This is a genomic window from Streptomyces sp. NPDC051664 (genome assembly GCF_044453545.1).
Lineage (GTDB): Bacteria > Actinomycetota > Actinomycetes > Streptomycetales > Streptomycetaceae > Streptomyces.
The window spans coordinates 1-47,253 of the sequence record NZ_JBITCU010000044.1; the positions used below are offsets into that span (position 1 = coordinate 1).

28 protein-coding genes and 5 pseudogenes are annotated in these 47,253 nt (G+C 68.4%); 14 read left to right on the forward strand and 19 right to left on the reverse strand.

The genetic code is table 11. The annotated features are described in order from the left end of the window. Positions 1–389, forward strand: a 389-nt coding sequence (locus ACIA8E_RS37870; protein ID WP_399305611.1) for a transposase, incomplete at its 5' end; no start/stop codon positions are given. 619 nt (positions 390–1,008) lie between these two features. Beyond that, entirely contained in the window at positions 1,009–1,158 is a 150-nt protein-coding gene (locus tag ACIA8E_RS37875) for a hypothetical protein (protein WP_399305614.1), read from the forward strand. 355 nt (positions 1,159–1,513) lie between these two features. Here the strand turns inward: ACIA8E_RS37875 and ACIA8E_RS37880 are convergent, their stop codons facing one another. Together ACIA8E_RS37880 and ACIA8E_RS37885 are read right to left on the reverse strand one after the other, a co-directional pair. Continuing rightward, a complete protein-coding gene (locus ACIA8E_RS37880) occupies positions 1,514–5,452 on the reverse strand; it encodes a carboxypeptidase regulatory-like domain-containing protein (protein WP_399305617.1) in 3,939 nt (1,312 codons plus the stop codon). Positions 5,453–5,503: 51 nt separating this feature from the next. Beyond that, on the reverse strand, positions 5,504–5,635 hold the full coding sequence (locus tag ACIA8E_RS37885; RefSeq protein WP_399305619.1) for a hypothetical protein: 132 nt from the start codon (positions 5,633–5,635) through the stop codon (positions 5,504–5,506). Positions 5,636–6,013: 378 nt separating this feature from the next. On the opposite strand from ACIA8E_RS37885, the pseudogene ACIA8E_RS37890 reads away from it, so the two are divergent. Further along, positions 6,014–7,445 (forward strand): annotated as a pseudogene (locus tag ACIA8E_RS37890) (transposase); the annotation flags it as partial. Positions 7,446–7,474: 29 nt separating this feature from the next. Here ACIA8E_RS37890 and ACIA8E_RS37895 read toward each other — a convergent pair. The 5 genes and pseudogenes from ACIA8E_RS37895 to ACIA8E_RS37915 form a co-directional block, all read right to left on the reverse strand. Further along, complete coding sequence (locus tag ACIA8E_RS37895; protein WP_399305622.1) at positions 7,475–8,713, reverse strand: winged helix-turn-helix domain-containing protein; 1,239 nt, start codon at positions 8,711–8,713, stop codon at positions 7,475–7,477. Positions 8,714–8,916: 203 nt separating this feature from the next. Next, positions 8,917–9,890, reverse strand: a pseudogene (locus ACIA8E_RS37900) (alpha/beta hydrolase). A 366-nt stretch (positions 9,891–10,256) separates the two neighbouring features. Then, a complete protein-coding gene (locus tag ACIA8E_RS37905) occupies positions 10,257–11,279 on the reverse strand; it encodes an ABC transporter (RefSeq protein WP_399305625.1) in 1,023 nt (340 codons plus the stop codon). Beyond that, positions 11,276–12,259 (reverse strand): ABC transporter ATP-binding protein, encoded by a 984-nt coding sequence (locus tag ACIA8E_RS37910; RefSeq protein WP_399305682.1) that lies wholly within the window; start codon positions 12,257–12,259, stop codon positions 11,276–11,278. Before ACIA8E_RS37910 ends, ACIA8E_RS37905 begins: the two co-directional genes overlap by 4 nt. Before the next feature lie 13 nt (positions 12,260–12,272). Continuing rightward, complete coding sequence (locus ACIA8E_RS37915; protein WP_399305628.1) at positions 12,273–12,707, reverse strand: GntR family transcriptional regulator; 435 nt, start codon at positions 12,705–12,707, stop codon at positions 12,273–12,275. A gap of 1,275 nt (positions 12,708–13,982) precedes the next feature. Here ACIA8E_RS37915 and ACIA8E_RS37920 point away from each other — a divergent pair. From ACIA8E_RS37920 to ACIA8E_RS37935, 4 genes and pseudogenes are all read left to right on the forward strand, one after another. Then, positions 13,983–14,264, forward strand: a complete 282-nt coding sequence (locus ACIA8E_RS37920) for a hypothetical protein (RefSeq protein WP_399305631.1) — start codon at positions 13,983–13,985, stop codon at positions 14,262–14,264. Between the two features lie 119 nt (positions 14,265–14,383). Then, positions 14,384–15,023, forward strand: a pseudogene (locus ACIA8E_RS37925) (RNA polymerase sigma factor). Next, positions 15,020–16,084 (forward strand): CU044_5270 family protein, encoded by a 1,065-nt coding sequence (locus ACIA8E_RS37930; protein WP_399305634.1) that lies wholly within the window; start codon positions 15,020–15,022, stop codon positions 16,082–16,084. The pseudogene ACIA8E_RS37925 and the gene ACIA8E_RS37930 overlap by 4 nt, the downstream one beginning before the upstream one ends. A 277-nt stretch (positions 16,085–16,361) precedes the next feature. Next, the gene (locus ACIA8E_RS37935) at positions 16,362–16,907 is read left to right on the forward strand and encodes an NUDIX hydrolase (RefSeq protein ID WP_399305636.1); all 546 of its coding nucleotides are present in this window, start codon (positions 16,362–16,364) and stop codon (positions 16,905–16,907) included. A gap of 221 nt (positions 16,908–17,128) precedes the next feature. Here ACIA8E_RS37935 and ACIA8E_RS37940 read toward each other — a convergent pair whose 3' ends face one another. Further along, on the reverse strand, positions 17,129–21,013 hold the full coding sequence (locus tag ACIA8E_RS37940; RefSeq protein ID WP_399305638.1) for a S8 family serine peptidase: 3,885 nt from the start codon (positions 21,011–21,013) through the stop codon (positions 17,129–17,131). Between the two features lie 77 nt (positions 21,014–21,090). Further along, the gene (locus ACIA8E_RS37945; protein WP_399305641.1) at positions 21,091–23,349 is read right to left on the reverse strand and encodes a M4 family metallopeptidase; all 2,259 of its coding nucleotides are present in this window, start codon (positions 23,347–23,349) and stop codon (positions 21,091–21,093) included. 424 nt (positions 23,350–23,773) lie between these two features. Here ACIA8E_RS37945 and ACIA8E_RS37950 point away from each other — a divergent pair, with 424 nt between their 5' ends. From ACIA8E_RS37950 to ACIA8E_RS37965, 4 genes are all read left to right on the forward strand, one after another. Continuing rightward, positions 23,774–24,004, forward strand: a complete 231-nt coding sequence (locus ACIA8E_RS37950) for a hypothetical protein (RefSeq protein ID WP_399305643.1) — start codon at positions 23,774–23,776, stop codon at positions 24,002–24,004. 75 nt (positions 24,005–24,079) lie between these two features. Next, a complete protein-coding gene (locus ACIA8E_RS37955; protein ID WP_399305646.1) occupies positions 24,080–24,475 on the forward strand; it encodes a class I SAM-dependent methyltransferase in 396 nt (131 codons plus the stop codon). A gap of 485 nt (positions 24,476–24,960) precedes the next feature. Then, complete coding sequence (locus tag ACIA8E_RS37960; RefSeq protein WP_399305649.1) at positions 24,961–28,584, forward strand: S8 family serine peptidase; 3,624 nt, start codon at positions 24,961–24,963, stop codon at positions 28,582–28,584. A 155-nt stretch (positions 28,585–28,739) separates the two neighbouring features. Next, a complete protein-coding gene (locus ACIA8E_RS37965) occupies positions 28,740–31,646 on the forward strand; it encodes an AAA family ATPase (protein WP_399305652.1) in 2,907 nt (968 codons plus the stop codon). Between the two features lie 406 nt (positions 31,647–32,052). Here ACIA8E_RS37965 and ACIA8E_RS37970 read toward each other — a convergent pair whose 3' ends face one another. Then, positions 32,053–32,604 carry a hypothetical protein gene (locus ACIA8E_RS37970; RefSeq protein WP_399305655.1) on the reverse strand — a complete coding sequence of 184 codons (552 nt, stop codon included), beginning with the start codon at positions 32,602–32,604 and terminating at the stop codon, positions 32,053–32,055. Between the two features lie 93 nt (positions 32,605–32,697). Between ACIA8E_RS37970 and ACIA8E_RS37975 the strand changes: the two are divergent. Beyond that, positions 32,698–33,359 (forward strand): annotated as a pseudogene (locus tag ACIA8E_RS37975) (transposase); the annotation flags it as partial. A 334-nt stretch (positions 33,360–33,693) separates the two neighbouring features. On the opposite strand, the gene ACIA8E_RS37980 reads toward ACIA8E_RS37975, so the two are convergent. The 8 genes from ACIA8E_RS37980 to ACIA8E_RS38015 form a co-directional block, all read right to left on the reverse strand. After that, complete coding sequence (locus ACIA8E_RS37980) at positions 33,694–34,821, reverse strand: hypothetical protein (RefSeq protein ID WP_399305658.1); 1,128 nt, start codon at positions 34,819–34,821, stop codon at positions 33,694–33,696. Between the two features lie 176 nt (positions 34,822–34,997). Then, a complete protein-coding gene (locus ACIA8E_RS37985) occupies positions 34,998–35,375 on the reverse strand; it encodes a hypothetical protein (protein WP_399305660.1) in 378 nt (125 codons plus the stop codon). 161 nt (positions 35,376–35,536) lie between these two features. Next, positions 35,537–36,562: a serine protease gene (locus ACIA8E_RS37990; RefSeq protein ID WP_399305663.1), complete on the reverse strand. Its 1,026-nt coding sequence runs from the start codon at positions 36,560–36,562 to the stop codon at positions 35,537–35,539. 37 nt (positions 36,563–36,599) lie between these two features. Further along, positions 36,600–36,923 carry a trypco2 family protein gene (locus ACIA8E_RS37995; RefSeq protein WP_382640551.1) on the reverse strand — a complete coding sequence of 108 codons (324 nt, stop codon included), beginning with the start codon at positions 36,921–36,923 and terminating at the stop codon, positions 36,600–36,602. 228 nt (positions 36,924–37,151) lie between these two features. After that, complete coding sequence (locus ACIA8E_RS38000) at positions 37,152–38,579, reverse strand: DUF4158 domain-containing protein (RefSeq protein ID WP_399305667.1); 1,428 nt, start codon at positions 38,577–38,579, stop codon at positions 37,152–37,154. A gap of 407 nt (positions 38,580–38,986) precedes the next feature. After that, on the reverse strand, positions 38,987–40,432 hold the full coding sequence (locus ACIA8E_RS38005) for an aldehyde dehydrogenase family protein (protein ID WP_399305670.1): 1,446 nt from the start codon (positions 40,430–40,432) through the stop codon (positions 38,987–38,989). A gap of 196 nt (positions 40,433–40,628) precedes the next feature. Beyond that, positions 40,629–42,200, reverse strand: coding sequence for a PucR family transcriptional regulator (locus tag ACIA8E_RS38010; RefSeq protein WP_399305673.1), 1,572 nt, complete (start codon positions 42,198–42,200; stop codon positions 40,629–40,631). A 173-nt stretch (positions 42,201–42,373) separates the two neighbouring features. Further along, positions 42,374–44,803, reverse strand: coding sequence for an ATP/GTP-binding protein (locus tag ACIA8E_RS38015; protein WP_399305676.1), 2,430 nt, complete (start codon positions 44,801–44,803; stop codon positions 42,374–42,376). A gap of 257 nt (positions 44,804–45,060) precedes the next feature. Between ACIA8E_RS38015 and gabT the strand changes: the two genes are divergently transcribed. Together gabT and ACIA8E_RS38025 are read left to right on the forward strand one after the other, a co-directional pair. Next, positions 45,061–46,401, forward strand: coding sequence for a 4-aminobutyrate--2-oxoglutarate transaminase (gene gabT, locus ACIA8E_RS38020; protein ID WP_399305679.1), 1,341 nt, complete (start codon positions 45,061–45,063; stop codon positions 46,399–46,401). A 123-nt stretch (positions 46,402–46,524) separates the two neighbouring features. Continuing rightward, a pseudogene (locus ACIA8E_RS38025) lies at positions 46,525–46,737 on the forward strand (phosphoesterase); the annotation flags it as partial. Between the two features lie 83 nt (positions 46,738–46,820). On the opposite strand, the gene ACIA8E_RS38030 reads toward ACIA8E_RS38025, so the two are convergent. Beyond that, positions 46,821–47,132 carry a hypothetical protein gene (locus tag ACIA8E_RS38030; RefSeq protein WP_399305684.1) on the reverse strand — a complete coding sequence of 104 codons (312 nt, stop codon included), beginning with the start codon at positions 47,130–47,132 and terminating at the stop codon, positions 46,821–46,823. Positions 47,133–47,253 lie beyond the last annotated feature (121 nt).

Consider the following 47,253-nt stretch of genomic DNA (forward strand, 5'->3'; position numbering starts at 1 on the left):
ACCGAGCCGTGGAGTTCAAGAAGTTCCTGATCCGGATCGACAAGGAGGTGCCCGCTCACCTGCAGGTCCACCTGATCGTGGACAATTACGGCACCCACAAGACTCCAGCGATCAGAGCCTGGCTGGCCAAACACCCGCGGTTCGAGCTGCACTTCACCCCGACCGGCTCCTCCTGGATCAACCAGGTCGAGCGGTGGTTCAGCTACCTGGCCCACCAGATGATCCGTCGTGGCGCACACAAGAACATCCAGGCCCTGGAAGCCGATATCCGAGCATGGGTCAAGGACTGGAATGAAGACCCCAAGCCGTTCATCTGGACCAAGACCGCCGAAGAGATCCTCGACTCCCTCGCCCGCTTCTGCCGACGGATCTCCGGCGCAGGACACTAGGACGACCGTGGGGACCAGCGAGGCAGCGGATGGCGGTAAGCCTGGTTCCGCTTCTCCTCTCTCAGCCGTTCGGAACACCAAGTATGACAGTCGACCAGTCGGCACATGCCGCCTCGTGTCAGTCATCCCCGCGGATCCGCCAACACCAGCAGCCCTCTGGGAAGCTGGCACGCGACCACCCTCGACAGACCGGTGGGGCAATGGATCACCAACCTCCGACGGCCCGACGGGCTCGGCAAGGATCCCGAACGCGCGACCCGGCGCGCCGAGCAACTCGCCGCCATCGTCCGGACTGGAACCCCGGATGGCTCGGGTGGACAGCCAACTGGCAACGCCACCACACCGGTCTGGCCACGCTCCCCGCGGGCAGTGCCGACCTCGAGGAGATCGTGCCTGGGGTGACGCATCGTGGCCACGACATCGGACGCTGGCTCGCACGGCAGGTAGGACTGGCACTCCTCAACCCCGAACAGCAACACCGCCTGGACGGACTCGGCGTGAAACCAGCTGCACGGCCCCGCAAGGGGCCCGCGAAAGTTGGCACGGCGTCCAGGTCGGGCGGTGCGGCCTTCAAGCAGGACTTGGAGGCCTCCAGCAATACCTCCAGAGGGAGGGCGCGATGCCCGGCCGGGGCCACGTCGAAGAACTCCCCGACAGCACGGAGCACCGCACCGGCATCTGGCTCGGCAGCCAGAAAGCCCACTTGCGAAAGCTCAACGCCGAGCCACTGCGCACACTCGCCGAGCTGGGAGTGGAGTGGGCCGTGTAGGACCTGTAGCACGCCGCGCTGATCGTCTACGCACGCCCGATGAGTCAGAAGCTGGGACCGTGACCGTACTCGTAGATGTCGAGGCACAAGGCGTGAGGTCGCAGACGTTGCGGGTGCGGTAGACCTCATTGAACAGGCCTTGGTGCAGAGGTCGCTTGCGGACTGCTTCCAGGTTCTCATCGCGGCCGGCAACGAGCACGGGCAGGTAGGAGACGACGGCCTCAAGCGATCGCATAGCCGCGCCTCGTACACCTTCGCCCTGGCCGTGCGAGCGTCGCCGACGGCACTTCGTCTGCTGACAGACCGGTGGGGCCGAGCGCGATTGCACCCGGCCCCACCGCAGATTCTGACGCCGTCAGTGACGGTCGACGGCGCCCTTCGCCGGCGTCTGCACCGTCATCGAGACCGGGACGGTGTCTCTGTCGCAGAACCCGTCGGTCCCGAGCCCGAGAGTCGCGGTGACCGTCCCCGGCTGAGCCGGCGCCGCATGACGCGCGTTCAACCGCACCCGCACGGTGGTGTGGCGGCCCGGCTGGATGGTGAGAGTGGTCCTGCTCTCCGCCAGCCACGGGACGTCGACCGGACCGGCCCTGTCGTAGCCGGACAGTACCGAGACCGTCGCCGACGGGTGATTCTCGGAATTCTTGCCGCCGATCAAGTGGAAGCCACGCGTACCGACGACGCCGGCCGCGAGGTTCCGCGCCTCGCCGCCGCTGGGCAGCGGGGTCCACCAGTTCATCGCCGGATCATAGGCATAACCCTGGTCGGTCACATCCGCGCCGTTGCGCGTGATCCCGCCGGAGATGAGCAGCCGTCCGTCGGCCACACCGTACGCCGCCTGCGCCATGTCGATCGGCAGGTCGGCGATCTGCGTCCAGGAATCGTCGGCCGGATCGTAGACGAAGGCGTCCTTGACCTCCCGGCTTCCGGCGACGCCGTCATCGCGGTTGGTGAAGCCGCCGGCGCAGTAGAGCTTGCCGGCCATTCCGCCGCACGATGCGTTGTTGATTCGCTCCGGATAGGAATGGATCGTGCTCCACTTGTTCGTCTTAGGGTCATAGGCGCTGGCGGTGGAGTGGAAGCTGTCGTCCAGGTTCATGCCGCCGACGGTGTACAACTTGCCGTCGAGCACCGCAGCGCCGCTGCTTGCCAGCGCGTCGGGGTTGTCAGCCGCTACGCTCCAGGTGTTCGTGGCGGGGTCGTAGACCTGTGTCCTGGTTTCGATCCCCATCGACGAGAAGTCCGCAGCGACCCAGTATCCGCCGCTGGCGTAGAACTTGCCGTCGATGAAACCACCGGACGCGGATACCACACCGGACGGCGCATCGGCCTTCTGTCGCCAGGTTTCGGTGGCCGGGTCGTAGGCGTAGAACGACGCTACGGGTGCGAAATCGTCGGCCCCCGCACCGAGCCCCGCGTAGACCGTGCCGTCATGGTCGCCGGCGACCATGGCGTCCGTGGCTGCGGGCAGGTCAGCAGTCGATGTCCATGCCGGACCTGAGGCCGTCGTGCTGGTGGACTCGTTGAGTTTGACCCTGAGTGGCGCGTCGCCGGTGTTGGTGAGCGTCAGGTCACGGGTCGCCGAACCCCTCCATGGCACGGTCGCGCTGACCGGACCACTGGTTTTAAGTCGGCCTACATGCAGGGTCAGGTCGACCGCGGTGACCTTGTTCGCGGCCAGCTTCACCTTGCGGGATGCCGAGTGGTAGGGGTATTTCGCCGCGGTGACCGTCCGTTGGCCCGTCAGCGGGGTGAAGAACCAGTAGAAGCCGTCGGCCCGACCGGGGATACCGGCCATGGGCGCGCTGGTCACGGACTGCGCCGGCTGGTCCGTGAGGGAGATGGGCACGCCGTCGACCGGCTTCGAGGTGCTGCCGTCGGTGATGTTGCCGACCACGAGGCCTCCGGGCTGCGGAGTCACCCACGCGCCGCCCAGTCGAACGTTGTCGATGGTCCACTTTCCGCCAGGACCGGCGTCCGGTGTGCTGATCTGGCGCCGGAATCTGACCCGTGCCGAGACCTCTTTTCCGCTCGCGGGCATGGCGACGGTCACGTGGCCGAACCAAATGCCGTCGTCCGACCATTCGGTCGTCCAGGTCTTGCCGCCATCCGTGCTGTAGTCAACGCTCGAAAGGCCGAGGTAGTAGTTCGTCTCGAAAGACACGAACGGCGTCTGGGAGGCAGGCACCGTGAATTCCCGAGAGATCAGCGACGAGTCAAGCGCAGTTCCGATCGTGAGGCCCGGGACATACGCGAATCCGCCGTGAACGTCGCCGACGGGGCCGTTTTGGTCGTCAAATCTCCAGGAATCTCCCGCCGCGGTGTCGACTGTCCAGTCGGCCGGCGTCGTCAGTTCGTCGAACGTCTCAGTGTCACCTTCGGACTTCTGGGTATAACCGAACGTTGAGCCGAGCGACGGCACCGGCGACGCGGTGAGGCCGATATCGTGGACCACGCTCGTGGTCTTCGTCGTCACGCTGGTGTCACGCTCTTGGTAACCGGGGTAGTTGGAGGTGGCATGCAGCGTGTAGCGGCCGTTCACCGGCAACCGGACCGAGTACTTGCCGGTGACCGGGTCGCTGTAGATCGGGCCGCCGGGAATGCCGTTGTCGACGACGATCCCGGCGTAGAGCGACCAGCCGTGGCCCGATGCGTCGGCGACGGTGCCGCTGACCGTCACCAGGGGTACCTTGGTCAACTTCGCGTCGGCCGTGGTGGTCGTGTCAGCGCTGACCGTGACATCGTTCGTCGTCTTGTCCGCGTAGGCGAAGGCGCTCACGTCGAGGTCGTACGAGCCGGCGGCCAGCCGCATCCGGTACGTGCCGTCGGGGCCCGTGGTCGTGGTCATCGACGATGCGCCGGTGACGTTGACCTTGGCGCCGGAGACGGGCTTTCCGGTCGATGCCTCGGTGATGGTGCCGCTTAGTGTGCCGGCCGGTCCGCTGGAGAACGCGGCGGTCCCGTTCGGCGTGCCGAGTCCGGTGGGTCCGTCGTAACCGGGTGCCGCCGTGCACAGGTACGTGGGGTCACAGGTGCCGTTGGAACCTGAGGTCACGTCGTTGAGGTTGTCGGTGTGCGCGTAGGGATAGCTGTTGGGATACGTGCTGTCGAGCATCGACCCGCTGAGCGCGTAGGTCGCGGCGATGATCGGTGCCGAAGCGCTGGTGCCGCCGTACTGCCCCCAGCCGGTGCCGTAGGTGGAGCCGTACGTGTCGTACACCGCGACCCCGGTGACGGGATCGGCGACCGCTGACACGTCGGCGACGGTGCGATGTGCGCAGCCGGTGTCCTTCTGGAAGGAGGGCTTCAGTTGGGTGGTCGAACAGCCGGAGCCGGGGCCGCCGCCGAGGCTGCTCCACACCGATTCCTTCCAGCCGCGCGCCGTGTCCGGATCGCGTACCAGTGACGTGCCGCCGACGGCGGTGACGTGGGGCGAGGACGCGGGGAAGGAGACGCCGTAGCTCGAGTCGCCGCTGCTGGCGACGACCGCGACACCGGGATGGTCGTAGTACTGCTGCGCGGTCTGACGGTCCGTCGGCCACTCGCCGCTTCCGGGTGTGGTCGAGTACCCGGTCCCGTAGCTGTTCGACACGTAGCTCGCACCCAGTGCGACCGCCTGGTTCACTCCGGCGCCGAGGTCGGGCATGGTGGCGCTGTCGGCCTCGACCAGGATGATGTTGGCGTTGGGAGCGATGGCCGACACCATGTCGAGGTCGAGCGAGATCTCAGCCGCCCAGCCTTCGTGGGCCTGGGGGTAGTCGCCCTGGAGACCGCGCTGATTGACCTTGATGAACTGACCGGGCTTCAGCGGCGGTAGGTCGAACTGCTCGCGGTACACGGCAAGGTCCGAGGCTGCGTTCGGGTTGTCGTAGGCGTCGACGATGGCGATCGTCGCACCGGCGCCCCCATCCTTCGGCAGGTTGTAGGCGCTGACCAGGTCGCCGGGCGCCAGGCCATGCGGAGTGGCGGAGGCGGCCCGGACGCCCTTGCCGCCTTCGACGCCGTTGACCCGCATCGCGAAGCACCGGGCCTCGAGCTTCGACTTGGGCGCGTCGCACATCGGGGTCACGCCGCCGGCAGCCCTGGTCGGCTTCGCGGCCGCCTGGTGTGCACGGTGATGTGCCCGCGCGGACGCCAGCCGGGAAGACAGCGTGGCGCCCAAGACGGGTGACGTCGAGGAGTGCGGCGTGACGCTCTTCTGAGCCGCGGCTGTCGGGGCACCGGCGGCGGGCGTCTGGGCCCCGGCGAACGTGGCGAGACAGACGGCTATGAGGAACGAAAGTGGAGCGCGCAAGCGCTCACGTCTCATCATGGACAGGGAACCCTTCATTGGGTGTGGGAGGAGTTAGAGCGGTTCGTAGCCGGAAGGCAGCTCGCAGTTGGTGTCTTCACCATCCGCGCCCTCGGGCTCGTCGTGTTCGCCGTGTTCACCGTGAAGCTCGTGCCCGCACGAACTCCAGTCGCTTGCATCGCTCATGACCAACCCTCCGCCACTACGCCCCAGATGGACGCAGTTCGCCCCGAGTATGGGTAGGGCTAACGGAAGCTAGCTATTGCGCTGATGGGTGAAAGAATTGCTAGTCCGAGCTGGACATGTCCGCTCTTCTCACGCTATGCCGGATCGAATCGCCGACTAAGCACAGACTTCGTTCTGCCCCCGCCTTCCGCGACGTGTCGTCGGTACCAACCCACACGCCCACCAACACGCGTTCCAGGGAATGGTTACGACGGTTGGGAACGACCCCACCTGGACCGGGTCTGTCAAACGAACGGCTCTGTTCCGTAGTCGGTGGTGACGGCAGGCGAAGGGCGTCGTTGACGTTGTATGTGAGATTTCAACGCCCTTATAGATATGGTGTTTTCAGGGCTTTCGGCGCTGTTCATCGAGGATGTGGCGGATGATGGCGAGGTGGCCCGGGTCATTGTCCGGACCTGGGATGTCCCGGTGCCCTGCCCGGTGTGCGGGGTGCCGACGGGGAAGGTGCACGGGTATCACGTCCGGACGGTGGCGGATGTACCGGTGGACGGTCGGCAGATCGTGGCCCGTGTACGGGTACGGCGCCTGGTCTGCCCGGTCCTGCGCTGCCGGCGGCAGACCTTCCGCGAGCAAGTTCCTGGGCTGATCGAGCGCCTTCAGCGCCGCACCACGCGTCTGACCAGCCAGGTTTCGGAGGTGGTCAAGGAGTTATGCGCCGGGCGGCCTCCCGTCTCACCCGGTTCCTGGCCATACCCCCTCTCCTGCGTCACCGCCCTGCGCCTGCTGCGGCGCATCCCCCCGCCGAGAGTGCGCGTCCCACGGGTGATCGGGGTCGTCGACTTCGCCCTGCACCGCCGTCACCGTTACGCCACGATCAACATCGACGCCGAGACCGGCGAGCGCGTCGATGTCCTGCCCGACCGCGAGGCCGCCACTATGGAGGTATGGCTGCGCGGGAAGAAGGGGATGGAGTTCGCGTGTCGGGACGGCTCATCTGTAGCGAACCCTGTGCGACAAGGTCCTGGCCGGGGTCCGCGACCACGCCCCCTGCTGGGCCGCCGTCAACCCGCCCCGGCCCGACGGCGTCCGCGAGCAAACCGCCCGCGAGCGCTGGCACAAAGTCCTCACCCCCCTCGACTCCGGCGTCGGCCTGCTCGACTGCTCCCGCAGACGCAACCTCTCTCTGAACACCATCAAGCGCTACGCCCGCATACCCGAACCGTCCGCCGCCCGCATCACCCCCGCTACCGGCCCACCCTGGTCGACCCCTACCGCGAGCACCTGCGCCGACGCCGGTCCGACAGCCCGACCGCCCCCGTCGCCCACCTCCTGCAAGAGATCGGGGAGCTGGGCTACACCGGCAGTGCCAACCTGCTGGTCCGCTACCTCAACCAGGGTCGTGCCGAAGGCGACCGTCCCGTGACAACCCCCCGGCGCTTCGCCCGGCTCCTGCTCACTCACCCCGAGCACCTGTGGACCAAGGACACCGACCTGCTCGGCCTCCTCACCGCGGCCTGTCCGGAGATGACCGCACCCGTTCGACTCACCGGCGAGTTCGCCGCGCTTCTGATCCCGGCCCAGACCAACGACGACAAACTCACGCAGTGGATCACCACCGTCCGCACTGCCGACCTGCCTCACCTGCACAGCTTCTGCAACGGCCTCGAACTCGACCGCGCGGCCGTGAACGCCGGCCTGACCCTGCCCACCGCAACGGCCACACTGAGGGCGTCAATACCCGACAAAGAGGATCATGCGACAGATGCACGGCCGAGCAGGATTCGACCTCCTCCGTCACCGCATTCCGCTCCCACGAATGCCACCGACCGTCACCACCGACTACGGAACAGAGCCGACCGATTTGACAGTCCCGTTGAGGAGCGCCACGCCGAGGGACGTGAGGCTGTGGAGCACCGCATTTCGCTGGCGGAGTGAGTGGATGAGTCCGGCTTCGCGAAGAATGGTTGCGTGTTCGCTTGCGCTCGCGGGCGCGATACCTGCAAGTGCGGCCAATTCCTTGGTGGAACAGCCTTGGTGCTTTGCGATGGTGGTGAGCACCAGGGTGCGCGTGCGGCCGAGAAGCGTCGACACGCTGGGGGAAGTTACGTGGCCAGGCATGGAAGCAAGGGCGGTGAGTCCACGAAGGGGCTGGTCCTGACAGGCGGGGTAGCTCACGGAAACGGGCCTGCCGTGGGTAACGATGGCGCGTGGACAGAACATCGATGGGATGAGCAAGAAGCCTTGCCCGTCCAGGTAAAAGTCCTGGTCGGCACCGTTCAGCATTTTGATTTCCAGAACTGGCGAGTTCCATCGCATCCACTCGGGGTTGGCCCGGGCCAGCAGCTGCTCGACACCGCCAGTGAGTAGTTGCTGCAGGCGCAGAGTTCGGTCGACCTCCAGTTGTTCCGTGAACTGGTGCCAGTGCGGGGCGAGCAGGGATGCATGGAGATGACGGAGCCCTGTGCAGAGCTCGGTAAACAGAGATGCATCGTCTGCTAGGCGGCGGGACCATTCGGGCAGAGAAGGATTATGATGCGCTATTTCGAGTAGATTCGCCCTTACGCGCTCGCGAGGCGTGCGGCGTACCTGTTCCAAAAGTTCTTCGATAGCACCCACTTTGGTGGGACTGAGGAAGCCTGGCGAATATCCCACGGCAGGCATGAGGGCTAGGGTCATGCGCGCTTGGGCAGACAGCTGTGCGCGAGCACGGTGGCGCCAAGATTCGAGCCGGGCGGGCTGGCAGCGGCTCTGTAGGACTCGCGCTGCAAGTTCCAGCTCATGCAGCGGCATCGGCGCCTCGGCCACACGAGTCCGGGCCAGATCCTGAACCGTGAAGTGTATGCGGTAGACCATGACAGCGTGAGGTGGCCCTTCGGAAATGTTGTTCTTCGGTCCAGGCCGAATCAGGTAGAGATCGTATTGGTCGCAGGAGAGAAGCTTGATCCAGCTGCCGGCATACACAAATGACGGCGGCCAGTAGCAGGCCAAGGGTATCGACGCCGATGTGATGCTTGCGATCGCCACCCGACGACAATGCGAGAACCTCAGTAGCCACTGATCGACCTCGTCGGCATACACGGCACCAACGCCATCCTTGCCGCAGTCGACGGCTCGAAGGCGAATCAGTGGGCTGACATTCCTCCCTACATCGGGGTGTGCTGGGGCGCCTGGGCTGCCACGGCCTGACTCTTCTTCCGTCGGAACCGGCTACGGGACACATGCGCGCCCAACATGCTGCGACGACCTATGGCATCCGCCATCGGCTCGGACCCCAGAGCAGGTCAGACATGCGTGCCAAAAGCCTGCCTGAGCGTGGCGATGGCCTCGGCAATCGCCCCGCGGGCCGCCTGCGTGGACGCCAGTGCGTTGAGCATGACGAAGTCGTGTGTGGTCCCGCTGTACCGGGTCGCGGTGACCGACACTCCCGCAGCGCGGAGCTTTGCCGCGTAGGCCTCACCTTCGTCCCGCACGATGTCGGCCTCCGCGGTGATGACGAGCGCCGGGGGCAGACCGGTGAGCTGCTCCGCGGTGGCCCGCAGCGGACTGGCAGTGATCTCTGCGCGTTGCGCCTCGTCGGTCGTGTACTGGTCCCAGAACCACTGCATGGCAGGCGCAGCAAGTAACCCTCGGCGAACCGGTGATAGGAGCCGGCATCGAAGCTCGCGTCAGTGACGGGGTACAACAGCACCTGCTGGATGAACGAGACGCCCCCGCGTTCCTTGGCCAGCAGCGTGAGGGACGCAGCCATGTTGCCGCCCACCGAGTCACCGGCGACGGCCAGCCGTTTGGGGTCGATGCCGTGGTCGGCTCCCTGGCTCGTCAGCCATCGGGCCACCGCGTAGCACTCCTCCAACGCGATGGGGTAGCGCGCTTCGGGGGACAGCGTGTATTCGGGGAAGACCAGCGCGGTTCGCGCGCCCACTGCCAGCTCACGCACCAGCCGGTCGTGCGTGTCGGCATTGCCGAAGACCCAGCCAGGGCCGTGGATGTACAACGTGGCGGGCGGCATGCCGGCGACTCCCCTGGGGCGCAGGATGCGCACCGCGACGCTGCCCTTCGGTCCGCCGGAGACCGCGACCCAGTGGTCGTCCATCTCCAGCATGTCGAGTGCTCCGGACTGCGCCTTCTCCAGCGCAGTGCGGCCCTGCACCGATCCCAGATCGAACGGGAACGGCGGGGACGCGGTCGCCTCGGCGAGCTCGCGAGCGGCCGGTTCCAGAACCGGTTCCCTCGGGGGGAGGACGTAATCAGGCATCACACATTCCTTGGCGGGTGAGGGCACCGTGCGCAGGGCACGGGGATATCGGCGGTGAGCTGCCCCGAGTTTCGTAGCGGCCGATTTGTTTGTTTTCAGGCGGTGTTCGGGGCCGCCAGGGAACGGTAGTGCGTGGCCTCGAAGCCCTCGGGGGGGAAGGTAGTCGAGGGGGAGTGCAGACGCTGGGTTGTACCAGCCGGGAGTTGAGCCAGGACGCACGACGCCCCAGGCGACTGCCTGGGGCGTCGTGGTGGCTGCGGCCCGCCGTGCGCGCGGGACGCTTGGCGGGATGGCGATTCGCCCCTGGGTTCCTGGTAGCGAGGACGCGCAGGAGAAGGGCTGACTTCGCGCGCTGGCTCATTAATGTCAGACGAGGCGCTTGCGGCCCCATATGAAGATGAACACCGCGACGGCGGCAGTCAGGGCGAAGAGGATCGAGGCGCCGAACCACTGCATGCTGCTCATCTGCGAGATCGGCAGGTAGTCCACCCTCCAGCCCACGAGGTCGTACTTCTGAGTACAGACCTTCTGCGACGTCTCGTGTACGCAGGTGCCCCAGCCGTAGGTCTGCCCGGAGCTTGAGATGAGCCAGCGGTCGATCTCCAGGGCGGCTCCAGGAAGCTGCGCCCCCGCGCCCGGACCGACTCCCTTGTCAGTGGTGATCGTGACGACGTGGCCGAGGTTCAGCCGCTGAAAGTGCCAGACCACCTGGACGACGACGGCGAAGGCGAAGGTGACGAGCATGGAGATCAGGGTGCGGCGCAGGAGCATGCCGATCGCCACACCACTCACGACGGTGAAGAGTGTGAGCGCGACGGGCACGGGGCCGGTGTTGTCGAACGCGGAGCCATCGCTCCACCCCAGAACTGTGGCCTCGTACTTAACCGGCCCCCACCACCGGCCGAACGCGATGGACAGCGCCGCCATGCACACGATGACCACCAGGGCGCTGATGCCCAGCTTGGTGGCCAGCCAGCGGCTGGGGCTGACGGACTGCGAGGCGACGAGTTTGGCGGTGCCGTTTTCCAGGTCGCCGGCGAGCAGCGGGGCGCCGAGGAAGACGCCCAGCACGATGGGAATGAAGCCGAGGCCGTAGCTCACGAATTGAAGCCGTTGGGGGTGTACGCCCACGAGCCACTTGTCGGACGTTGAGTGGGGCCAGCCATGGGCGGTGAGGTAGTCCAGCAGGTTGGCACGCTGATGGACCAGCAAAGTCACGGTAACGGCGGTGGCGGCAAGGAGGGTCCAGAAGCCGGCCCTGTGCTGGCGCCAGATGAGCCAGGTCACACCGCTGAGCCGGGGGCCGCGAGTGGCCATCGGGGATGCAGTTGACCCGTCGGAGCCGGTAGCCCCGTTGGGTCCGGCGGGGGTCTTGGTGAGGTTGCTCATGCCGCCGTCACCCGCGAGCCGTTGGAGCTGTAAGTCTGACCGGGGACCTGAGCTCCGGGACTGATCAGAGGTGGCGCGTCGGGGCAGCGCAGATAGGAGAGCAAGAGTTCCTCCATGTTCGGGGTGTGGCTCTGCCACTGGCCGGTCACCGGGCCGTCGGGGCGAATGAGGGCGGTGACCTGGCGTCCGCTGGTGCGGCATTCGACGACGGTGTGGCCGACGAGCCCCGCCGGAACACCCTGGGCATGGCCCTGCCTCTGCCTGTCGCCCTCCCCGCTCGAGGCGCCCTGCAACAGCACGTGGGCGCTGCGGATCTCGTCCACATCACCGGCCACGCGCAGTCCGCCCGTGGAGACGACGAGGAGGAAGTCGCAGACGCTCTCCAGCTCGCTGAGCATGTGGGAGGACATCAGCACAGTGGTGCCGTGTTCAGCGGCCTCGGCCAGCAACATACTCATGAGCTCATGCCGTACCAGCGGGTCGAGGTCGGACATCGGCTCGTCGAGCAGCAGCAGGTCGGGCCGTTTACCGAAGGCGAGGGCGAAGGCTACCCGGGTGCGCTGCCCGCCGGAGAGGGTGCCGATCTTCGCCTCCATGGGCACATTGCCCGCGCGGACGATGTTCTCGGCGGCCCGCTGGTCCCAGCCGGGGTTCAGTTCGCGTCCCAGGCGCAGCGTCTCGGCCACGGTGAAGCGGCGAAACAGCGGTTTTTCCTGGGCGAGGAACGCCGTACGCCGCCTAGCCTCCACGGATTCCGGTGCCGCGCCGAACACCTTGAGGGTGCCGTCCGTTGGCTCCAGCAGATTGGCGGCGATTGCCAGCAGCGTCGTCTTTCCCGCACCGTTGGGGCCCACCAGCCCGCAGATCCGGCCGGCCGGCAGCCGGAACGAGCAGTCCCGCAGGGCCCAGCCCCGACGGTACTTCCTGCCCACTCCGTAGGCCTCTATCGCCGACTCCTCCGCCGGGCCTGCAACGTCCATGGCATCCCTGGCGTTACTCACTGGTGCTCCTCATTTCCGAACTTCTTGCTGTTCCGGCGGCCGCCGTGGTCTCGGCGTACCGCTGCTCCAGGACCGACGCGACCAGCGCGGTCACGTCCTCCCGCTCCAGGCCCGCCTCGCGTGCCCGCGTCATCCACGCGTCCAGCTCCCCGCGCAACGGGGAGTCGGAACCCGCCTGGGGGCGGGCCAGTGACCGGCGTACGAAGGTGCCCTGGCCGGGCCTTGGCTCGACCAGCCCTTCGCGTTCCAGCTCCCGGTAGGCCTTGAGCGTGGTGTTCGGGTTGACGGCGCAGGTCTCGGCGACCTCCTTGGCGGTGGGTAGCCGGTCCCCCGGTACCAGAACACCGAGCCGCAGGGCCTGCTTGGTCTGCTGGACGATCTGCTGGTAGGCGGCGACCCCGCTCCGCCTGTCGATGCGGAATTCCACGAACCCTCTCACCCTTTAGCTACTCGATTAGTGGAATGGTGATGATGGAGGGCGGGTCCGAGACCTGTCAAACGGACGGGTCTCCACGGCGCCGTCGAGACAGAACCGTGACCAGATAGCGGCGAAGCGCGCGGGTGAACGTCGAGTACCCGCCCTCATGGCCCGGGCCCCTGCCCCTGCCCCTGCCCCTGCCCCTGCCCCTGCCCCTGCCCCTGCCGAACAGGGTCGAGCCCACAAGCGCAGCACGTCCGCCAGCCGCTACGGCGGTAGCTCGGCGTGCGCCACGGGTTTGATGCATGCCGGTGCCCGCCGCGGGACGGTGACCGTCAAGGCTCACTGGGCCGGGCTTCGACATCCGCCTGGCAGTACTGGCACTCCCAGACCGCCTCCAGCCGGGCCAGGTCATCGCGCCGCTACTGCTCCAGAGCTCGCGCGGCCTCGCGCTCCTGGCGGCGCTACTGAAGGCGCGACCGGGGCCTGACGACTCATCGGTCATCTATCAGCCCGCGTCCGGAAACGCGAAGGGTCATGGTGAGTAGCGGACCATCAACTCGATGGTGAGGGCAGAGACCGGCAGAGCTCCGGTGCTGCACCGGACACCACTCACCACGCCGCATGACCAACCAGACACCAGCAGACGAGTCAGCTGCGGGCCAACCAAGCGACGAACACGCCGCCCGCTCGCGCGTCACCACATGGGCATCCCGCCCGGCACGGAGAGTGAGTCCGCAGCGCCCAGGCCGACCCTGTACGGCGCCAGCCCCTGAAGCTTCCGGAACGGCGCCGTGTCACTGCCCTCCCGGAAGCCACGGCACCCACGACCGGCAGGCGGGCGACCTTCGCCAGCCGCTCCGCCGACCGGCCGTGGTGACTTCCCGTGAAACCCACCACGGCTCGCGTCCACAGCCCGATAGCGACTTCCACACACCGCGCTCATCCGCAGACGACAAGACTGTGGTCATACCCGGATGCCACGAACGGGCCGAACTGCTAGTCATCTTGGGCATCAGGTCCATCCTTCACCCAGACCGGCTGTGCGTTGTCCGCGTAGTGTTCCCGATCCCGCGATCGAAGCGGGGCATCCGTCGGGGGAATGAGCGCTGCGGCAGGCTCGGGTGGTGGAACCTGAACTAGCCTGTGCCGCGGCTTGAGCAACGCAGGGTCGGGGTGAAGGGCCAGGCCACGTTCTTGCCGATCAGGCACGTCACGCCGGGGTCAACCGCCATGGCGGCGCCGAGTGATGCGTGCCCCGCCTCGCCCCGGCCTCGCCCCCAGGTGCCGGCTCAGGCCTCCGACGAGGCCCAGCCCAACCGCGACCATGTCGGCCAAGGCAAGCTGGACGAAAGAGCAGAGGCCATCGCGACCATGGAGCGCGCTCTCGCCCAGCAGAGTCAGACCTACGACGCCTTGGGTGGCGGGATCCTCTCGGCCGCCATGCTGTACGACCCGAACCGCGGGAAACGGCTCCGTCACGAGCTGTGGCAGTACGCGAACCGCACGGCATACCGGATGCGGGAGCCCGCCGCCGGGGACGAGGACACCACTCCCGGAGTCTGATCCGGGGCATACTGTCCACTCCCTGCCTGCTGGTTGGCGAGCCGGCCGCGGAGCCCATGTTTCCTGACCGTGTGACGCACGCCACGGGAACCTGCCCTGCCGTCTGGACAAAGCTTGACGTGGACTACTCATTGCACACCCGAATACGGGCAGGCGACCCCGAGGCGTTCCGCGAGCTCTTCCGTGACCACGCCCGACTGGTCCACCGGCACGCGGTGCGCGTGACCGGGGACTGGACCGTCGCCGAGGACATCGTCTCGCTTGACCTTCTTGGAGGCGTGGCGGCTGCGCGTCAAGCTGCGGGACGAGGGCGACAGTCCGCGCCCCTGGCTGATGGGCATCGCCGTGAACGTACTGCGCAACACCACCCGCGCTGCGCGCCGCCACCAGCGGGCCCTGCAGCGTCTGCCGGCCAAGGAAACGGTCCCGGACTTCGCCGACGAACTCGTCGGCCGCATAGCCGATGCCGACCAGTTGGCTGCCGCCCAGCGGGTGCTGAAGAAGCTGACCCGGAGCGAGCGCGAGGTCTTCACGCTCTGTGTGTGGTCCGGGCTCGGCTACGCGGAGGCGGCGGCCGTGCTCGGCGTCCCGGTCGGCACCGTGCGCTCGCGCCTGTCCCGCGCCCGCAAACGGCTGACCAAGCTGCCCGACGAAGAATTGAGGAAACCCACGGAACCGCTACCGCGCAACGGACAAGTACAGGGCGGCCGCACTTCTGCGGCCCGGTCATACGAGTCGTACGAGGAGAGGTCCGGATGATCCGCAAGAAGTCTCGGCGTGAGGAGTCGCTGGACCACGCGGAGCTGGCCCGGTTGCTGCCGGCGCCCGGTGACCCGCACCTGTCGCTCGACCGTCACCTGCTTCTCGAGGAGCACCTGATGAACGAGATCCAGCCCACCGCACCCGCCCCTGCGCCGTCCCGCCGCCCGGCACGCCGTGTCCTGCGGATCGGTGTCCCGGTCACCGCCGCCGCCCTGGCCGGCGCATTCGCCTTCACCGTGCTGACGGGTTCCGGGGGCAGCGGCACGACCGCGGCCACCCCGCCCCCGGTCGAAGCGCCAGTCGTCCGCATCGAGCCCGGCAGCACTGCCCAGCTCGCCTCCACGGTCGAGCGCATCGCCGCCGCCGCCTCGGCCAGCAAGACGCCCGAACCCGGCCCGGGCCAGTACATCTATATCAAGAGCGAGGTCTCCTCCCTCCTCGTCTCGCACACCGACGCATACAAGTCCAAGAGCTGGGTCCAGCCCCTGCATATCCGTGAGGTATGGAATTCCCGCGACGGCAAGCAGGGCTGGCTGGACGAGCCCGGTTACCAGTCCAAGGGCGGCATCGCCCTCAACAGCGACGTCGAGCGCACCTTGGGCGGCCCCTCCTACGACTACCTCAAGACGCTGCCCACCGACCCGGACGCCCTGCTGAAGAAGATCTACAAGGAGACCAAGGGCCAGGGGAACTCCCCGGACCAGGAGGCATTCACCACTGTCGGCGACCTGCTCAAGGAGCAGCTCGCACCGGCCAAGCTGAACGCGGCGCTGTACCAGGCCGCGGGCAAGATCCCCGGGGTTGTGGTGGTGGACCATGCCAAGGACGCCGCAGGACGCGAGGGCATCGCCCTGGCCCAGGTCGACCAGCAGAGCGGCGATCGCACCGAATGGATCTTCGACCCCAAGACGTACGCCTATCTCGGCAGCCGCGGTGTCCAGGTCAGGCAGGTCGGCGCCATCAAGCCTGGCACGGTCGTCGGATGCACCGCCGTGCTGGAGCGGGCCGTCGTCGACGCCCAGAAGCAGCGCCCCGGCGCGCAAGGTGGCGATGCGTGAGAACGCGATCGCCCCGCTGGGATCCACTCGGTCGCCCCGCCCTTGGCGGTGATCCTGCCGCGCTTGTCCTGCGGGTACAGGTCTTCCACGTTCAGGCACAGCACCTCATCGGCCCGTGCGGCAGACTCGTAGAGCATCATCCACTGCGTCTTCTCCCGCAGGGCGACGTCCAGGCGCCACAGGGCGGCACCTCGCCCCCCGGCATCTATGAGGTCCCCGCACCCGACCGCGAAGCCATCGCGGCGACCTAGCTCTCCTACTTCAACAGGTGATCACCATGACCATCACGGCAGACCACATCCGTACCACCCTCACCGCCTACCTCGACCAGCATCCCGAGGACGAACACGAGCTCGGTACCGTCCTTGGCTTGCTCGACGACGGAGACGACCTCACCAGCCGGAAAACGCTGCCCGGCCACGTCACCGCCGGCGCGATCCTTATCGGCCCCGACAACCGCGTACTGCACATTCTCCACAACGCAACCCAAAAATGGCTTCTGCCCGGCGGTCACCTGGAGCCCGACGACCAGACGCTCCTGCAGGCCGCCGGCCGCGAACTCACCGAGGAAACCGGAATCCCGCCACACCTCGTCACCCCGCGCAGCGACACCCCACTCCACATCGACATCCACCCCATCGACGCCAACCCCGCCAAGGACGAACCCGCCCACCAGCACATCGACTTCCGCTTCCTCTTCCACACCACCGCCGACATCGGCGAACTACAGACCGAAGAGATCAGCGACGCCGCCTGGCGCGAGACCGACAGCCTCCACGACGAGCAGCTCAAACAACGCGTCACCCAAGCACTCCGCTTCTGACCGCCGGAACCCCGAACAAGGCCGGCGTGCAGGCGCTGGCGAGCGCGGTCGACTTGACGCTGCTAATGGTGGCGGCTGATCCCGTGCCGATGCCTGCCGGGGTGATCTCGCCGAGCATCCTGGGCGTCGCCAGACGACGCGGCGGGTGCCAGGATCCGAAGGCCCTGACAACCGCCGCCCTTAGGCCGGGACGGTTCACGTCACCGGTGGTTGCCGGCGACTCATTTGGCGCCGCGCTGCAGGAACGCGCGGACCACGGTCTGCTGGATACTGTTGCCGGCCGCGTCCGTTGCGGTCACCCGCAGTGTCACGTACGCGTCGCCGTGTATGTACGACGGCCGTAGCAGTTTGGCGATGAACTGTCCGTCGCTGCCGCGCCGCGCCGCGTGCGCCGTTGTCCAGCTCTTCCCGTCCTCGTAGGACGCCTCGACCTTCAGCTTCACCCCGCGCGGGGCGGGCATCCCGTCCTGCATGCGGACGTTGAAGCCGATCTTGTGGGTGCGCGCCCGGTCCACCGCGTTCTTGGCGTCGACCGGTACGACATAGTCGAGCTGGAGCAGGGGCAGCATGGTCGCGCGGGCCGCGGTGTCCGAGTGGAACGTCCACGACGTGTGCGTGTCGGTGGCGAAGTGCCAGTCGTCCGACTCGCGTGCCGTCGTCAAGTCCAGTTTGTATGTGGCCTTGCCCGGGGGCACCTCCGAGTTGCCCCAGGCACCGTTGTTGGACGCGGCGATCTGCTTGCCATTGCGGTACAGCACCGCTGTGGCGGTGTCGGGCACCGTGTCGAGCCCGCTGTTGTTCGCCGTGGCCGTGCTGGCGCCGCCTTCGCCGCCGACGCCGCCGCCGAAGGCCGGCAGCTCGGAGAACGACCAGTGTCCGGTGCCGGAGTCGTTGAACTCCGGCACGTACACCGACAGGGTGTCGCCGTTGCGCACCGACTTCAGGGCGAAGCCGCGCGGGATCGAGGGGCGGACCACCGCTCCGAACCATCGCTCCGTGGTGTGCTGACCGGGCCGGTAGGTGTGCGGGGAGTCCTGCGACCCGGCATGCAGGGCGAAGTCGACGTTCCAGACGACGTTGTGGTGCACCGTGTGGTTCCACAGCGTGTCCGCGTCGCTGCTGACGTACTCGAGGCGTTCCTGACCCACCGGCACGTAGCGGCTGTACTGGTTCCATGCGGTGTCCTGGTACTGCCGCCATCCGAACCGCTGCTCGCTTGCCCAGGTCGAGGCGCCGGTGCGGGTGTAGGTGGCACGGACCTGCGCGGTGTTGCGATCCGAGACGGTGTAGACCATCTGCTGGGGGATGGAGCCCTTCGAGACCGGCATCACATCGTACAGATACGGGCTGTGCACCGTGCCGGAGAACTCCAGCGTCGTGGTGCCCTTCTTGATGCGATCCAGCAGGGCGCCCCCGTTCTTCCAGTTGGTCCGCATCGAGGGCAGCTCCAGGCGGTCACCGTCCGGTTGCCACCGGGTCCAGGCGGCGCCTCCGGCCGGATCCCAGGCGAAGAGCACCGCTTTCGCCCCTGCCTCAGCCGCGAGCCGCGAGAACCCGGCATAGTCGCCCATGGGCCAGGCATACCGGGCCACGGCCAGCTTGCCGCGCACATTGCGGAGATCGGGCGCCGTCACCGACCCGGCGTCCACGGCGGTCAGCCGCGCGCCCTGGTCCCCGAAGACCGGGGAGAGCGGCTCGTAGTACGGGGTGAATCCCCGCGAGCTGCCGGAGAACTTCGCCCGCAGCTGCGGGGCCGTCATCTGCCAGCGCGAGGTGTACTCGAAGGCACCGTCGGTGACCGGAGCGGTGGGGCTGACGTAGAGATGATTGACGGTGTCGAAGTACAGGGCGCCCTGGAGCAGGCCGTGACCGTCGATCTGGCGGTACAGCATGGTGCTGATGACGCCGTGCTGCTCGGCGGGGCGCGGTGTGCGGATCTTCACCTCCGTGACATCGGCGGCGTTCAGCGTCACCGTCGTGTCTTTGGTGACCTTGACCTCGGGGACGACGACGTCGCCCACCTGGTCACCGTCCGAAGTCGTTTCGTAGAAACCTGAGTTGAGGTAGTACGTGCCTTCTTCGACGACGGCGACCGCCGCGTCCCTGTCGGTGTACTGCGCCCAGCCGGCGGGGCTCCAGATGTTCGGCAGCGCACCCGGCACGACCTGGCCGTTGCGGTCCCGGACGACCACGGTCAGCCGGTGCTGCGGGGCGTGCACCACGAGGGAGACCGTGGTGTGCGCCACCACGTCGCCGGCCGCGGACTTCGCGGTGACGTATCCGTAGAAGTTGCCGCGGACGGCGTGCGTCGCGTCGGTGCGCAGCGGCACGTCGGCGGTGGCGCCGGCGGCCAGTTGCACGGTGCTGGAGCCCAGGCTGACCACTCCGGGCGGGAGCACTCTGCCGGTGTCGGTGGCCAGGCCGGCCGTCAGGGAGAGGGTGAGCGGCTGATCGCCTGTGTTGGTGTAGTGGATGGTCGCGGTCTGCTGCCGCCGGGCCGCGCCGCCGATGTACAGCGGGTTCAGGGTGACGGAGCCGGTGGCCATGACCGCGCCGATGGCCGTGGCGAGGTCGATGCGACCGCCACCCTGCTCGGTCACCTTGGTGCCAGGCACCACGTGGGCGGTGCTGGTCAGGGCGTCCTTGAGCTGCTGCGCCTGCCAGTCCGGGTGCTGCTGGGCCAGCAGGGCGGCGGCGCCGGCGACGTGCGGGGTGGCCATGGAGGTCCCGGACAGCGAGACATAGTTGGCGTCGACCGGGTCGCCCAGGGTGGTGCCGGCCGCGCGGGCGGCGACGATGCCGACGCCGGGGGCCGTCACGTCGGGCTTGACCGCCCCGTCGCCGAAGCGCGGGCCCCGGCTGGAGAAGGGGGCGAGGGAATCGTCACGGTCGACGGCCCCCACGGTCAGCGCGGCGTCGGCGGCGCCCGGCGTGCCGACGGTGGACGTCCCCGGGCCGTCGTTGCCCGCCGCGACGACGAAGAGCGTGCCGGTGGAGGCGGTCAGGGTGTTGACCGCCTCACTCAGCGGGTCGGTGCCGTCGGTCTCGATGGACGCGCCGAGGCTCATGTTGACGACCTTGGCGTGCTCGTCGGTCGCCCACTCCATGCCGGCGATGATGCCCGACTCGTCACCGAAGCCGTTGTCGTCCAGCACCTTGCCGATCAGCAGGTCGGCCTTGGGGGCGACACCGCGGCGGGTCCCGCTGGACGCCACGCCGCTGCCGCCGACGATCGAGGCGACGTGCGTGCCGTGGCCGAAGTGATCACCGGTGTTCCCACTGCCGGAGAAGTCCTTGGCCTGCGTGATGCGCCCGGCGAGGTCGGGGTGAGTGACGTCAACGCCGGTGTCCAGCACGGCCACCTTGACGCCCTGGCCCTCGTAGCCCGCCTTCCACGCGGTGGGGGCGTTGATCTGCGCGGTGCTGCGGTCCAGCAGCGCCTTCACCTTGCCGTCCAGTGAGATCCGCGGGGTGACCGCCGCGCGGGCGGCGTCCGAAGATCCGCCCGGGTTCAGTGTCTTCCAGAACGTGCCCAGGTCGTGGTCGGCGATCCGCAGCGATCGCGCGTGGATGCTCTCCAGGTCGCGAGAGGGGGTCGCGGCCGCCTTGAGCGCCACGAGCCGGTCGGCCGTGGCCGTGGCGGCCTTCGACGCCTGCGCCGTGACTCTGGCTCCAGCCCGTGACGGCACCGGCTGCGAGGAGACGATCAGTGGCAGCGCGGTGGAGTGTGCCTCGTCGTAGCCATCGGCGATCAGGGCCGTCACATCGAACAGGCGTCGGTCCAGGGTTCCTGCGGACACCAGCCCTTGGGCGTCGAACGGCATCACGGTCAGTGCCTTGTCGTCCCCCTCCAGCGTCCGGAAGGGGACGTGCTCGCGTCCGGGGCCGGGCTGCACCGACGCGGTGTGCCGGCCGCCGGGCAGCGTCGTCACGGTCACCCGGTCGCCAGTCACCAGCCGTACGGTCGCGGAGTGGGCCGCCGGCGCGGCGGTGGGCGGGGTGGCGGTCCCGGTGCGGTCCAGCTGCGCCCCGAACGCGGCTGGCACGGCTCCGGCAACCAGCATCAATCCCGCTGATATTGCCGCCTTCAGGCGCAATTTGAGCATGGGTCAGATACCTCTCGTATGGCTGGAATGGTCGGGCTGGAATCCCCAGCACTGTCCGGCTGGGGACGGGGCACCACTCAGAAAGTGAGCTTCCAGCTGTTGATGTGGCCGCTGTCCAGGTGGTACGCGTCCTGGACCTTCAGCTTCCAAGTGCCGCTGGCGGTCTCACCGGAGGCATTGACGGTGTAGGTGGCGACGACGTTGGCGGCCGAGTCGAAGCCGTTGGACTTCTTCAGGTGGTAGAGGCTGCCGTCCGGGGCGACCAGGTCGACGACCAGGTCACCGCGGTAGGGGTGCACGATGTTGACGCCGACCGCCAGGGTGCTCGGCGCGTTACCCGCCCGGCCGGCGACCTTGATCGGGGAGTACACGGCCGCGCCGGCGTCCGGGACCTGCACGTCGGTGGTGTTCGTGAAGACGTTGCCGCCGGCCGTGGAGACACCCCAGCCGAAGGTCGCCGAGCCGGCGACCTTGAAGGAGTCCGTGACCTTGACCGTCACGGTACTGAGGCCGACACCCGTCGGCGTGCCGGAGATCAGGCCCGTGGTCGCATTGATCGACAGACCCGCCGGTAGGCCGGTGGCAGAGTACGTCAGCGCTCCGGGATTGTTGCTACCCGCCTGGACCTGCACGCTCACGGGGGTCTTGACGACCGTGTTCTGGTCCGCCGGCTTGGTGACCGTGACGCGGGCCACGACGCCGATGGCGGCCCAGGTGTCGGCGACCGTCTTGTAGGTGGCGCTGCCGGCGCCCCACAGGTCGGCGGCGGCCTGCAGGGTCTGGGTACGGGCGCCCGAGTAGTCGGTGGTGGAGGTGAAGCGCTCGGTCAGGGCCTTGTACCAGAGCTTGGCGGCGTTCTCCCGGCCGATGCCGGGCACCGCCACACCATCGGCGGTGGGGCTGTTGTAGCTGACGCCGTTGATCACCTTCGCGCCGCTGCCCTCGGACAGCAGGTAGAAGAAGTGGTTCGCCGGGCCGGACGAGTAGTGCACATCCAGATTGCCGAGGCCGGGGGACCAGTTGTCCGGCGAAATACCGTCCCGCGAGGGCTTGTCCTGGTAGCGCAGCGGGGTGCCGTCACCATAGAGGTCGATCTTCTCGCCGATGAGGTAGTCGCCGACATCGCTGGCGTTGTCGGCGTAGAACTCGACCGACGTGCCGAAAATGTCCGAGGTCGCCTCGTTGAGACCCCCGGACTCACCCCCGTACACCAGACCCGCCGTGGCGGCGGTGACGCCGTGACTCATCTCGTGGCCGGCGACATCGACTGAGGTCAGCGGGTGGTTGTCGTCGGCGCCGTCACCGTAGGTCATGCAGAAGCAGCCGTCGTCCCAGAAGGCGTTCTCATAGCCGACGCCGAAGTGGGTGCGGGAGTAGGCGGCGACACCGTCGTTGCGGATGCCGCTGCGGCCCATCACGTTCTTGTAGAAGTCCCAGGTGACTTGCGCGCCATAAGCGGCGTCCACACCGGCGGTCTCGGCGTTGGACGGCGAGCCGTCCCCCCAGGTGTCGGTGGAGTTGGTGAACAGGGTGCCGGTACCCGAGCCGCCGTGGCTCATGTCGTACGTATTGTGTCCGCCACGGGTGTTGTCGGTCATGCTGTACGTCGAGCCCGACAGCGTGGTCCCCAAGGTGACCTTGCCGCTGTACTCACTGTTGCCGGCGCCGGTCTCGATCCCCTGATACTCGAACAGCTTGGCGCCGGTCTTCGCATCCGAGATGACGTGCAGCCGGCTCGGGGTGCCGTCGTCCTGCAGGCCGCCGACCACGGACTCCCAGGCCAGGACCGGGGCTCCGGAGGCCGCCCAGACCACCTTGCGGGAGCTGGTTACCGTCGGGCTGGTGGCCCCTTTGTCCTTGGCGCGGCCGATAGCGAGGGTTTTCGCCGAAGCGGCGGAACGGGTCGCGCTGGTGCTCGGCACGCTGATGCGCGCGTTGGTGGCCTTGTCGGCCCCTTTCGAGGTCCCGTCGGCAGCCGTGTGCACGATCAAGTCGCCGCCGAGGACCGGGAGTCCCGCGAAGGTGCGCTCGTAGCGGGTGTGCACGGAGCCATCGGCGTCCTTGAGGACCGACTTGGGGACCAGCTGTTCCTGTGCTCCCAGGTGCAGCGACCGGGCGGTGGCCGCTCGGTCAGCCAGAGCCGCTCCGAGGAGCTTCGCCTGCTCCGCGGCTGAGAGCTGGACGGGCAGTGCGCCTGCCCGGGGCTGGACCCGGACCGCACTGGCGTGCGCCTGGGGCGTACCGGCCATCGCGGTGCCGGACGACGCGGTGACAGCGAGCACCGTTGCGCCAGCTATCAGCGCGCCTGCGACCGACTTGCGAGGGGATCGTCTCACTCGGACTCCTTCTGCGGCGGCCACTGGATGGCGGCCGGCGAACAGCTTGGGTAGGGGGCGTTCGGCGCTGCCCGGTTGGAACTGACGGCGTGGATAGGCCATATGTGGCCGCTGTGGAGGCGATTACTGCGCTGTAAAAACACGATGCGTACGGCTAGAGGTAAAACCCTCCGAAAGGATTGGCTGACAGTGCCTGAATCGTCACTAGTGCCGGGTGTCGTACCTGCGACATGTCTCATTAGCGACACGCGTCGCCCGCACGACGCCGCGACACTGTCAGTGCGACGTGGACTGCCAGGAATTACGTGTGTCCCGTCCCGAAGGAAGCCGCCTGTCGGGCCGGCCTCGATCTGCTCACCGATGCGATCCGCACCACACCCTCTCCTGGCCGGTAACCTCATCCGGCCTGGTCTGAGCCACGTGCGTGCTCTCCGCACTGTCGGATACCTTGCTGACGCAGCGCTCTGGCCGACAGGACAGGAATCCCAAAACCACCGCACCCATACCGGCCGCTGACGTGGCGCGCCACACCGTCCCGTCGCAGGATTACCCGATCCCGTATTTCACCCAGATCCTGGCGCCGTCGGCCGAGGTGAATGGCGTCACCGAACCCTGTGATGTGACCCGCAACTACCGGACAAAGGCGCAGAGTTAGGGACGGGATTGTGCGGCGCTTCGCCGGTTCCTTCCCGGGTTCGGCACGTCGGCGACGTCTCGGCAGGATGGTGCGATGGCAAGCCCGAATCAGCGTGACCTCGGGCGGGTGTTCAACGAGGTGCCGGAGCTCTACTGCCGGGTTCGGCCGGGTTATCCTGACGAGTTGTTCGCGGACCTCGTCACCGTCACCGGCAGGGACGAAAGGTCGTCGGTGCTTGAGGTGGGCTGCGGTAGCGGTCAGGCGACGCGTTCGCTGGCATTGCTCGGCTGCTCAGTGACCGCGATCGAGGCAGGAGCGGAAATGGCTGCACTCGCTCGCCAACGGATCGCCGCCTTCCGGAAGGTCGAGGTCGAGACGTGGACGCACACATCGCCGACATCCGGGGCGGCCGGTGATTCCCCGGCTCCGAGCTGGGCGTCGCTCGAAACTAGGGCACTGACGACACGAGGCCTCGCCCCTGCAGCGTAAGCACCCGCTGTCCACGATCAGGGGCGACTTCAAGTTGCGAATCCCGCGCTTGACATGGACGGTCACGCGCCTGTCCGGAATACGTGAGACCCCTCAGCAGACCAGGACGGTCTGCGGTGATCCTTCTGGAATGTCGCCTTTCGGGCCAGGACGAATCAGGTGGAGATCGTAGCGTTCACAGGTGAGGGTGAGCGCACAGTCAGCAGGAGTCGACGGCGCACGGGTACCTGAGCAGCCACGAGTTGGTCATGCAGTCGAATGACCGATGCAACCCTGGGCCCGGGTGCGTGATCGATGCATGAACCCCCAGGTGGTCGCGGAGGGCGCCCGACAACGTACGTGCTCTTGCGTTTCACCTCACCCGAGGGGTCTCCTTGCCTAACGTTCCCATTTCCCGGCCAGGGCCGATCGCGCTTGCCGCGGTCGCCGCTCTGACGATAGGGGTCATACCAGCCACCGCCGCGGTACCGGCGGACATCAGTCCCATGCCGTCCGTCGGGGCCGTTCACGAGCCGGCAGGAAGCGGCGGCACGCACAGCGTCACCCTGATCACCGGTGACAAGGTCACGATCGGCACCGCCGCCGACGGCACCACCGTCCGGTCCTTCGAGAGCCCGAATGGAACCACCACCGGTTTCCACCGCTCAGTCATCGACGGCTCGACGTATGTCTACCCCGACGCCGCTCTGCCCTACGTCAGCGCGGGGAAGCTCGACAAGCAGCTGTTCAACGTGACGCAGCTGATTGCTGACGGTTACGACGACGCGCACGCGAAACGGTTGCCGCTCATCGTCCGCTACACCGACGCCGCCGCCAAATCCCGGACCCAGCCGAAGGTGGCCGGCTCGACCGTCGGCCGCCGGCTGGCCAGCATTCAAGGTGCGGGCGTCGCCGAGAGCCGCGAGCAGGCGTCGGCGTTCTGGTCCGCGCTCACCGGCGGTTCCGCCGCGGCGGCCCGATCGGCGAACCCGGCCTTCGCGGGTGGTATCGCCAAGATCTGGCTCGACGGCAAGGTGAAGGCCGACCTGGCCGACTCGACCGCCCAGATCGGCGCGCAGCAGATCTGGGCGCAGGGGAACACCGGCAAGGGCGTCAAGGTCGCAGTGCTCGACACCGGTGTGGACGCCGAACATCCCGACCTTGTCGGGAAGTTCGATGCCACCGCCAGCTTCGTGCCGGGCGAGCAGGAGATGACCGACTACGTCGGCCACGGCACCCACGTCGCCTCGACGATCGCCGGCACCGGCAGCGCCTCCGACGGAAAGGAGCGGGGCGTCGCCCCCGGTGCCCGGCTGGATGTCGGCAAGGTGCTCGACGGCAGGGGCCAGGGGCAGGAGTCCTGGCTCATCGCGGGCATGGAATGGGCCGCCCGAGACCAGCAAGCCAAGATCATCAGCATGAGCCTGGGCGGCAAAGGCGACGGCGCCGATCCGCTGAGCCAGGCGGTCAACCAGCTCAGCGCCGAGACCGGCGCGCTGTTCGTCGTCGCGGCGGGCAACGCCGGCCCGCACAACATCGGCAGCCCCGGTGCCGCGGACTCCGCGCTGACCGTCGGCGCCGTCGACTCGGCGGATCACCTCGCCGACTTCTCCAGCCAGGGCCCGCGTAACGTCGACGGAGGGCTGAAGCCCGAAATCACCGCCCCCGGCGTCAACATCCTGGCGGCCCGCTCCAAGGACAGCTCGGTCGGCTCCGGCTACTACACCACGATGAGCGGCACGTCGATGGCGACGCCGCACGTCGCCGGCGCCGCCGCGCTGCTGGCCGCAGCCCACCCCGACTGGACCGGCCCGCAGCTGAAGGACGCGCTGGTCAGCAGCACCAAGGCCACCCCTTCGTACACCCCGTACCAGGCGGGCAGTGGACGGCTCGACGCCCTGGCGGCAGTGCACGCCTCGGTCTTCGCTACCGCCAGCGCCTACTCCGGCTTCCACGCATGGCCCACGAAGCCCGCAGAGACCGACGTCCAGAAGGTGACGTACACCAATGCCGGCGATGCCCCGGTCAGCCTCGACCTGGCGATCAACGCTGCTGTCGCGGCGGAGGGGTTCTCCCTTTCCGATGACCGGGTGACCATTCCCGCGCACGGCACCACCTCGGTGACCCTCACCGCGGCGCTGGACCGCATACCGACCTTCCAGCCGGTCAGCGGCATGATCACCGGTACGGACAGCGCCGGAGTGGTCCGTACCCGGACCCTGATCGGCGCCGTCAGGGAGGGACAGCGGCACGACCTGACCATCATCGCGAAGGACCGTTCGGGCAAGCCGCTCTCCGGCCAGGTCACCATCGTCTCGGAGCACAACATGCCGACGGTGACGCTCGACGCATCCGGCACCGGCAGCGCGCACCAACTGCCCACCGGTACCTACAGCGGATGGCTCCGTGCCAACGTGCAGGGGGCCAACGGGCCCCACTCGCTGGGTTTGGCACTGCTCCCCTTCACCGGCGTCCAGTTGGACCAAGACCGGACCATCACCCTGGACGCCCGGAAGGCTCGTCAGGTCAAGGCACACGTGCCGAGTGGGGCCACAGCGGTCCTGTCGCGGATGGACGTCAGCCAGTCGTTCGGCGGCGGCAATTCGGCGGCCGACTCGTTCATGCCCGGGTCTGTCTCGGAGGAACAAGATGTAGACGCCTACGACAGCATTTGGGCGCTCCCGACCGACAAGAAAGCCACCGACGGGTTCAAGTTCGGCGCCCGCTTCCGTCTTGAGCAGCCGGCGCTGACCGTGAGCAGGGGGTCGGAAAGCTACGACGATCTGCTGGTCAAGCGCGCGGCCAGGCCGCTTCCGGCCGGCACCCGGAAGCTGACGGCGATCTTCGCCGGTGAGGGTACGACCAAGGACCTGGCCCGGAGGAATGTCCGCGGCAAGACCGTGGTGGTACGGCGCAGCGACGCCATCGGAATCGAGGAGCAGGCGAAGACTGCCGCGGCGGCGGGCGCACGGGTGCTCCTGGTCGTCAACGATGGCATCGGCCGACTGCAGCCTTGGAACGAGCCTGCCGACAGCACTGAGAGCCCGGCCCCGCTGACGGTGGCGACGCTCAACTCCGACCAGGGCGGTGACCTGATCGACGCGCTCGGCCGGGGCAGCGTTGAGCTGAAGGTCACCTCGCATCCCACCACCGACTACCTCTACGACGTGGTGCACCACTGGTCCGGCGCCGTTCCGACGGACCCGACCTGGCGGGTGAAGCCGAGCGACCTGGCCCGGGTCGACGTCTCGTTCCGCAACTACCGGCCGGGGAAGGCGTACGAGTACCGCAACGACATCTCGGACGGCTGGGGCGGTACCTGGAGGGCATTCCCGGCGCCCGCCCAGGGAGAGCGGACCGACTGGGTCACCGGGGACACGGACTGGGTGGACGAAGCCGGCACCTACGGCGAGACCACGCAGCAGTCGCTCAATCCCCTCCACTACCTGGCGGGGAAGACCGACAAGGTCAGTTGGTTCGGCCCGATCCAGCGGCCCCGGATGAGTTCGTACATCAATCCACCGACACGCTACGGCGACAACCTCATCATCCGCGTGCCTGGTTGGGGGGACTCCGGGGCTGGCCATGTCGGCAACGCCTACAACAACTTCGACGTCCAGGACTGGGTGGGGCTCTACCAGGGTGATCAGCTACTCATGTGGGGCAACGCCGAGAAGGCGGTGGCGTTCGGGCTCGCCCCGGAGCGGCTGCCCTACCGGGTGGTGGTCGACAACGACCGTGGCGCCTGGGCCAACCCCTACTCGACGCACACGCTGACCGAGTGGAACTTCACCTCCGCAGCCGCTGAAGCCGAGCCCGTACCGCTGATCCAGCTCGACTACGGCGTGGACACCGACAAGGCCGGCCGGGCGGACCGGCAGACCCAGCTGACGGTGACCGCCTCCCACTTGTCCGGCACGACAGCCGCCATCGGCAAGCCCTCGCTCGAGGTCTCATACGACGACGGGGCGACCTGGCAGGGGGCCGAGCTGGGCCACAAGGGTGACGGATGGCGGACGGCCCTGCACGCGCCGAAGTCCGCGCGCTTCGTCACGCTCCGGGTCACCGCCAAGGACAGTGCCGACAACAGCGTCTCGCAGACAATCACCCGGGCCTTCGGCCTGCGCTGACGTCACCTGACGTAACAACCCTGCCGGGCGGGGCCGCAGCCGGCGGCCCCGCCCGGAACGACTTCTGTGGACCAGCTGCACGCCAAGAGCCCCGCACACCGGGACAGCCCGTCGAGCTGCTGACCAGCCACCAGCCGAACCCTTGGAAGCGCTACTTGAGATCCGTTACCGCACCGGCGACATCACCGGTAAGCCGCCGCCCCCGTTTTGTCGGACGCGACATGGAACTGAGGCGTGTGACGGACGCGCTGCGGCAATCGCCCGCACTTGTGCTGGTGGAGGGCGAGGCGGGCATCGGCAAGAGCCGCTTGGTGCAGGAGGCCTTGGCGGCGGCCGCCACCGAAGGTCCGCGCACGCTGATGGCGGTGTGCCCGCCGTTTCGCGAGGCGCTGACCCTCGGCCCGATCGTTGACGCCGCCCGGCAGGCCGCACCGAGTGGCGCCGATGTGGCGGACCTCGGACTGTCGGCGTTGGCCGGTTCCCTGCGGCCGCTGTTCCCTGAATGGGCGGACGGTCTGCCGTCCGCGCCGGAGCCACTGGCCGATGCCGGCGCCGCCCGGCATCGGCTGATCCGGGCCTTCACCGAACTCCTGGACCGTCTCGGAATCGACGTCCTGGTCGTCGAGGACGTGCACTGGGCGGACGAGGCGACGCTGGAGTTCCTGCTGTTCCTGGCCTCCCGGCAGCCGTTCCCGCTCACTTTGGTGATGACCTGCCGACCCGAGGAGGTGGCCGCCGACTCCCTGCTGCTGCGCCTGTCCTCCCGGGTACCGACGGGTGCGGGGATCAGCCACGCACGTGTCGGCCTGACCGGACTCGCGGTGTCGGACACCGCGGAGCTCGTGTCGTCGATGCTGGACGACGAACACGTCTCCACCGAGTTCGCCACATTCCTGCACGACCGTACCGAGGGCGTGCCGCTCGCGCTGGAGGAGTGCGTCCGACTGCTGCGGGACCGGGCCGACCTGGTCCGGCGGGACGGCGAATGGATGCGGCGCACCCTCGACGAGATCGCCGTGCCACCGACGATCCGGGACGCCGTCACCGAGCGAGTGGCCCGGCTCGGGGCCGACGCCCGGCGGGTACTGCTGGCCGCTGCCGTCCTGAGCGAACCGGCGGAGGTGACAACGCTGGGGACGGTCAGCGGGCTGACCGGGGCGGGGAGCGGTCAGGATGCGGGCATCGAGGGCCGGACGACCCGTCCGGCAGATTCCGCCATCGCACCGGCCTGGGGGTCCGCCGCCGCCATGGTGATCGAATCAGCTGTCTCCGACGCGGTGGACAGTGGCCTGCTGGTCGAGGACGGCTCAGGTTCGGGCCGGATCGCGTTCCGGCATACGCTCGCCGCCCGGACGGTGTATGACCGGACGTCGGCCTCCGAACGGCGCGCCGCCCACCGCCGCGCCGCCGCGCTGCTTGAGACCGCCCGGCCCCGGCCCGTCGACCGGCTCGCCCATCACTTCCGTCAGGCCGGCGAAATCATGCGGTGGTGCGAGTACGCCGAGCAGGCGGCGGACATCGCCCTCGCGTCCGGTGACCACGTCACCGCCCTCACCTTTCTGCACGAATTGATCAACGAACCGGGGCTCCCCGCGGAAGCGATCGCCTCACTGGTGCGGAAGATGCCGTTCCAGGCGTTCACCGGCTACACCCGGCGTGCGGATGTCCTCGCCACACTGCGCGCCGTCCTCGAAACAAACCGGCTCAGCGCGCGCGACCGCGCCGAAGTGCGCAGCCAGCTCGCTCAGATCCTCATCCAACTCGGTGAGTACGCCGCCGCTGCGGCGGAGTTGGAGCCGGCGATACCGGACCTCGTCGACGGGACGTACGCCGGCGCCTGGGCGATGACCGCGCTCGGATATCCGGTGCTGAGCGGAACATGGCCGGCCAAGACCCATCTGGGCTGGCTGGAGCGGGCCCGGCAGTTCACCGCCGGTGCGGCGCTCTCCCCGCATGAGCGGCTGTCCTTGCTGGTCAACCGCACGACCGCACTGCTCGAACTCGGCGAGGAATCGGGCTGGGTGCTCGCCGATGAACTGGGCGACGACGAGTCGACACCACAACTGGCCCTCCAACGTGGGCGCGCCGAACTGAACATCGGCGATGCGGCGATCCGGTGGGGACGGTACGCGGAGGCCCGGCGGCGGCTGACGAGCGCCGTCGACGTCGCGGGGCGACACGCGTACCAATTGCTCGCAGACCTGGCAAGAGTGACGCTCCTCCACCTCGACTACTTGACCGGGGCGTGGCAGGGACTTGCCGAGCGGGCCGGACAGTGGTCGGACGTGGCCGAAGAGCCCTTGTGCCGGCTGCAGGCCCTGCTGGTGGTGGCTCAGGTGAAACTGGCGACGGCGGGCGCGGATGAGGAGGTCGAAGATCTGCTGCGGACGGTGCGGGAGGAGGGCGAACGCCGCGGCGCCATCGGCCTGTGGCTGGAGCCCGCCGCGGCACAGGCACGGCTCAAACTCGCCGCGGGTGAGCCCGAGGAGGCACTCGCACTGACCGAGGACCCCATCCGTCTGGTCATGCGCAAGAGCATCTGGTTCTGGGCGACAGATGTCGCACCCGTGCGAGTGGCCGCACTGTCGGCGGCCGGGCGGCATACGGAGGCGGAGCGCCTCGTGACCGCGTTCCAGGACGGGCTGAACGGGCAGCACGCGCCCGCTGCGCATGCGGGACTGCAGGAGTGCCGCGCGGTGCTCGCCGAGGGCCAAGAAGAGTTCGACGCGGCGGCGCGGGCGTGGGGCAACGCGGCCCAGGCATGGTCGCAGCTGCCGAGGCCGTACGCAGCGGCACGGGCGCAGGAGGGCGTCGAGCGCTGCACACCTGCCGCGCGGGGCGAGAGACGCGGCGGACGGCACGGATACGGAAATCAGCTTTCGCCACGGGAGGTGGAGGTGGTGCGGCTGATGCTGCGAGGGCTGACGAACCGTCAGATAGCGGTTGAGCTGTCGAGGTCACCCAGCACCGTCACGACGCAGTTGAAGTCGGCCATGCGCAAATACGGGGTGACATCCAGAACGGCGCTGGCCGTGCACGTGACACAGGCGGGGAGCGTCTGATCGGCGCGGACTCATTCCTGCACGTCCACGCATTCTTTAGCCCATTTTGGCCGATCGCTCACGCCGCTTGCCGAACTCATACTCGCAGGCGGACCGTGTTTGTCCGGGACACGGTAACTGAGGGTTGTTCATGAATGTCGGCAAAGACATGAGTTCGTCTGAGCGCGAACTTCACGACGATCGCGACGAGCCCGAGGGCGCAGACGCAGAGGGTGCCGACCGCGATGAGCTCTCCGGCTACGAACCGCTCTGACTCCGCCCGACCCCGACTGAAGGGTTGTCTTTTCATGCTAGGACGTGGGCACTTGCGCGCTCCTGTTTCGTTCCTCATAGCCGCCTACCTAAGGGCTGTCCCACGAAGATCTTGGCTCCGAGTAAGGCGGAGCTTGAAGAGCGGGTGAGGTGCTCAGCCGGTGGTTCGTGGGGTGGCCAGGGACCGGGCGAAGTCGGCGAGTGCGCGGAAGTCGTTCTCCCGTAGGCCGATCCGCGGGTTGACGTGGTGCAGGAGCCCGGGCCCTTGGTGGTGGGCGGTCACGTACGTCTGATCCAGCTCGCTTTGCTCGTCGTCCACCCAGGCGAAAGGACGGCCGTTGGCGTAGTTGACCAGCGGTTCGGTCTTCCAGTGGACTCCATCGGGGCGTTCTTGGAGCAGGGCGTCGCCGAAGTCGACGAAGGGTAGTTCCGGAAGGCCGATGATCGGTGCGATCCACCGATTGGCGTCGTCCATCCACGTGGTGGCCCAGCACAGCTCGAAACCGAGCTGGAGCAGGTTTCGTCCGTGCTCTGGGTTGAGCCAGACACGTAGGGGGCGTCGTCGGGACGAGAGGCCCCTGTCGTCCTCATGGGCGTCGTTCCGGGGAACTCTGAGTGTGGTGTAGCCGTCGGGGCGCCTCTCCGGCTGGGCTGCGTAAGGGTTGAGCGGCCCGTCCACGTCGAGGAACAGCAGCGGTCGGTTCACGGTTTCCCCCGGGTCTTGCTCACTGTGGACTGCCCCGATCAGCGTAGCTGTGGGATTGTCTCGGTGTTGGGTCGGCTGAGCGATGATCACGATGTGGCGAGTGGGATCACGGCAGCAGAGCCGTCCTGGATAAGCCCGTTCGCCGGGCTGAGCCCGCGCTGCTTCGGCAAGCTGCTGACCACGCTGCGGCGTGACAAAGCAGATCTGGTCCACCGAGGCCGGCCGTGGGCCTGCCGCTGGAGGACCGGGCGCTGCTGGTCACGGCCTATTGGCGTACCAATCTGACGCTGCGGCAGCTCGCTCCGCTGTTTGGCGTCCCGAAGTCCACGGCTGGCCGAGTCGTCAACCACATCGGACCCCTGCCCGTGCTCCGGCCCCGCAAGCGGTTCGCCAAGGACACCACTCTCATAGTGGATGGCACCCTGGTCCCCACCCGCGACCACACCATCGCCGAGCGGTCGAAGAACTACCGGTACTCCACCAACCACCAGGTCGTCATCGACGCCGACACCCGCCTGGTCGTTGTGGTCGGCCGGCCACTCGCCGGGAACCGCAACGACTGCAAGGCATGGGAGGAGTCCGGCGCCAAGGCCGCCGTCGGCAGAACCCTCACGATCGCCGACGGCGGCTACCCGGGAACCGGACTCGTCATCCCGCACCGTCGCGACCGCGGCCAGACCGAGCTCCCAGCTTGGAAAGAAGACCGCAACAGGACCCACAAACAGGTCCGAGCCCGTGTCGAGCACGTCTTCGCGGTCGGCGTCCCACACTTCGGGCACAGCACCGCCTCGTGCCGGGTTCACGCCGATAGGCGGACTGCCCCACCCTGGCCCGTCACATTCTCAACGGCCAGTGCCGATAACCCAGAAAACAGTGTCCCCATAAGTGAGTTGACGTCGGGCATGCGATGCCGACGATTTCGGCCACACTTCGTCACCACCGATTACGGGACAGAGCCGATTACGGGACGGAGCCGTTGATTGGACAGTCCCGCGTCCTGCCTCCACTGCACCGCACGGTAGCCGATGGATCCGGGACGAGCGGGTCTAAGGCCCGATGTCGCCTGTCGTGTGCGTGGACGCCGTGGGGTCAGGAGCCGGCGCGTCGCCACGTGGGGGCGAGGGCGATCTGCTGGAGTTGCCCGATTTTCAGGGCGGGTTCGGTGCGGCTGGCTGGCAGCTTGTAGGCGCCCGCGTTGACTGCCGAGATCACGACGCGCAGGCCGTCCTTGCGGAAAGTGTCGACGCTCCACTCGACCGCGCCCTTGCCTCCTTGAGAAGGAGGACTCTTCCGGACAGTGACGCGGGTGCCGTCGGATTGAGTGTCGGCCTTTTCGAACAGTTTTGTCATGTTGGCGTCGTCGGGCTTCCACCGCTGGACGTTCACGGCGACAAGGCTCTTGCCGTGGCCGTCATCGACCACAACGTGTCCGAACCCTTGCGACCCGCCCTCCTGCGCGGCATGCAGCCCCGCCGGCAGGAGTTCTTTGATGACGTGGGTGATCTGCGCTCCGGTCATCTCCGAGACCGATCCCGTCCGGGGACCTCCGGTACGCGGTGCGGGCATCGCCGAGAGAAGGGGCTTCCACGCCGTGTCGGTGGCAATCGCCGAGAGCTGCTCAAGGCTCAATGGAAGTGCCGTGTTGCCGGCCGCGGTCTTACCGTCCAGACCGCCGGTCTCGGACACAAAGACCTGCGTGCCATCCTTATGGGTCAGCAGCACGGAGCGGACCTTGCCGCCGGACGGCTTGTCCTCGTCCCGCGGTGACTGGTCCCGTACGAGCCGTGCCCCGCCGGGCAGTTGGGACTGCGCGCACTGGCTGTAGGGATGGTAAGCCGTGTCAGGGCACTGCGCGAGCTGCGCGGGGACGGGGAGGGGGTACCTGTTGAGGGCTACCGTCACCTTCGCGGCCTTCCCGCCCACCTCGAGGATCAGCTCGGCGGAGGGCGGCGACCCAGGCCTGCCACCCTGCCCCTGCCCGTGCTGCGCCGAATACTTCCCCTGAGGAAGCAGGCTTTCAAGCAAGTACACCATCTGCTGGGCCGATGCCGGTGTCGGTGTGAGGCTGCGCGGCTGGCTGTCGGAGTGCGCGGGGCCGCAGCCGGCGAGCACCGCGGTGCTCAGGCCGATCGACAGGACCGCTGGGACTGTTCTCCACCGCCCGGCAGAGCCGCCAAAGCTCTGCCACGCCGCGCGGGCACCGTCCAGCAGACGCACGGACGTCGTCGCTGGATGAGTTCCCGGCAGTGCACCAGTGGGGACCACCGCTGAACGGCGCAGTCTGGGTTCCGCAGACGGTGTGCGCTCCGCAGTGATGACTCGCTCCCCCGGGGGCCAGAAACCGACGATGTGGTCACTCCGGCCCTCGCGGGGCGAGGCGTAAGAACTCATTGCTAGCCGACCGAGGAGATGGCGTCATTGAACGGATAGGTCAGACGGTTCCACGTGAAGTCGGGCTGGAAATACCCGTAGGTCCCCTTCCAGTTCGGGTCGTTCCACGTCTGGAGGGCGAGTTCAGCAGTTTGAATGGACGAGATCTTGTCATTGAGGTCGGCGTAACCGCTCGGGGCGTACCTGAGGTCGGCGATCGAACCGGGGTGGGAGTAGCCCGACCAGCACGTGCCGCCAAGGTCGTAGTTGTCGCAGATCACGTACCTATGAGGAATATTCGAGGTTGAGGCGGCGGCGGAACCAGCAATGGTGCCGGTGATCCCGGTGGCGAGAGCAAGGCTCGCAATCGCTCCGAGCATGACCTTCTTGACACTTCGCATAGAATTTTTCTCCATTGCGGTAAGTCGGGCTGCTGTGCGCCATGACGGGAAGGGTCACGGGCGAGTCGGCTCCGTCACGGGTGCTGCGGGTGCGTGTGTCGACCCTGGACCCGGGTCCAGGGATGCATCGGTCATTTGGCTGCATGACCAACCCATGACTGTCAGGCACCCGTGTACCGTCGACTCCTGCTGACTAAGATTCGAGTTTCACCTTCGAACGCAATCATGTCGACCTGATTCGGCCTGGCCCGAAGACCATATTCCGGAGGTTCCGCTCCAGGCTTGTCAGCACAGGTTGCGCCGGTCGCTGGCAGCCGGGCGCGTCGCTGCGGGGCTGGGGTGTGAGTGACGACGCTTTCGCCGCACGGCCGTCCGTATGCGCTTTGAGCGCTTCTCCCGTGCCCTGGAGGGCTTGTACTTGCTCCGTGAGTTCGAGGTTCAGTCCGTTGACCAGGTTCCGCTGGGCCTTCCGGCAAGAGTGCCGCCACCAGATGCGGGTCGTCGGCAAAGGCCCTCGCCGGCAACGCCCACAGCTCTCTTCCCTCGGGATGACCAGGAGCCTTGTCCGATTCAATGATCCCGATGAAAAGACCGTCGGCGAACAACGCCGCGCCCGACATACCAGCCCAGACACTGCTGCCACCGGGCCGCGCAAGACGGGCTCCGCCTTCGATCTGGACAACCCACAGGTCGCTCTTCACTCCCGACAACGGCGTGACAAACCCCTTGATCTGACGAGACTCACGTACCCGTCCGTCCACGTCGCTGTCCGGGAACCCCACTGCGGTGACCTCAACCGGATCCGTACCGGTCACATCCGCCCATGTGGGCGAACTGCGCGAAGCGGGACCGTCGAGCAGGATGTGCCTCCTCCTGGTGGTCTCGGTGACGACCAGCAGGGCCACATCGAACTGCGGTGACCACCACACAACGACGGCATCGACGAAATCTGCTTGCCCGCCGCGACGCAGTTGTCGGATGCGGCAATGCGGGCGGTCCCGCGCAAGTCCCTCCAACCTCTCCTTCCAATTCTCTAGCGGTGGCGGCGCGAGCGGACCATCATCTGGCAGCGCTCCCTCGACGACGTGCCGCGCCGTCAGCACTGTGTCCTCGCTGATCAGATAGCCGGAACCAACTGAGCCCGTTTGAGGCTCATAGATTTCGATAACCAGATCCTCATTCAGCACCGCTGCAGTCCTTCGTCTCGGCGTTCGTCACTCAGCGTCAGTCCGGCTCACCCGCCGCTTGGGCGTTGACCTTGACTGATGCGGTTCGACCGTTGCCATCGACCGTGACCGGCGTGAGTGACAGCGACAGCTGGTGGGTGGCCTGGTCGCCGATCTGCCCCTTCGCTCCGAAGGACACAACGCCGAACCGCACTCCGGAGTCCCCCGTGGCTTCTCGGGTGATCGCCAGTGTGACGTTCAGCTCCACGGCCCCCAGCTCGAACCGCAAAGCCTCGTCGCGCCCACTGCCCATCGCATCGGTGAGCTCCGCGCGGAGCGCCTGGATCGTCTCCGCCAGTCCGGCGGCAATCCGATCATCCATTACTGTCCTCCCTGGTTGACATCGCAATCTTCCCGGCACTCACGCTTCAGAGGTACTCAGTAAGGCGTCCTCGTCTTCCTCGGCATCGGTCGTAGCCGCAGGGGGCACAGGCCACCATCATGGAGCCGGGATGCCTGGAAGCCATAGCGGCCAAGGCAGTTGAGATCGGCAAGTCTTGAGAGGGCCAACCGCGCGATGTTCTCGTCCAACACCGACGGCCCGCAGATGTCAGTCCTCCGCGCCGTCCTCGTCGTCGTCGAGCTCAACGGCGTCCGGGTTGCGCAGGGGCCGCAGGTCCCCACCCGCCGGGACGCTGGCGGTGAAGCTGTAACGGCCTAAGAAGTTCAAATTCCTGTGCTTGAGTGGGGAAAGCCGGGCCACATCCTCGTCCTTGATCTCGTGGCCCTCGGTGCGGAGGGTGCGGAGCTGGGTGACAGCGGCGTCGATGTAGCGCGTCGTCCAGAGCACGATGGCGTTGAGGACCAGGCCGAGGGCGCCGAGCTGGTCCTCCATGCCGTCGCGGTACGCCTGGTGGATGGTGCCGCGCTTGCCGTGACAGACGTCGCGGGCGAGCTTGTGACGCGACTCCTGCACTGTGAGCTGGCGGTTCATCTGCCGGCGGTAGGTGTCGTCCACCGGGTCGACCATCCGCAGCAGGTGCTCGGTCTTGGCGATCCGCCCGTACTCGGCGAACGCCTGCCCCAGCGGGGTCGGGTGGCCCTCGCGGCCGAACATCCGCAGCAGGTCGTAGGCGCGGACCTGGTTGGTGACCAGGGAGCCCGCGACCCGGAGCATGTCCGGCCACCACGTCTCGATCTTCTTCACGGCGCGCTCCAGACTCGCCGCCTTCGAGCCCAGCCCGTAGCGCGCCAGAGCGGCCAGCCGGTTCGGCGGGACCTGCGACAGCCGCACCCGGCCAAGCTGGAACGCGCTGATCTCATCGACCCGCTCCAGCGCGCGGGCGAACGCCGTGCCCGTCGTCCGCGTCGGCGGCCGGCGCAGCCGCTCCAGCTCCGAGAACCGGGAGCCCTCCGGCGTCACCAGCGTGGCGACCAGGTCCCCGGGCAGCGCCTCGTCCGCGCGCCTGGCAGCCCTGGCGACCGTGGCGTGCAGCCGCTTCTCCGCGACCGTACGGACCTCCGACACCTTCCGGGCCAGCACCCACACCCCGGGCAGCAGCACGCGGTGCCGGCGCAGCCAGCCCACAGCCTGGTTGAACAGCGCCACCGGCCCCTCGGCGTGCGTCCAGGCCCGGCCGTGCAGGAACGTACGGAACTTCCGCCCCCACTCCGGGTCGTCGTACTCGTGGTACTCGTACGCGTCCCGGATCTCCCACGCGTGCTCGTACGCCGTCGGCTTGCGCTCGGTGTACTGCTTCACGCAACTGACGTCCTCGATGCCGAGCTGCTCCCCGAGGTACTCCACCACCGCCCACGGAACGTCCAGCGGGTCGTCAGGGAGGAACCGGCCGATGTAGCGCACGGTGCACATCTGAAGGGCGAACCCGAGCCGACTGTGGTCACCGCGCCGCTTCGCGATCAGCTTGCGGTCCTCGTCGTCGAGGAAGAAGAACCGCTCCAGCTCCGGCCGGGTCGGCTCCTCGTTGAACTTCCCGTACGAAGCCGCCTGCTCGTCGGTCAAGAACTCCACTGGCATGGCCCTGAAACTAACGACGCCCGCAGCCGGTCAGCGATCTTCCGCCGAACTCCCTTCCCGGGCCGACCGCCTGTGCTGGGCGCCCATGATCACCGGCTTAGCGTTAACCGCTGTACCCCTGTGCCCCAAGGCCGTTGACCTGGTAGCTGGTTACTTGCCCGGCCTTGTTCTTCCGGGGGGTCAAGGACGCCATGAGCGCAGAGTAGCGCCATGTGTTCCCACGGTGTTCCCACTCCCCCATTGGAACCGGCCAAGATCCGACCATTGTCGCAGGTCAAGGTGCAGGTACGCAGAAACGGCCGGAGCCCCCGCACAGTGGGCTCCGGCCGTTCGTCTGCCGCCTGCTGTCGTGCTGTCCAGGCGGATTACAGGCGGCTGTGGTGGACCGGTTCGATCCTGCTCACGGACTACAGGGCGAGGCCGGTGAGGACCAGCACGCGCTCGTAGGTGTAGTCGTCCATCGCGTAGCGAACACCCTCGCGGCCGACGCCGGACTGCTTGGCTCCGCCGTACGGCATCTGGTCGGCGCGGTAGGAGGGGACGTCACCGATGATGACGCCGCCGACCTCGAGAACGCGGTGGGCGCGGAACGCGGTCTGCAGGTCGTGTGTGAACACACCTGCCTGCAGGCCGTACTTGGACGAGTTGACGGAGGCGAAGGCCTCGGCCTCGCCGGCCACCTTCTGAATGGTGAGCACCGGTCCGAACACCTCCTCGGAGGCGAGGGTGACGCCGTCCGGGAGCTCCGTCAGCACGGTCGGCGCGTAGCTCGCGCCGTCCCGCTTGCCGCCCACGAGGAGCTGGGCGCCGGCCTGCACGGCCTCGTCGACCCAGGACTCGACGCGCTTGGCGGCGTCCTCGTTGACCAGCGGGCCGACGTCGGTCGCGGCGTCGGACGGGTCACCGGTGACCTGGGCCTCGACGGCCGCGACGATCTTCGGGACGAGCCGGTCGTAGACCGCGGTGTCCGCGATGACGCGCTGCACGGAGATGCAGGACTGGCCGCCCTGGTAGTTGGAGAAGGTCGCGATGCGGGTCGCGGCCCAGTCCAGGTCCTCGTCGGAGGCGTAGTCGCCGAGGACGACCGCCGCGCCGTTGCCACCGAGCTCCAGGGTGCAGTGCTTGCGCGGCACCGACTCCATGATCGAGTAGCCAACCGCGGCAGACCCGGTGAAGGAGATCACGGGCAGCCGCTCGTCCTGCACGAGGGCGGGCATACGGTCGTTGGGCACCGTGAGCACGGACCACGAACCGGCCGGAAGGTCCGTCTCGGCCAGCAGCTCACCGAGGATCAGCGACGAGATCGGGGTGGCCGGGGCGGGCTTCAGGATGATCGGGACGCCGACGGCGATGGCCGGGGCCACCTTGTGGGCGCTCAGGTTCAGCGGGAAGTTGAAGGGCGCGATACCGAGGACCGTGCCGCGCGGGAAGCGACGGGTCAGCCCGAGACGACCGGTGCCACCGGCGTCGGTGTCGAGGCGCTGGGCCTCGCCGCTGTTGAAGCGGCGGGCTTCCTCGGAGGCGAACCGGAACACGGAGACGGCGCGGCCGACCTCACCGCGTGCCCACTTGATGGGCTTGCCGTTCTCGGCGGAGATCAGCTGGGCGATCTCCTCGGTGCGCTCCACGAGACGCCGTACGACGTGGTCGAGCGCGGCGGCGCGGACATGGGCAGGCGTCGCGGCGAACTCCTCGCGCACGGCGTGCGCGGCGGCGACGGCCTCCTCGGTCTGCGCGTCGGTCGGCACGCTGACCGTGCCGACGAGACGGCCGTCCCAGGGGTTGGTGACGTCGAAGCTGTCCTCGCCGGTGGCCCGGCGGCCGGCGAGCCAGAAGGCGTGGGTGGAAGTCATGGAGGTTCCGGCCCTTCGGAGTCGTGGGGTGTCCTGTCCCCCACCGTAGGGCCGTACCGTCGGCCTGGCGTTTGTCCGGTGCGGAGCAGAAGCGGGCAGGCATGCGCCGGTTTGTCGGATGACCCGGCCGACCGGGACGGTCCACCGCGACCGACCGGCGAGCGGTTACGTGCCCAGGGGCCGGAAGGGCTTCATCTCACGGCGTCGTCGGGGAACTCGTGGCCTTCAGCGCCAGCCACAGCTCCATCCGCACATCCGGGTCGTCCAGGGAGCGGCCCAGGATCTCCTCCACCCGCCGCATCCGGTACCGCAGGGTGTGGCGGTGCACGCCCAGGTCGGCCGCGGCCGCGTCCCACTGTCCGTGGTGGCTGAGCCAGGCGCGCAGCGAGGCGACCAGGTCTCCGCGGCCCTTCGCGTCGTGGTCGCGCAGGGCGCGGAGCATGCCGTCCGCGAAGGCCCGGACCGCGTCGTCCGCGAGCAGCGGCAGGACCGAGCCGGCCGCCAGCTCCTCGTGCTCGACCATGGCCCTGCCCCTGCGGCGGGCGACCGAGAGTGCCTGTTCGGCCTGCTTGTACGCGGCGGAGACGGCGGTCGGACCCGACGGTGCGGACAGCCCGACGACCACCTCGGTGTCCTCCGGCGCCGCCTGGTCGTGCGGGGTCCGCTCCTCCTGGGCCTCCGCGTATGCCGCGCAGGCGGCGACGGCCGCGCCGCCGTCCGCGGCGAGAACGACGAGCCGTTCCCCTTCGGGGACCATCAGCAGAGCCTCCCCGGACCGGGCGGCCGCCGACTCCATCGCCTCGCCGAGCAGTACCGGTGTCGCCGGGTCGGACGCCTCTGCGATCAGCAGGCGGAACGGGGCGTCGAGCAGGCCTCCGTACAGGTCTCCGGCAACGGCCCGCGCATGGTCCGGCTGGCCGGCGAGGAGCATCCGGAGTACCGCGGCGCCCAGTCGCTGTTCGGCGCCCTGAAGGGCGCGGGAGCGGGCGGTGGTGAGGGTCAGCAGGGCGACGGCCGAGTGCACGGCGTACCGCTCGGCGGTACCGAGGGCCGACCCGGTGCCCACGGCCAGGGCGCCGCGGGCCTGGCGGCCGGTGCCCAGGGTCTGGAGCTCGACCCGGTCGTCGGAGTCACCGACGACGACGCTCGCCGGGGCGGGGCGGTCTCGCAGACGTTCCACATCGGGGGTGAGCCGGGCCGCTCTGCGGGCGGCCCAGTCGGGGGCGGCGGCCACGACGGCGCCGGAGGCGTCGTACAGCGCGGCCCAGCCGTCGACCTGTGCGGCGAGCCGGCTGAGAAGCTCGCCGGGCCCCTCCCCGGCGAGTGCGGCCCTGGTGAGATCGCGCTGCGCCTCGAAGCCCGCTGTCACAGCCCGGTACTGGTCGGCGGCGATCGCCGAGGAGACGGCCTTGGCGATGGCGAGGAAGGCGGTGCGGCGCGGGACTTCGAGGAGCGGCAGTCCCGCCTCCTCTGCGGCGTCGATCAGCGGCTGCGGCACCTCGTCGTAGTTGACGCCCACGGCGAAGCCGAGCCCGACGACTCCGGCGGCGGCCAGCCGGCGCACGTACCGACGCATGGCTTCGGGGTTCTCGGCATCGAGGTTGGTGGCGGTGATGAGGAGGAGTTCGCCGCCCTCCATGTACGGAACGGGGTCGGCCAGCTCGCTGGCGTGCGCCCAGCGCACCGGCGCGTCGAGCCGGTCCGCCCCCGCACGCACCGTGAGTTTGAGCGCCGAATGCTGGACGAGCGAGGCGAGAGTGGGGGGCATGGGACCGCGGGACCTTCGGGAGTCGATTTCGCCGTCCCGTACGAACGGCTCCTCCCGATTCTGCCAGGACGGCAGGGTCAGTGGTAACCACTCTCAGTGACTTGGCACCGCCGCGGCCCACCGGATCCGTTGCGGTGGACCCGGCCGGCACGTCATGGCCGCCCGGTCCCGGTTCAGCCGTTCAGGTCCACCAGCAGCGGCGGCGCGTGCTCCCCTCGTACCGTCGTCAGAGACAGCACCGCGTGTCCGGCCGGGACGCGATGAGCCAGTTCGGAGGCCGACCAGCGTTCGCGCTCGACCTGGCGCACGGTCACCGCGTCGGTGGTCACGGCCTTGCCGGTGACCAGCTTGCGGAAGGCGTGGATGGCCCGGGTCATCGGCTGGTCGGCGAAGACCGTGCGCTGGGTGACGTCCCGGGTCTCGACCCATTCCGTACCCCATGCCTCGGCGAACCGCTTGCCGTCCCAGGTGGTGATCCCGGAGAACGCCATCCGGCAGCCGACCGCGCCCAGCAGCGCCGTGTGCAGGCTCTCCGGGACGTCGTCGAGGGTGCGCAGCGTGAGCACGGCCCCGGCGTGCGCGGAGCGCAGCCGCTGGATGCCACGGACGGTGTCGGGGGTCAGCGTGCGGGTCGCGTCGTCGAGGACCAGGCAGGCGAAGAGGGAGCGGTCGGCGCGGGCGGCCGCGCTCGCCGTGAACTGGGCGAGGACCAGACGGGCCAGCATCCGCGACGCCTCGGCGTGACCGCGTTCGGGCAGATCGATGCGGACCCTGAGCGGGTGCTCCAGGGCCCGCAGGGAGAAGGGGCGGGCCTTGCCCGTGGTGTCGAAGAAATCGGCGAACGCCGGCCGGTCGAGCAGCGCGACCCGGTCGGCGAGTGCGGGTCCCGGGTCTCCGGGAGCGCCGGACTGGCGGGCGCGGGCGTCGAGTTCGCGGTGCATGCTGTGCCCGTCCGCCGCGTCGACGGCCTCGCGCAGGGCCGTGAGCGCGGCCGGGACACCGTCCAGCAGCTCCCGCAGTTCGGGGACGGAGGGAAAGCGGCCGTGGGCGGCGCGGTAGGGGCCGAGGAGCTGAGCAAGGGCGGTGGCGGCTCGTCTGCTGTCCACTTCGGGGAGGTCCCCGACGAGCCCCTCGGCCAGGACGGCCGCGGCTTCGTCGGGATCGGTGGTGCCGCCGTAGAGGTCGAGGTCGTGGACGGAGGCCGGGTCGCCGAGCTTGACCACGACGTCGAACCCCTCGTCGGCGCCGAGCCGGGTGCCGGTGGCGCATACCGCGACGACGGCGGCCCGCCCGGCGAGCGCCTGAAGGGCGAGGGATTCGACGACGGGCCGGATCAGTGCGCGGCTCTTGCCCGCCCCCGGCGGTCCGACGGCGAGCAGGGAGGTGCCGAGCAGTCCGGGGTCGAGGGCGATTCCGCTGCCGCGGCGCGCATAGGGGTTGCGCTCGTTGTCGTCGACCGTGCCGAGCCTGACCTGGTCGACGAGCAGATCGTGCCGGGCGGAGCGGACCGGGAGATCGCGCGCGCCGGAGGGGTGGGTGCACGCGGCGGCGCCGTTGCGCAGCACGGTGTCGGTGAAAGCGGGCAGCCGGGTGCTGTCGGCACGTACGGAGGTCCAGGCGCGTCGGATACGGGCGTAGTCGACGTCGTTCATCCGGCCCGACCGGGCCTCCTGGGCGAGCTTGGCGGCGGCCTGGTCCTGTCCGGCGGCGCGCAGGTCGGGCCACTCGGCCGGATCGTCCGCGCCACCCGCCGTCCGGGCCTCCCCGTCGTGGCCTGCCTCACGGGCCGTGCCCCGGTCCGCGGTTCCACGCGCGCTCGGGGTCCCGGCCCCTGCCGTCGGCGGCTGCGGCGGGCGGGAGCCGTCGGCGTTCCTGCGGCGCAGCCGGGACCATCGGCCCAGCTTCGCGAAGGGCCACACGATCACCAGGGTGATCAGGGCGTACAGCGTGTACGTGACCACAGTGGTCAGGGTGCGGTCGGTGCCCATCCACGAGCCGGCCACGAAGCTGAAGGTGAGCTCCATGCCCGGCACGGTCCCCGTCCACACGAGGATCCAGACCAGCAGCGCGCCGGCCGCCGCACCGGCCGCGCGGGCGCCGGGCCCTCGGCCGGCGACCGAGCGTTCGAAAGCGGCGGGCCAGTTACCCAACCGGCCGAAACCGTAGACGATGGCTCCGATGATCAGCAGGCGGTAGATGTCGAGCGCGCGTACCGCCCCATGGGTCAGCGGCTGGTGGTCAAACGGTCCCCACCATTCGTGGGGGGTGAAGAGTGTCAGCGGGACCCGCCAGTACGGGATGTATCCGTTGCGCCAGAGCGACCAGACGAGGATGCAGGCAAGGAGCGAGATCACCGCTCCGCTGAGCAGCGTGCGGTCGGGCGTGCGCTCCGCCTCCTCGGCGGGCCGGTCGGTGTGTCCGGACCGCCAGACGCCCGGTTCCGCGAGGGGCCTGGGCATGCGCAGCCAGTCCCCCAGGGAGGGGCCGGTGGCCGGTGCATGGCCCGGCATGGGCGGCAGTACGGGCGGTGGCGGGCCGGCCGGGCGCGGCACCGAATGACCGGAGCGGGTGCCGCGTGAGTCGTACGTGCCCTCGGTGTCCATGTGCTGTCCCTCGTCCCCTGACCAGCGCCGACCGGTAACCACGGGCGCAGGCGCCCCGATCCCCTCAATCTAGTGCCCAGTAGCACCCCGTCAGACGCTGTCGGGCGGGAAGTCCCGCCACCGGTCGCCGGGCCGTCGCTATGTCCGTGACGGACAACCGCGTCGGGCCACTTCTCCCGAACGGAACATGCCGGACCCCCGGCCCCGCCCCTAGCCTGCAGACAGAGAAGCGTCCGAAACACCCCCAGGAGCCCCTCATGACCGCAATTCCGCAGGAGCGCCGCGTCGTCACTGCCATTCCCGGCCCGAAGTCGGTGGAGCTGCAGGCCCGCCGTCTCGCGACGGTCGCCGCAGGTGTGGGCTCCACCCTGCCGGTGTTCACCGCCCGCGCAGGCGGCGGCATCGTCGAGGACGTGGACGGCAACCGTCTGATCGACTTCGGCTCCGGCATCGCCGTGACGTCGGTCGGCGCCTCCGCCGAGGCCGTCGTGCGCCGCGCCTCCGCGCAGCTCGCCGACTTCACCCACACCTGTTTCATGGTCACGCCGTACGAGGGGTACGTCGAGGTCTGTGAGCAGCTCGCGGAGCTGACGCCGGGCGACCACGCCAAGAAGTCCGCGCTGTTCAACTCGGGCGCCGAGGCCGTCGAGAACGCCGTGAAGATCGCCCGCGCCTACACCAAGCGCACCGCGGTCGTCGTCTTCGACCACGGCTACCACGGCCGGACGAACCTGACGATGGCGCTGACCGCCAAGAACATGCCGTACAAGCAGGGCTTCGGTCCGTTCGCGCCCGAGGTCTACCGGGTACCGGTGGCGTACGGCTACCGCTGGCCGACCGGTGCGGAGAACGCCGGTGCCGAGGCCTCCGCTCAGGCCATCGACCAGATCACGAAGCAGATCGGCGCCGACAACGTCGCCGCGATCATCATCGAGCCGGTGCTCGGCGAGGGTGGCTTCATCGAGCCGGCGAAGGGCTTCCTCCCGGCCATCGCGCAGTTCGCCAAGGACAACGGCATCGTCTTCGTCGCGGACGAGATCCAGTCCGGCTTCTGCCGTACCGGCCAGTGGTTCGCCTGTGAGGACGAGGGCATCGTCCCCGACCTGATCACCACCGCCAAGGGCATCGCGGGCGGTCTGCCGCTCTCCGCCGTGACGGGCCGCGCCGAGATCATGGACGCCGCGCACGCGGGCGGCCTCGGCGGTACGTACGGCGGAAACCCGGTGGCCTGCGCGGGTGCGCTCGGTGCCATCGAGACGATGCGCGAGCTGGACCTGAACGGGAAGGCGAAGCGCATCGAGGAGGTCATGAAGGGCCGCCTCGCCGAGATGCAGGCGAAGCTGCCGAACGGCGATGTCATCGGTGACATCCGTGGCCGTGGCGCGATGATCGCGATCGAGCTGGTGAAGGCCGGCACGAAGGACCCGAACCCGGAGGCCGCCGCGACGCTCGCGAAGGCCTGCCACGCGGAGGGCGTGCTCGTCCTCACCTGTGGCACGTACGGCAACGTGCTGCGCTTCCTGCCGCCGCTGGTGATCGGCGAGGACCTGCTCAACGAGGGCCTCGACGTCATCGAGCAGGCTTTCGCCCAGATCTGATCCGATCCTGGCGCCGATTCCGACCGGGTCCACGTGAGGGCCTGTGAAGAACGTGTGGGGGGCCCATGGCGGGATCCGGTTCCCGCTGTCGGTCCCCCGTCGGCTGCCGTACGGTTCCTGCAGATGAGAGAAACACCCCGCTCGCAGGGGACTGCGGGTGATACCGGGTCGGAGCATCCCCAGCACCGTCCTGGTCGTGCCACCGCGCACACCACTGGAGCCTCTGGCTCCGGAACTCCTCACCGATCGGATGGCCGCTCGCCCCAAACCCCCCGGGGCGCGCGGCAAACCGATCCAGCGGCACGATTGCGGTTCTTTACTGCGGTAAGTAACTGGATCAGCCCGCAACGCCGAAGGGCGGAAGCTACCCCCCCTGCTTCCGCCCTTCGGCTTGCCACACAACTCCCGCGTACGGCAGATCAGGCACGCCGGAACTCCACCCGCTCGATCAGGTCACCGCGCTTGCCAGGTGCGGGGGAACGGGTCAGGCGGACCTGACCAAGCATTGTCGGCGTAAACAGCAGTGCAGCGATGGCCCGTTGAGCGGAAACAGGTGTCCGGAGCCATCGTGTAGTCACATTGCCTCCTGGGCGGAACAGCGTGCTCAGCGCAGTGGGACGGGACAGCTCACGGACCTGGTCCTCAAGTTCCTTGATCTTGCCCTCCAGACGCTCCACGGACCGCGCCAGGATGCGGGCCTCGGCCAGCGTCTCCGACTTGGCCTCTTCCATCTCCCTGAGATCAGCACGGCCCTTGGTGGGCTTGATCCGCTTTGACGGACATTCGAGATCAGGGGCTCAGCCCCGGGAGGATGTCCATCATGGAGAGCATGGGGAAGAAGAAACCTCGCCG

Bases quoted from the DNA above. Each gene is read 5' to 3' on its own strand.
- ACIA8E_RS37930 (WP_399305634.1), top strand. From the start codon at position 15,020: ATGATCCGCAAGAAGTCTCGGCGTGAGGAGTCGCTGGACCACGCGGAG.
- ACIA8E_RS38005 (WP_399305670.1), bottom strand. From the start codon at position 40,432: ATGACTTCCACCCACGCCTTCTGGCTCGCCGGCCGCCGGGCCACCGGC.
- ACIA8E_RS37935 (WP_399305636.1), top strand. From the start codon at position 16,362: ATGACCATCACGGCAGACCACATCCGTACCACCCTCACCGCCTACCTC.
- ACIA8E_RS37955 (WP_399305646.1), top strand. From the start codon at position 24,080: ATGGCAAGCCCGAATCAGCGTGACCTCGGGCGGGTGTTCAACGAGGTG.
- ACIA8E_RS38030 (WP_399305684.1), bottom strand. From the start codon at position 47,132: ATGGAAGAGGCCAAGTCGGAGACGCTGGCCGAGGCCCGCATCCTGGCG.
- ACIA8E_RS37885 (WP_399305619.1), bottom strand. From the start codon at position 5,635: ATGAGCGATGCAAGCGACTGGAGTTCGTGCGGGCACGAGCTTCACGGT.
- ACIA8E_RS37875 (WP_399305614.1), top strand. From the start codon at position 1,009: ATGCCCGGCCGGGGCCACGTCGAAGAACTCCCCGACAGCACGGAGCAC.
- ACIA8E_RS38000 (WP_399305667.1), bottom strand. From the start codon at position 38,579: ATGCCAGTGGAGTTCTTGACCGACGAGCAGGCGGCTTCGTACGGGAAG.
- gabT (WP_399305679.1), top strand. From the start codon at position 45,061: ATGACCGCAATTCCGCAGGAGCGCCGCGTCGTCACTGCCATTCCCGGC.
- ACIA8E_RS37995 (WP_382640551.1), bottom strand. From the start codon at position 36,923: ATGGATGATCGGATTGCCGCCGGACTGGCGGAGACGATCCAGGCGCTC.
- ACIA8E_RS38015 (WP_399305676.1), bottom strand. From the start codon at position 44,803: ATGGACACCGAGGGCACGTACGACTCACGCGGCACCCGCTCCGGTCAT.
- ACIA8E_RS37910 (WP_399305682.1), bottom strand. From the start codon at position 12,259: ATGGACGTTGCAGGCCCGGCGGAGGAGTCGGCGATAGAGGCCTACGGA.
- ACIA8E_RS37940 (WP_399305638.1), bottom strand. From the start codon at position 21,013: ATGCTCAAATTGCGCCTGAAGGCGGCAATATCAGCGGGATTGATGCTG.
- ACIA8E_RS37905 (WP_399305625.1), bottom strand. From the start codon at position 11,279: ATGAGCAACCTCACCAAGACCCCCGCCGGACCCAACGGGGCTACCGGC.
- ACIA8E_RS38010 (WP_399305673.1), bottom strand. From the start codon at position 42,200: ATGCCCCCCACTCTCGCCTCGCTCGTCCAGCATTCGGCGCTCAAACTC.
- ACIA8E_RS37985 (WP_399305660.1), bottom strand. From the start codon at position 35,375: ATGCGAAGTGTCAAGAAGGTCATGCTCGGAGCGATTGCGAGCCTTGCT.
- ACIA8E_RS37960 (WP_399305649.1), top strand. From the start codon at position 24,961: ATGCCGTCCGTCGGGGCCGTTCACGAGCCGGCAGGAAGCGGCGGCACG.